The organism is Stenotrophomonas sp. SMYL20 (assembly GCF_036320045.1).
In the GTDB taxonomy this organism is placed as follows: domain Bacteria; phylum Pseudomonadota; class Gammaproteobacteria; order Xanthomonadales; family Xanthomonadaceae; genus Stenotrophomonas; species Stenotrophomonas maltophilia_A.
Genome location: NZ_JAWIRT010000003.1, coordinates 106044 through 163210 on the forward strand (window position 1 = coordinate 106044; position 57167 = coordinate 163210).

Genomic DNA, 57167 nt, shown 5'->3' on the forward strand with positions numbered 1-57167 from the left:
CCTTCATGGACCTGGAGCTGAACGCGCTGTGGTGCGGCTACTTCGCCGACAACCTGCAATCGCTGGCCGCGCAGAGCAAATGCGGTTTCCAGCATCACCATACCGAAGTGAACAAGTTCAACAGCTTCCTCGGCGACTACCGCACCGAGCACATCAGCCGCATTACCCGAGAACAATGGTGTGCCCTGCAGGCCACCTTGCCAGCATGAGCGAAGTTCAGGCCGACGTGCGCTGCATGAACAGAAGCTCCGGCGTCGAGGACGCATCAACCTGCTGGAAACCGAGGTCGCGATACAGGGCCACGGCAGCTGCGTTGTCACGATAGACGCGCAACGTGAGGCGCTGCACACCGTCTTCGCGCATGGCCTGTGCACTCAAGGCCTGCATGAGCAGCCGGCCAAGGCCGCGCCCGCGTGCCAGCGGGGAAACAATGATGCGACCCAGGTGCGCGGTGCCGGCGTCGGTCATCCAGTACTGGCCAAAGCCCAGGCACTGGCCCTGCTCGTCAAGCAGCGCCCAGCCAGGCCTCGGCCCGAGTTCGAGCACCTGCGCGAACCGTTCCTGCGGCAAGGGAAACGGCACGCCGGGGCCCGCCCAGCGCTGGGTGGCCTCGGCGGAATCAAGCCAATCGGCAATGGTGGCGTAGTGGGAAGGCTGGACGGCGCAAAGGCTTGGTTTCATGACCCGCATGGTGCGTCATTCGTGGCGATTAGACACGCTGCGTGGCGACACTTGAGTTTTGTCATAGGACAATAAACAATTCCAGGCGTCCAGCCCATTCCCCCTTCGGGAGATCCCATGTTCAAAGGCCTCAGCGCGTTTCCACTGACCCCGCTCTCTGAAGCCGGCATCGACTTTCGTGCGTTTGCCGGACTGATCGAGCGCCTGGCCGATTCCGATGTTGATTCGATGGGCGTGCTTGGCTCCACTGGCAGCTACGCCTATCTGGAGAAGCACGAGCGCAAGCGCGTGCTGCGCGAAGCACTCGCGCACGCCGGGGGTGTTCCGGTGATCGCCGGCATCGGTGCATTGCGTACCCGCGATGTGCTGGAGCTGGCCCTGGACGCCGAGGATGCAGGTGCTGCAGGCCTGCTGCTCGCCCCCGTGTCTTACCAGCCCCTGAAGGACCATGAGGTGCAAGCACTGTTCGAAACAATATGCGCAGCGGTCCGCACGCCAATCTGCGTCTACGACAATCCAGGCACCACCCACTTCCGCTTCACCGATGCACTGCATGGCCGGATCGCCGCACTGCCCAACATCGCTTCGATCAAGATTCCGCGCCTTGCTGATGATCCCGTCGAGGCTGACGCGCGCGTTGCTGCACTACGTGCGTGCGTTCCCGCACATGTGACGCTAGGCGTCAGTGGTGACGCATCTGCGGTGCGTGGACTGCTGGCGGGGTGCGATGGCTGGTATTCGGTAACCGCCGGGCTGTTCCCCGAGGTAGCGCTGCAGATCATGCGGGCCGTGGGGAGTGGCGATGAAGAGGGTGCTATTGCCCTGTCTGCGCGGCTGGCGCCGCTGTGGTCCCTGTATGACCGGTTCGGCGGGATTCGCGTCATGGCCTGCGCGGCAGCCCTGCTGGGACTGTGCGGCGAGAACTGCCTGCCGTTGCCGTTGCAGGGGCTGCGTGGCGGGGATCGCGAGGAGGTCGCGGCGGTGCTGGGTGGACTGGGGTTGTTGTAGAAGCCCGGCGAGCGGTTGCCGTGCAGTGTGGCGGGTGGTGAGCTCGGCCCTCGCCCACAGCCTCACCGGGTCCATTGCCTTGGTTCAGATCACCTCCAGAAACTGGCCGACCTCACGACTACACCGTTGAAGCTTCCTCATGGTTGCGTCACAGTTCCCCACTTCCGATGGAGGTGCAGAATGCATGGAATGACCCAACACATCAGGATGGCAACAGCTGGAAGCACACTTATGCTGTTGGCTGCCTGCACCTCTGTCGGCGACACGCGAAGTTCCGGACCTGTAGCCACTTTCTCGTCCAATCAGGATCCCTTAGCCGCCGCCACGTGTGTCCGCGACGCATGGGGAGAGGTGAGCATCGGAGGATCACGATGGCAGTATGTACTTGAGCCGCGTTCCGATGGCTACTCCGTGTCGACCTCCAGCGGCGGCGTCCCAGCAGAGTTTGTTGAGGTCGCCCCTCGAGCTGGAGGGGGAAGCGATATCAAGTTCTACAGCAAGTTCCTGAAGCGTCGACAGGCTCGCTACATCGAAGCCGTCACCCAATGCGGTGTCCGCTCACCGTAACTCCAAGTCTTGAGCCTCGCGAAGGTCACAGCCTTTGCCGGGATGCTGGCCCTGACGTCAGCCGGAAGGATACGGCCGGCGGTCGAAGATCCTGCGGACGCAGCAACGATCTGCCTGAATCGCTCGGACCGGACGCCGACGCGACGTTGCTCGCCCGCACCCGGAGGGTCCGTCGAAACCACTTCGGCCTTGGATTGGGTCAAGGCTCACTCATCGGCATATGCGCCGCTTTGCTTTTGGGTCGGCCATCCGGCCCCGCTCCGGGTAGACGGCAGTGATCTGGAAGGAGTAGTACATGGCAGCAATCTGTCCGCGGTGCCTTCTGGCTACGTAATGGAGGCCTGCCACCTCAGCCGCGCGGTGAACGCGCCGCGGAACAACAGCTTGAATCTGCTGGCGCAGATCACCCGGGATTGGCGACACCAAGACGCGAATTGCGCTCTGTAAGGCCCGCGAAAGCCCGGGGCCATACCTTTCCCCTTCGCAGTACAACACAAGCAGCAGAGCGCTATTCGCGCATCAGTCTTTGCATGGGGGCAATGTGGCGAGCTTGGGTTGGTTCGACGGAATGGTCCTCGGCTTTTTGCTGGGCGTCGCTGCAAGCGCAATTGCCGCGTTCCTTGCCCTTCATGAGAAAAGGCGGGACAAATGACCGCAGCTCAAGCCTCCCAGAGAGGATGCCCCCGACGGAGTAGAACTCCGGCACCATTAGGCCGCACCTGCCGCTGGGGCCGCGCGATGGAGGCTTGCCGCCTCAGCCGAGCAAATGGCGCGTCAAGACATTCAGCAGGCCCGCCAAATGCCACAAGCCATTGATATATGGTGACCCCGGCCCGATTCGAACGGGCGACCTTCCCCTTAGGAGGGGGACGCTCTATCCAGCTGAGCTACGGGGCCATTGGCAGCGGGAAAGGATACCTCGTCTGGCTGAATGGACCAAGCGCGGGGCGTTCTGCAGAGCCCTCGGAGTAGATATGCTGGCCCGCCGCGACCCGTTGTGAACAGGATGTCCGACGTCTGGCGAACACTCTCCGCCCTCGGCGACAGCCGCTGGCTGCTGCCGATGGCCCTGGTGCTACTGATCACCCTGCCCCGTGCAGACGCACGCCTGAAATGGCGATGGCTGCTGGCCATCGCCGTCACCGCCGGCGTTACGCTTGCCTCAAAGCTGGCCTTCATGGGCTGGGGGATTGGCATCAAGAGCGTGCACTTCACCGGTTTCTCCGGGCACGCCGCGATGTCCAGTGTCGTCTATCCGGTCGTTGGTGTACTGCTTGCCGGCCCCGGCAAGCGCGCACGGGCGATCGGCCTGGTAATCGGCGCGCTGTTGGCCACCGCCATTGCCTGGTCACGAATCCCGCTGCATGCCCATAGCCTTTCGGAAGTCATTGCCGGGCTGGCTCTTGGGCTGAGCTGCAGCACGTGGGCACTGCAGGCCGCATCACCCGTCGGTCGCGCCCCTGCGGCGGCTGTTGTCGCTGCCGTACTCGCGGGAATGGTCCTGCCGCTCGCCTTGCCGGACGTCCATACGCACCAACTCGTCATTGCACTAGCCAAGCTCATCTCCGGCAGGGCTGAGATCTTCCAACACTTCTGAGAATCGCCAGGGCGACCCCACATTTCCTTCACGTTCCTTGACAGGGCAAATGAATAGCAGCCAACATAGCGGTGGAAAAATTTCCCTCACGGAGTAGGAGACCCCGTAGATGAAGAAGATGATTGCCGCCCTGGCCCTGCTGGGCCTGTCCTCGCCGGTGTTCGCTCAGGAAGCTCCTGTCGCCGCCGAAACCAGCGCTGAAGTTGCTGGCGCTGAAGCTGCTGGCGCTGCCGCCACCGGCACCCTGACCACCGTCGCTACCGTGGGTCTGGGCATCGCCGCTGCCGGCGTGCTGTACAGCGTTGCTGCGGACAGCAGCAAGGACGACGCGGGCAACAACGGCGGTACCGGCACCACCAACCCGCCGACCGGCACCACCGGTACGACCGGGACCACCGGCACTACCGGCACCAACTGATCGGTCCGCCGAAGCAGTAACCCCGCCCTCGCCGGGCGACGTTCGGCGAGGGCTTTTTCATGCCCGATCGGGCCAGGAACAGATTTCGATGGACTGCAAGCGTTTCGTAGCCACAATGACGGTGGCACTCACCCTGACCGGTTGCATGTGGGCGCCAGGCCAGCATCTTCGCTCGAGCACCTTCGCTCGCGATGATCAGCCCATTGGCAACGACCAGATCGATCTGATTCCGATCACGCCCAAGCTGATTGCCATGGAGCGCGCCACCCGGGATGTCGCGACGATCCCCGCTGCCCTGACCCAATATCAACCGGGCCCGTATCGCATTGGCGCCGGCGACATCCTCTACATCACTGTCTGGGATCATCCGGAACTGACGGTGCCGGCAGGCCCGCAGCAGCAGCTCAACGCCGCGGGTCGCCTGGTGCAGTCCGACGGCACGCTCTTCTACCCTTACATCGGCAAGATCACCGCCACGGGCAAGACGCCCGGCGAACTGCGCGAAGAGATCACGACCAAGCTGGCGCGCTACATCGAAGCGCCGCAGGTGGACGTGTCGATGCTGACCTACGCCAGCCAGCGCGTCTGGGTCACCGGCGCCTCGCGCCAGGCCGCCACTGTTCCACTGACGGTAACCCCGCTGACCATGGGCGATGCCATCAGCCAGGCAGGCCTGGATCCGACACAGGCCGATCTGTCCGGCATTCGCCTGACCCGCGATGGAACAACGTACACCATCGACCTCGACCGACTGGGCCGCAGCGGCGGCGGTGACACCAACGTGTTCCTCAAGGCAGGGGACCACATCTACGTGCCCTACCTCGATCACAAGGAAGTCTTCGTGGTCGGCGAAGTCAACCAGCCCGGCGCAATGAACTTCAAGACCGGCGAAATTTCCCTGAGCCAGGCACTTGGACGCGCGCGCGGCCTGCTGCAGACCACCTCCAACGGCAACGCTGTCTACGTGATCCGCGGTTCGAATGATCTGCAGAGCACTCCGTCGCAGGTGTTCCACCTGGAAGCCAAGTCACCGACCGCATTTGCCGTGGCCAGCCAGTTCGACCTGCAGCCCGGCGATGTCGTGTTTGTCGGTGCCGCTGGCGTGACCCGCTGGAGCCGGTTCGTGAACCAGCTGTTGCCGTTCACCTCCATCATCAGCAACGCCGCCAGCGCGCGCAGCGACCTGGACAAGTAAGGTGGCCCGCACCATGAGCAGGATCGCTCAGGCTGCCACCCGACAAGCGAATCGCCAGCGCCCCGTGGCACTGGCCTTGCTTGTACTCATCACCGCAACCAGTTGCGGCGTTGTGGGCAAGACCAGCGTCAAGTCGGTGCAGATGGCGCTGCAGGGCAAGCCCAACGTGGAACCCACGGCCACCGAGGTGGCCGCTAATCGATTCCCGCAGATCAAGGTCACCGGTCCAGCGGGTGGCGCCGTTCTGGTGCTTGGCAACATCGACTCCGGACGCCAGGCGTGGTACAGCTCCGAGCGAAGCATCGTCTTTCTCAGGGATGGCATCGTCGTCGGCACCCACGGCAGCAACCCGGAACTGCAGGACATGACGCTCGAAGGGGATTCCCCCTTCCACGCACTGCACCGGATAGCAGACGGCACGACCGTGCAGCGTCGCTATGACGTCATGCCTGATTACAGGTATGGAATGAACGTCACCGGCACCCTGGCCACCTTGGGCAAAGAGAAGGTCCAGATCCTGGAGAGCGAGCGCGAGCTGTTGCACGTGCGGGAGCGGCTTCAGGGCGACGGCTGGAAGCGCGACAACCACTACTGGGTCGATCCTGCCAACGGGTTCATCTGGAAGAGCATCCAGGCCATCGCACCCGACACCAGCCTTGAAGTTGTCCAGCTCAAGCCCTACTCGCAGGACCTGCAGAACCGATGACACTGCGACCGATCATCCTTGGGCTGGCACTGGCGCTGGCCTCACATGCGCATGCCTCATCGCCGATCAACGTCGAAGCGGCCGGTCATGTTCGCAATCCCGGCATGCACACGCTTCCCGCCGAGGCCCGCCTCAGCGCAGCCGCACTTGCTGCAGCGCCGGAAGAAGAAGCCTATATGCTGGGCGCCGCCCTTCTTCGGCAACGTGCACTGACGCCACAGACCCGCCTCAAAGCGGGCCTGCTCTTCGATCTTGAAACACTCGCCTCCCAGCAGGATGCTCCGGAGCTTGCCGACGCGGCCGCACAGCTGGCGCGCGAGCTCGGTGACCTGCCAGTGACCGGACGCGAACCGCAGCTCCTTGATCCGCGCCGCCTGGAAGCGAGTGCCGCGGAAAATCGACCCGCGCTGGCCGGCGACCGCGTCGTCTATCCCGGCCGACCCGAAACCGTGCAGGTTGTTGGCGCGGTCGTACAGCCGTGCAAGCTACAGCATCAAGCCACACTTGACGCACGAAGCTACCGCAACGCGTGCGCCTTGCTGCCAGCAGCGAGCCGGGATGATCTCTACGTCATCCAGCCCGATGGCAACGTGCAGCAACTCGGCGTGGCCCTGTGGAACCGCAGTGCGCCCGTGCGCCCGGCGCCCGGCGCTGTGATCTACGTACCATTGAGCGCTGCGAAGATCCGCACTATTGCCCCCGATGTCAACGAGGATGCCGTGCGCTTCCTTGCCACCCAGGTGCTGGATGCACCCGGAGTTTCATACTGATGCGCCACCGCTCCATCCCACTGGCACGCGCCAGTGTTGCCCTTCTCAGCCTGAGCGTCAGCGCTGTATTGCACGCACAAACAGCCCCCGCCCCCACCGCCAGCGATTGGGGCGGCGTTGGTCTGCTGCAGACCCCCACCGCACGCATGGCCGACGACGGCGAGGTGAGCTTCACCGCAAGCCATACCTCGCCCTACAGTCGCTACAACGTGGTGATGCAGCCCCTGCCATGGGTTGAAGGCGCATTCCGCTATGTATCGGTAGCGAACCGACGCTATGGTCCGGAGTGGCTGAGCGGCAAGCAGAACTACAAGGACAAATCCATCGACCTGAAGGTCCGGCTGTGGCAGGAAAGCCGATGGGCCCCCGAGGTATCCGCAGGCTTCCGCGATATCGGTGGTACCGGCCTGTTCTCCAGCGAGTACCTGGTAGCGAGCAAGCGGTTCGGGCCAGTTGATGCGAGCCTCGGCCTCGCCACCGGCTACATCGGTAATCGAGGCGATTTCTCGAACCCGCTTCGGGTAATCAGCGACCGCTTTGAAGAGCGCCCACGCGCGCAGGGCACCGGCAACTTCAACAGCAAGGGCATGTTCCGCGGTCCCGTCGGCATCTTCGGTGGCATCGCCTACCAGACACCCTGGGAACCCCTGCAGCTGAAGCTTGAGTACGACGGCAACGACTACAAGCGCGAACCACAGAACAACAATCAAACGCAGAAGAGCCCAATCAATCTGGGCGCAAGCTATGCCGTGAATCCCAACGTGCAACTGCATCTTGGCTGGGAACGCGGCGACACAGCCATGTTCGGCATTACCCTGCGCGGCAACGTGGCACGAGCGAAATCCACGCCCAAGCTGCTGGATCCGCCTCCGGTTGCCCGAGCAACCGCGGCACCCTCGGCGCAGTCAATGGATGACATCGACTGGCCCGCCCTGAGCCGGACCCTGGAAGAGAACGCCGGCCTCCGTGTCACAGGCATCAGCCGACGTGGATCGGAAGTCATCGTCAGCGGTGAACAGCGGCGGTTCTACTACCCGGCGCAGGGCGTTGGTCGAGCGGCACGCATCCTGGATTCCGAACTGCCATCCGATACCAGCTGGTTCACGATCGAGAACACCCGCCTGGGCGTACCCATCGTGGAAAGCAGCATTGAGCGCAGCACCTTCAACAGCTACCTCGACAATCGCACCCCGCTGAGCGAGTTGGCAGGCCACATCGAGCAGGCAGCGCCTGCGCAGCAGCGTCGCGAGAGCCTCTATGTGGCCCCACTTCGACGCTATGACGGCGCGTTCAATATTGGATACCAGCAGCAGCTGGGTGGACCGGATGGCTTCTTCCTGTTCCAAGTCGCAGGCACCTACTCGGCCAACTTCCACTTCACGCGGAATACCTGGCTGAGTGGAACGGCCAGCTACAACGCGTACAACAACTACGACCGCTTCCGCTACGACGCGCCAAGCAACCTGCCCCGGGTCCGCACCAACATCCGTAAGTACCTGACTACGGAAGACCTGACCCTGACCAACCTGCAGTTCACCAGCAATCATCAGCTGGGCAAGGATCTGTATGGCTCGGCCTACGCCGGCCTGTTCGAGGCCATGTACGGCGGCGTGGGTGGCGAGATCCTCTACCGACCCTTCAACGAGCGCTGGGCTGTGGGTGCCGAGCTGAACTGGGTGAAGCAGCGCGATTTCGATCAGCGCTTCAGCTTCCGTGACTACAGCACCACTACCGGCCACGCCAGCTTCTACTACCAGTGGGGCGATGAGCACAAGATCACCAGCATGATCAGCGCTGGCCGCTACCTGGCGAAGGACTGGGGCGCTACGATCTCGGTCGCGCGCGCCTTCGACAACGGCGTGAACATGGGCGCGTACGCCACCAAGACCGACGTTTCGTCCAAGGACTTTGGCGAAGGCAGCTTCGACAAGGGCATCTTCATCTCGATTCCCTTCGACTTCCTGCTGCCCCGATCCACACGCGCGCGTGCGACGTTCGCATGGAATCCGCTGTACAGGGACGGCGGCGCACGCCTGAGCCGAAGCTATGCGCTGTACCAGCTGACCTCAGAGCGGGATCCGGACTTCTTCTTCGACAATCTCGACAGAATTGACGACTGACGACTGACGGCGGGCACCCTCTCCAATCGACAGAAACCAAGGAAGGGCCGACTGCCAGCGCAGCCGGCCCTTCTCGTTTGCTTACGCTGCTCCAGTCTCCTGCAGCCAAAAGAAAGGGCCGGTTGCACATGCAACCGGCCCTTTCTGTCTCTCGGAGGGGAAAGCCCTTTAGCTGACCCCGTCCGGGCAATTACTTCTCGCTTGAGGCGTACTCGTAGTAGCCGTAGCTGTAGTAGCCCGTGGCACGCTTCTCCACCGCATTGAAGATCGCGCCCTTCACCTTCACGCCATTCTGCTCGAAGCGCTTCATCGAAAGCTCGATCTCCTTCGGCTGGTTCACGCCGAATCGAGTCACCATCAAGGTAGAGCCTGCGTGGTTGGCGACAATGGCGGCGTCAGTGACCGCAAGAATCGGCGGCGTATCGACGATCACCAGGTCGTATTCCTTGGCCAGACCCTCCAGCAGCTGCAGGAACCGCGGATGCATCAGCAGCTCGGATGGGTTCGGCGGAATATCACCGCGGGTGATGTAATGCATGTTCTCCAGGCCTGGGACAGCATGAATCGCATCCTGCAGGGTCACCTTGCCGGCCAGAACATCAGACAAGCCCCCGGAATGCGACACGCCCAGCACCTTGTGCAGGGTACCCTTTCGCATATCAACGTCGACGACAAGAACCTTCTGCCCCGCCTGAGCGACGACAGCCGCCAGGTTTGCCGAAATGAAGGTCTTGCCGACACCGGGCCGCGGGCCCGAAATGGCCAGAATGTTGTTCTTGGCCTCGAGCATTGCAAAGTGCAGGCTTGTGCGCAGGCTACGCAATGCCTCCACTGCCAGGTCGGCAGGCTCGGCGGCGGCCAGAAGGTGGGACCGGCCATCTGCCACCACGCGCTTCTTGCCGCCCTTGCCCTTCTGAACCTTCAGTAGATTCCGCGAGTTGCTCAGCGGAATGGCCGCATACACCGGCAGCCCCAGTTCCTCGATCTGCGCCGGATCCTCCACGCCAGGATTGAGCATTCGGAGCAGGAAAACCGCGGCCGTGGACAGGAATGCGCCCAACAGGAACGCCACAAGAACAATCAGCGGCTTGCGAGGCTTCACCGGCTTGCTGATATCGACGATCGCGTCATCAACGATCCGGACATTACCAACCGTACCGGCCCGCGCAACATCCAACTGCTGCGCCTGGTTCAACAGCGCGGTGTACAGTTCGTTGCTGACCTGCAGATCACGGGTATGTCGAAGCAGCTCCTGCTGCGTATCAGGCAGTGCGCTCACTTCACGACGGAAGCCACTCTTGCGAGCCTCAAGCTCGCCGATCTGGTTCAGCATCGCACGGTAGGCCGGATGCTCGCGCGTGAAGCTGCGATCCATCTCCGCCTGTTTCAGACGCAGCTGCTGGATGCTGGCCTCAACGGCGACCTCCTGCTCGAGCAGGCCCTTGGTCTGCATCGTAATGTCGACGGAATTCGAACGGGACTGGTAAGCCGCCATTGCCGCCTGCGCGTCCTCAACCTGCTTGCGCACGGTTGGCAGCTGGTCTTTCACGAAGGCAAGCTGCGTTGCTGCCTCGGCCGAGCCTCGGTCGACATTCTGTCGCACATACGCTTCAGCAATGTTCTGCACCAGCGCCTGCGCACGATCCGCATCGGTGTCTTCATAGCTGACGCGGAGGATTCCAGAATCCTTGCCCTGTTCGGATGCACGGATGTTTTCCTGCAGCCCGGCGATGACATCGAGGCGACGCTGCTTGGTCAGCGTGAAGCGCATGCCCGGATTGGCATTCAGACTCGCGACTTCAATCTTGATTCCCCGCGCCTCGGCGGGCATACCGACCTTGCCGGCAAGAATGGCTTCGCCCTCGTCATCATGCAGCGAGTACTCCCCAGTCTTGTCGCCGGCGATAAGCGTCATCGGTTCGTCGAGCAACCGGGCCGGAACATCCAGGCGGTGAATCTTCAGTTCATCACCGCCCCAGCCATAGCTGGAAAGCCCCAGAACCGGAGCCGCCACTTCGCCCCCGGTCTCACCCGAGAAACGACGTGCAATCAGCCCCCCCACCAATGGGAAACGCCGGGGCTCGATGACCGTCTCGAGCTGCATCTTGTCGACTGCAGTACCGACAATCGTACGCGAGGTCAGCAGCGCAACTTCGGTGGTGGATGCAGTACTACCGCCTCCGCCCAGAGAGGTCAGATCTGCAAGACCCGGAATGGTGGGCATCTTCGACTCAACCTGCACCGTGGCCTCAGCCCGATACACTGGCGGCGTCAGGATAGCGTAGGCGGCGCCAACCAGCGCGAACAGGAAGGTTGTTCCCAGGATCCACCACTTGCGGTCAATGAGAACGCCCAGCAGATCCCGCAGATCAATCTCGTCGTCTTCGCGGACGGGCCGCGCACTGGTTTCCTTGGTCATAGCTTCCGTTTCTTGAAAAAACCGCACCAGTGCGGCAATTACTTGATGTGGCTGGCCCAGCGGGCCACGCCCTGCTCGATCAAACCGTAGACGTGTTCGAACGCAATTCGCTGCTGACGGTAGGGATCGGGGATCTCCGACCTTCCATCCCAATGCCCCAACAGGAACGTCTTGCCGCTCACCTGAGGAACCTCGCGGGCGATTCGCGCCACATGGGACTGCTCCATCACCAGCACCAGGTCAGCCGCCGCCAACACAGACGGTGTCGCCAGACGTCCTCGATGGGCGCTGGGATCATGCCCCTTCTCCCGAAGCAGCTCTCCTGCGGTTTCATCTATCGGCCGACCGACCAATGCCTGAAGCCCTGCGGAAGAGACCTCTACCCCTGTGCGGTCCCGAAGCTGGTGCCGCATGAGCACTTCTGCGGTTGGGCTTCGACAGATGTTTCCGATGCAGACCAACAGCACCTTGTTGAACATGGGCCAATCCTCTGGCGGGGCGACGTAAGGTGCATACGTCAGCCACCAACGCTTCGCATACGAAAGTTAGCCAAGCAGCATACCTGACATAAGGGTGTAACTGAACCCAGCCCTACCAAGCCGATGGGGCGCCGCACCTAGCCCTACCCCCGGAAATCCGGACGCAGGTCACGCCTTGGTGAAGGTTCTGTTATCATCGTGTGATCGATTGTAACAGCTAACTGGTTGGACTGACGGCCGGATCGGCGCCGCCAGCCTCCCCGGCAGCGAGGCGATTGCTGGATGCACGGACCCTCTACAAGGAAGAAATCGACATGTCTTACATGCCTGCACGGCACCACACCGGGCTCTGGAACGCTTCAGGAAACAGGTTTGCCCCCGCGCTCAGCCTGGCGCTACGGGTCGGAGACCCGATTGTTCTGGTGGTAGCCGCGCTGGCCGCCTACGCGGTGAGATTCGGCGACCTGCACATGCCGATGAACTATGCCCGTTTGGTCTCCATCACCATTCTCTTCGCACTTCTCGTCCTTGGATCCTCATCATTGTACGAGAGCTGGCGCGGGCGCGGGCTGCTCGCCGAGTTCGGCAAAGTACTGATGAAGTTCGTCGTGATTTTCGGCGGTCTTCTCGCCTACTCGACCGCGATCCAAGTCACGGATGAGCTTTCGCGCATCTGGCTTGCTACCTGGTTTGGCTTGAGCTTGGCTGGCGCATTTGCCCTCCGAATTGGCGTTCGAGGCATCGCGGGCTGGATCCGAGCTCGTGGCGCAGACCTCCGCAGCGCTGTCATCGTGGGTGCCACTACTGACTCGGAGCACATTGTCAGCTCCTTGCGATCGGCGACCTGGGCAGGCATCGATGTGCGCGGCTGGTTCGCGACCCCGTCTGATCGAGGCAGCGTGCAGCACGCAAGCAGACTGGGCGATCTGGAAGGGCTCGGCGCGTATGTGGAGGCCAATCATATCGACCAGGTGTGGATTGCCCTGCCGATGCGCGACGAAGACAACATCGCAATTGCCCTGACTCAGCTGCAGCATTCCACTGCCGATATCAAATTCGTACCTGACATGTTCGGGCTGCACCTGCTGAACCACTCCGTCGAGCAGGTCGCGGGCCTTCCCGTCATCAATCTTCAGCAGACCCCCCTTCAGGGCGGCGCCCGCCTGATCAAGGCCCTGGAAGACCGCATCCTTGCCGGCCTCATCCTGATCATGATCTCCCCGATCATGCTCGGGATTGCGGTAGCGGTGAAGCTGAGCTCCCCAGGCCCGATCTTCTATCGGCAGGAGCGGATGAGCTGGAACAACAAGACGTTCTGGATGCTGAAGTTCCGCTCGATGCCGGTCGACGCCGAGGGCGCGTCTGGCGCAGTGTGGGCGAAGGCCGGCGAGAATCGCGCCACCCGCGTGGGCAGCTTCCTCCGGAAGACCAGTCTCGATGAACTGCCACAGTTCATCAACGTCCTCCTGGGCGACATGTCGATCGTTGGACCGCGGCCGGAGCGGCCGGTCTTCGTGCACAAGTTCAAGCACGAGATTCCGTCCTACATGAAAAAACACATGGTGAAGGCGGGCATCACCGGCTGGGCACAGGTCAACGGCTGGCGGGGCTCCACCGATCTTCACAAGCGCATCGAATGTGATCTGTTCTATATCGAGAACTGGTCGCTTTCGTTTGATCTGAAGATCGTTCTCATGACTCTGTTCAAGGGATTCGTGCACAAGAACGCATACTGAGAAATCTGTCGCGCCGGAACTAGCGCCTGAGGTGGCACACCTGACAGCGTGTTACGACGCGAGCTCTTTCGATGTACCGGCCTGCCTGCCAACGCCCCTTTATTCCACGACATGCTCATTACCCTGCTCATCCTATTCACGGCCTCCTGCGTTCTGGCAGTGATCTACCCCTACCTCATCTACCCCACGGTGCTGGCTGCCTGGAAGGTTCGGCCCGTTCGCCAGGGCCCACCGGATTGCGGGGATGGTGCTGACTTCACCCTGCTGTTCTGCGCCTACAACGAAGCATCCGCCATGCCACAGAAGCTGGCCAATCTAAGGGAACTGCGCAAGCAGTACCCCGCGATGCAGTTCATGGCCTTCGACGATGGCTCTGCCGATGGGACCGCCGACCTGATCGAGCAAGGCGCGCCGTTCGTCACGCTGGTGCGCGGCGGCGGCAGGAACGGGAAGGCGCACGGCATGAAGCTGATGGCCGGCCAGGCAACATCCCGCTTCCTCATCTTTACTGACGCCAATGTGCTGCTGGATCTTCAGGCACCGCGCGCGCTCTTCGCATGCTATGCCGACCAAGAGGTTGGCGGCGTCTGCGGCGCCCTCCATTATCTTGGCGCAGATGGATCGGCAACTGCGGCTGTGGGCGGGCTCTATTGGCGGCTGGAAGAGAAGATCAAGGACCTCGAGTCCCGGAGCGGCAGCGTGATGGGCGCGGATGGCTCCATCTTCTCAATCCGCACGGCACTGTATCCGAGCTTTCCCGATACAGTACTCGACGATTTCACGGTCTCAATGGAAGTTGTCTTCAAGGGCTTGCGGTTGATCAAGTGCAACGATGTCGTTGCCTATGAGCAGCTTGTTTCGGTGCGCGCCGACGAATTTGCGCGCAAGGTGCGCATTTCCGCGCGCGCGTTTCACACCCACACCCTGCTGACCTCAAAGCGTCGCAATATGAAGTTCGACAACCGATTCCGCTACTTCTCGCACAAGACGCTGCGCTGGTTCGGCGGAGCCTTCCTGCTGGCCGGTACAGCGGCAGGCGTGGCTTCCCTCAGCCTGCTCTGGCCCGTGCTTGGGATGGTGAGCGTGCTCGCGCTCATCGCCGTGGCCATCGTAGGCACGAAGACGACCAGGGGCCCCCTCTCCTCACTTGTTGAGGTCGTGCTCGCCATGCTGGCCACGCTGCAGGGGGTGGCGCGCGCAGTACGAGGTCAGACATTCGCAGTGTGGAATCCGGCGAAGTCCCGTTGAAAGCGGGCAGCATGCCCAACGGGAAGATAGCGACGGTGCGAGAATTCCGCACTTGGGAGCTGCATAGACACAGGTTGCAGCACGGAAGCAACACGACTGAACACGATTTGTCGAGAAATTTCCAGGAGAAAGCATGAAAGCAGTCATCCTCGCGGGAGGATTGGGAACGCGTCTGGCCGAAGAGACGGCCGTGCGACCGAAGCCGATGGTTGAGATCGGCGGCCATCCGATCCTCTGGCACATCATGAAAATCTACTCGGCACATGGCATCAACGAGTTCATCGTATGCCTGGGATACAAGGGCTACTACGTTAAGGAGTTCTTCGCGAACTATGCCCTGCACAACTCCTCGATCACGGTCGACATTGCCAAACGCTCGTTGGAATTCAACGGCGATTCGCAACTTCCGCCTTGGAAGGTTCACCTCGTGGATACCGGCACCGAGTCGATGACCGGCGGCCGACTACGCCGCGTTCGCGAGTACCTCGACAAGGATGAGCCGTTCTGTATGACGTACGGTGATGGCGTTGCCGATATCGATATCACCTCGCTGCTGGCATTCCACAACGCCCATGGCAAAGCCGCCACGCTGACGTCGGTACGCCCGGCGGGCCGCTTTGGTGCCACGGTCATCCGGGACGGAAAGGTCACAGAGTTCACGGAAAAACCGGCCGGTGACGGTGCACAGATCAACGGCGGGTTCTTCGTGCTACACCCTCGCGTCATTGACCGGATCGCGGGTGACAGCACGATATGGGAACGCGAGCCGCTGGAAGGGTTGGCACGCGATAGCCAGCTGGCCGCCTTCGAACACAAGGGCTTCTGGCAGCCCATGGACACACTCCGGGACAAACAGTCTCTGGAAGCGCTTTGGGACGCCGGCAAGGCCCCATGGAAGATCTGGGACTAAGCATATGCCGAACCGTGTTTTTTGGAGCAAGCAACGCGTATTTCTCACCGGGCACACTGGCTTCAAGGGCAGTTGGACCGCGCTCTGGTTGGCCCGCATGGGCGCCAAAGTGCACGGCTACTCATTGGCGCCCGAAACCACTCCCAATCTTCATGACCTGATCGGCAACGCCACGGGCATGACCTCCACCATCGGCGACATCCGCAACCCTCTCGCGCTCCAGCAAGCGGTGGATGCCTGCGATCCGACCGTGGCGATCCATATGGCAGCTCAGCCCTTGGTACGTCGCTCCTATCGGGAGCCAGCAGAAACCTATGACGTCAATGTCATGGGTACGCTGCACGTGCTGAACGCGCTTCGCCGCGCACCTCATCTGCGCGCGATCCTCGTCGTCACCACGGACAAGGTCTATATGAATGACGACTCGGGCCGCCCGTTCATTGAAACCGATCCACTGGGCGGTCACGACCCTTACTCCAGCTCCAAGGCAGCGTGTGAGGAACTTGTCTCCTGCTACCGGCAGAGCTATTTCGAAGATGCCGGGATCCGCTTGGCCACGGCGCGTGCCGGCAACGTGGTAGGCGGCGGCGACTGGTCAGAGGATCGCCTGATTCCCGACATCTGGCGCGCCATGCTCGCCGGACAGCCGGTGACCTTGCGCAACCCCGGCAGCACTCGGCCATGGCAGCATGTCCTGGACCCTGTGTCCGGCTACCTTGATTATGTCGAGGCACTGGCATCGGACGCTGCCGCGGCGCTCCCCAATGCGCTGAACCTTGCGCCCGCGACAGATTCGCCCATGAATGTTCAGGCGGTCACTGAGACGCTCGGAAAGGCACTTGGCATGCACGAAACATGGCGCCTGGACGAAGGTGACAATCCGGTCGAAATGAAGATGTTGACTCTGGACGCCTCGTTGGCCACCCGCGTGCTCGGCTGGTATCCACGCCTGACCGGGCGCCAAGCCGTCGAATGGTCTGCTGACTGGTACATCCAACAACACCAAGGGCAGGATGCCACCGCCCTCACCCTTGCCCAGATCTCTGAGTACGAAAGACTGGCGACGCGCTGAGCGCGCCTCCGGAAAGGAAACGACACCATGAAGTTCACCCTCGCCCCGCTGGATGGCGTGTACCTGATCGATCTGGAGCCCCGCAGCGATGATCGTGGCTTCTTCTCGCGCCTCTTCTGTCAAGACGAGTTCGCCGAGCATGGATTGGAGACGAACTTTCTGCAGTTCAACACCTCGTTCACCCGGGCACGCCACACCCTGCGCGGTCTCCACTATCAGCTCGGCGATTCTGCCGAGGTGAAAGTCGTCAAATGCACGGCCGGCAGCCTGTACGACGTCGTGCTTGATCTACGCCCTGACTCACCCAGCTTCGGCAAATGGTTCGGCGCAGAACTAAGCGCGGAGAACCGCCGGATGATGTACGTGCCTCGCGGCTGCGCCCACGGCTTCATGTCCCTCACCGACGACGTTGAAATGCTCTATTTCGTCAGTGCGGCATACGACGGCCAGAACGAGCGCTGTGTCCGCTGGAATGATCCGCGTTTCGATGTGGAGTTCCCGCACACGCCGCTCTCGATCTCCGAGAAAGACGCCAGTGCTCCAGACTTCGACCCGGCATGGCACCTGAACACTGCCGTCACCAACACCCCATTCCCGCGGAGCTGAAATGCGAATCCTGCTCACCGGCGCCAGCGGCCTGATCGGACAGGCCGTGCACAAGAATCTCTCCCATGACAACGAGGTAGTCACCCTCGGCCGCAGCGCAAGCGCGGACGTACGCCTCGACCTAGCAGACGTAGACGGCCTGAACTCAGTGACCCTGCCACCGGCTGATGCCCTGGTCCACTGCGCCGGCATCGTCGACGAAGACTTCCGCGAAGATCCCCTCCGTGCTGCCAGAATGGCCCTGTTTGGGGCTGGCGCCCTCGCGCGCCAAGCCGTCGCTGCGGGCGCCACACGTCTTGCCTACATTTCCTCAGCGCATGTGTACGGTCCGATGCTGGGCCACATGGATGAGCGCTCACCGCCTAATCCGGTCTCGGACTATGCGATCTCGCACTACGCCACCGAACAGGTCTTCCGACGGTACGCACAGGGTCCAGTGACTTCTGCTGCGTTCCGGCCATGCGCCGTGTTCGGCACCCTGAGTGATCTTGATGCATTCCGTCGATGGACGCTGATCCCCTTCTCCTTCCCTCGCGAAGCGGTGATCGATCGTCGCATCGTCATCCGCTCGACCGGACAGCAGCGGCGCAACTTCGTGGGTACCGACGACATCGCGGACAGCGTACGACACTGGCTGGATGCCACAGCTTCGGGCTGGCAGGTGATCAACCCCGTTGGCGAAACCTCCTGCACGGTGTTCGAATTCGCCCAGCGCTGTGCTGCCATCTCCGACGAACTGACTACAGGTACCTGCATCGTTGAGCGCCAGCAGCCGTATGAGCCGCAGGCCGGGGCCGACTTTGAATACGCTTCCACCCTGCAATCGAACGCTACTCCTCAGTCCATTGATGACTTCGCCCGCGGATTGATGAGCCAGTTGCTACTCAAGGCCGTGCCATGAAGCCGCGCCTGACCATCGGCCTTATCATCTACAACGGTGTGGACATTGCACGCCGCTGTATCGACAGCCTCATCTCGCAGACCTACACGGACTTCGTCCTTCTTATCCATGACAATGGATCGACCGACGGTACCAGCGAGATTTGCGCCGAGTACGCCGCACGTGATCCTCGCGTGCGACATGTGCGACACCCCCAAACCATTCCGCAGAGCGATAACTTCCGCGGTGTACTGATGTCTGCGGACAGCGAGTACTACATGTGGGCAGCGGACGACGACATCTGGTCGCCGCAGTTCGCCGAGCGGTGTATCGCCCAGCTCGACGTCAACCCCGATGCGGTGGCGTGCTGCACCGAGGTGAACTTCCGTTACCCCGATGGCGACGTGCGCCGCGCACGCGGCACGTTTCCCATCGTCGGCACTCCCGACGAGCGGGTGCGCACCTACCTGCACAATCCGCGCGACAGCGCCCGGCTTTACGGCGTGTACCGAACCAAGGCTCTCCAGGCTAGCTATCCTGCCGGATTGAACATGTTTGGCTATGACTGGTTGGTGGTCTGCCTGAGCATGCTTCACGGCCACCACTTGCAGGTTGACGGCGTGCAGCTGCTCCGCAGCGGGCATGCCCCCGGGAAGTACTTCGAGCGCTATGACCGTCATTTCGTCCGCGAAACTGGGCTGGTTGGACGCCTGTCCTGGTTCCTCCCGCTATTGCCTCTCTCGAAGGCCTTGAAGGCGCACCTTCCCCACAGCGCATGGAGGGCTTCACGACTTCGTGTTGCGCGACTCAATCTAATCCAGTTTCTATTGTTGTTGAAATGGAAGTGGAAGGGGGCTAGCAGCCTGTTTGCACTTGCCAAGGTAGTGGACAAGGCGATCCAGGGTGGCCGGTAATGTCTAAAATTGAGCACCCACCAATCGCGCACCTTGCATCACTGGACTCTTGGCGCGGAGTATGTGCGCTCTTGGTAGCCGTGCATCATTTCGTGTTGTTTTCGGTTAATGAATTCAACTATCACACAATTGAATCGTTCTTCCTCTTTGTTGATTTTTTCTTCGTCTTAAGCGGCTTTGTAATTTCACTAAATTATTCGACGAGAATTAAATCGACTACAGACCTCGCAGATTTTATCGTACGCCGCTTTGCTCGGGTCTGGCCTCTGCATGCAATTGTGATGACGGGCTTCGTCTGCGCATACATTGTGATTCGCGCAATGGGGACAGAGTCACCATACACCATCGGCGCGAGTAGCACGACCTATTTGCCGATAAAGTTTCCTCTAGTGCTGGCACTCTTTAACTCTTTTGGTGCTTTTTCTGGCGGATGGAATCTTCCCAGCTGGAGTATCAGCGCAGAATTCGCTGCGTACCTTGTATTTGCTAGCTGCATGCTTTCCAAATATCGCTACCCCCTGATTTGCGCTTTTACCCTATTAGGTGCCTATTACGTATTCGTCGTGAGCGAAACGCATATCAACTTGACCGCAAACTTCGGTGTATTCAGGTGCCTCTATGGGTTTGGCGTCGGCGTTGGCGCGCACCATCTCTATGCGCATGCCAAGCAAAGGGGCTCACTCAGTGCCGCATCAAATACAAGCACTGAAATTATTGCACTAATTGCACTCATTGTATTTCTTCATGCATCAGTAACTCCGTCTGGAGAGGCTACGCCCACCTCAGCATTTGCGCCAATTCTCTTTTCAGCCATCGTAATTGCATACTCTGGGCAGCGCGGGGCAATCGGACGCCTCCTAAGATTGAAGCCATTCCTCAAGATCGGACAGTGGTCTTACTCCATCTATATCACCCACTGGCTGATACTAATCAGCATGGCCGCAGCTTCCAATGCGCTTCATCCAGCCTACAAACAGGTCGAACTCTGGGGTGGTATCTATTGGAAGTGGGACCTATCCTCCCCCACAGCCTTTCTCATCGCCCTCGCAATCTACCTCGCAGCTCTATTATCACTTTCCTCAATCACCTATGCCGCGATTGAGGATCCTTGCCGAAAGGCTGCATCCAATTACCTGAAACGCAGAGAAACAGCGAATGGGGACGCAACCACTGTCAGCCCGCAGTGATCAATACCAGCGCCCCCTGCATTGACCGCAACCTAAGTAGTTCACGTGAGCACTTCCAATTGAATCTCAGAAGAAACTCCCTCTTCTCAGCTGCAGAGGTCCTGATCGGAGGCATTGGGTTATTCCTGATCTACCGAAGCGTCGTCGCTGAGCTTGGCATCGCCATGCTTGGCGTCTGGTCGATTGTGCTTGCCACAACGGCATTCGGGCGGGTAGCCGATGTCGGCATCTCCGCTGGCCTATCCAGGTTCATTGCCGCTGCACGTGGGCGCCAGGAGCATAGCAAGGTCTCGCTCTACTTCTGGACAGCGCTTTCCACCATCGCCATTCTCATGGCCGTCATCGCCGTTCTCGGGTGGCTGCCATTGAATGCCGCGCTGGGTTTTGCCCTGAGCGGCGTAGAGCTGACCGCGGCCCAGCAACTGCTGCCTTGGGCGTTGTTCACATTCTGGCTGCTCAACATCAATGCTGGGCTGGCGGCAACACTGCTCGGCATTCAACGATCAGACCTGCGCGCCGTTTCCTCCATTGGAGGCATGATCATCCAGGTGGTCGCGTCCTATCTTCTGGTCAAGTCACACGGATTGCTCGGGCTTGCCTGGGCCCAGGCTGCGCAGTACCTCTTTGCCATTGCGGCTTCGTCGATATTTGCGCACAGATCACGCGCCATCCTGGGTCCTCCCCGCTTCTCAGCCTTGGTCTTGAAGGAGTTGTTCGGCTTTGGCGCAAAGCTGCAGATCGGTACGATCGCAAACCTTCTGTTTGAACCCCTCTCCAAGCTGGTCCTTGGAGCGGTAGCCGGCCCCTCGTCTGTCGGCATCTTCGAAATGGCATATCGAATGGTCTATCAGATCCGGACGGTCGCGATCATGGCACTCCAGAACCTCGTGCCAGCCTTTGCCGAGCTCTCACAGCGTGATTCCACAGCAAGCAACGCCCTCTTCAACAAAAGCAATCGCGTTGCCGCCCTCGCGGGGGGAGGGCTGATGATCGCGGCCATTAGCGTAGCGCCATTGGTCTCAGTTCTATGGCTGAAAACATACTCAAGCGAGTTCGTGTTACTGGTCGCGATGATCTCGGTCTGCTGGCTGATCAACATCCTCTGTGCGCCATCCTACTTTTGGGGAATAGCGCACGGCACCGTCAATGCAAACATCGGCGGACAGCTTCTCACCGGCATCCTATCTCCTGCGCTGGCTTATCTTCTTGGCAATCAGTACGGCCCAACTGCGACGGTAGCTGGCATCCTCGTCGGCAAGGCGATCGGTGACATGCTGCCTGCCATATTCAATCGGCCGGCTACCGCCTGGTCGAGTGCCGGCGTCGCACAGCCATGGAATCTGCTGGCCCTGGTCGCGACCATTCTTTCAGCCACCCTCGCACATCATCTCTGGGGAAGAATGGCAGGTGATTTTTTCTCATCGCACAATATCCTCAACTTGATTCCTTCATGATGAACCACGTCTACGCAACGCCCAAAGCGCATGGAAGCTTCAGCCGCTCGACAGTGGGATTGGCTCTGCTGGTCGCGTTCTTCGTCGGCGCACACCTCAGGCTCTCCATCTACAGCGGCGGCAGCGTACTGATTCCTCAGTACATCTGCCTAGCGGCCGGCGCTGCGCTTGTAGCGCTGTATCACAGGACGCTTCTTAAGACGCTGCCGCTGATGCTTCTACTTGCAGCGGCCCTGGTGCTCGCCCCCATTCTGAACAGTGTTTTCCTGTCCACCTCCGCGTTATTTGAGTCGTACAAGGGCGGCATTCAATTACTGATATCGATGACGCTCATGCTCGCTGTTGCCGTGCTAGTAACCACTGTTGAACCAGCACGACTTGCCAGCCTTTCCACCCGCCTCTGGCTGTTCTTTGTGCTGCTTGCACTTCTTGAATTCGTCGCCATGCGCGACGTATTCGAAGCCATTAGTCAAGCGATCTACTCCGCATCTGGCCGTGGCCTGTACACAGGCGTGGAGCGCGATCAACTCATGTATGGCCAGATCCGGCCCAAGGTCATGGCCACCGAGCCCTCGTTCCTGGCCACCACCTTGCTCTGCCTGTGTACCATGGCGATCCTCAGCATGCGCTCAGCAGGCAAGCCGCACACGGTGAGGAATGGCCTGCTCATGCTCACGGTAACTTACCTGGTCTGCCCCAGCATGATCATCGTGTTCTTCATGGCCGCCATCGCGACGTGGATGTACTGGCCGCGCACAAAAAAGGGGCGTGCATTGGTCCTATTCCTTCTCGGCGGTGCATTAGTTTCGACGCTGATCGCGCAGTCGTACATGACCCAGCTCGCCGCCCTCAGCAAATTGGTGCTCGGTGATCACGGGGCCACCGGCAGCTTCTTCGGGCGCATTGCCGTGGGACCAAGCGTTGGCATGGATGTTATTGAGCGCTATCCATTGCTGGGTGTAGGTGTCGGTAATGCGGAGGCCGCGCGCCCCATCATCGACAACAACTGGCTCAATAAGGGGGCTTTCGCGCTGTTCCCATGGTTTGCAGATCCAACTTTGCGGGCGAACGATCTGATGTCAAACGGATTCTGGTGGCAGTGGATCTACCTGGGAGCAGCTGGAGGCCTCCTATTCATAGCCTTGACCAAAGCACTGCTGCGCAGAATCGGTGTGGAACTACCGTTCCGGGCGATTGTGTGTGCGTGGATTGTCTGGTATGCCGGCGCGGCATTCGTTGATCCGATTTCCTGGTTCGCGCTAGCCATATTCTGTATTCCTCCACGCACAAATTCCGAATATAGAACCCAGCTCTCGGACAATGATCGCGCTCCTATCGTGCCCGGAGCCATGCATGCGCGATAATTCCCGCACTCCGCATGCCCGGTTGGGCCTCGGATGCAGCCGACTCGGGTCGGTGAATGGCGTAGGCGGTCCAGATGCCACCCGTCTGCTTGCAGTCGCTTTGGACGAAGGCTATCGGTTCTTTGATACATCCAACATCTATGGTCAGGGAGATAGCGAGCGACTGATAGGCAACGTTATCGGTAACCGCAGTGACTGCGTGGTGTGCACCAAGGGGGGCAAGTACTTGCCCTTCTCCAAACGTATTCTAGTACCGGCAAAAGGCCTGATCCGGCTTGTCGCGCGACGATCCAACACAGCACGAAACGGCGTCAGCAGTCTGCGTAGTCAGCCGCTGCCCACGCGCTGGGACGCTGACTTCATTTCCAAGGCAATCGACGAAAGTCTGCGTCGACTGCGACGTGACGCAATCGATATCTACCTGTTGCACAGCCCGCAGGTAAGCGCGCTGCGCGACGGAGAAGCCATCCAGTCGCTGCACAACGCCCAGCAAGCCGGCAAGATTCATGTTATTGGCGTATCGGTCGATGACGTCGGCACAGCTATGGCGGCGCTGGCGGATCCGCGAGTAGGCGCCTTGCAGCTTCCGCTCCATCCTAATGCCAACGATTACGATCAGGTGTTGGCACAGGCCTTCCAGCAGGACGTGAAGATCATCGCGCGTGAAGTTCTGGGTGGTCAAAGCGGGATAGCCGTCGCACAGGATCCCTCGGCATTCGCCGCGGCACGCATCCAGGTCCTGCAAGATGATCCTCGTATCGCCACTGTCTTGGTAGGCACTACCAAGATCTCCAATATGAAGGTCGCTGCGCGGGCTGCTGGCTTGACCGCGAGCACACCTACCCGACCGCAACGCGGAAGCTGAAACGTGAACATTGCAATCGTGGGCTGTGGATTTGTCTTCGACATCTACATGCGGACCATCAAGGCTCATCCGGAGCTGGCCATCGTAGGCGTCTTCGATCTCAAGGCCGATCGGATGGATCGCGTGTGTGCCTACTATGGCCTTGAGCGCTATACCTCGCTGGACGCCCTGATGGAGGACGTCCGAGTGGACATCGTGGTGAACCTGACCAATATCGGCGCGCATTTCGACGTGAGCCGCCGGGCATTGATGGCGGGAAAGCACGTTTACAGTGAAAAACCCATAACCCGGGATCTGCGTGAGACCCAGGAACTGTTCGCCATCGCCGCGACCAAAGGCGTTCGCATGTACGGCGCGCCCTGCAACATCTACAGCGACTCGGTAAGGACGCTGTTCAAGGCAGTCGGCGACGGCACCATCGGGAAACCGCTTCTGGTGTACGCCGAGCTGGATGACAACCCCATCCACCTGATGGAGTTTGAGAAGGTAAGGAGTCCTACGGGCGCACCGTGGCCGCTTGAGGAGGAGATCCTTGAAGGCTGTACCTTTGAGCATGTGGGCTACCACCTTGTTTGGATCTGTGGCTTGCTGGGCCCAGCAACGGCGGTTACCGCCTACTCCAATGAGCTGATCGAGACCAAGTCAGCAGCCATGCCTGGCCGCTCTGGGACGCCGGACTATTCTGTTGCTTGCCTGACGTTCGCCAATGGCGCGTCGGCGCGGATCACCTGTAGCGTGGTGGCACCCCGCGACCATCGCATGCGCGTGATCGGCACCGAAGGAGAGGTATCGACCGACAGCTACCGCCAGTACCGTTCCCCGGTCCACTTGGAGCGTTACTCCAAAGGCAGCCTGAGCGCGCGGAAGTTGCAGGTGCTGCGCAACAGCCGCCTGCTCGCCAGGCTGTTCGGCATCGGCGGACGCCGGATGCGACTGGTACGGAACTGGAAGTCCGTCGCGGTGGAAAAGGACCAATCGGTGCGTTCTTCCCTACGAACACGCGTCAAGGAATGGGTCCGGCGCAAGGAAGTTTACGCGCAGGATAAATTCGTCGGCATTGCAGAGATGGCGCGCGAGATAAGAAGCGGCCAACCGCAGTATCTTTCACCCGACTTCATAACCCATCTGAATGAACTGACGCTGCTGATCCAGGGCGCAGGTCCCGAGGGCTTGGCGACGCGCCCTACCACAACGTTCGCGCCGCTTGGCCCACTACCAGGGACGCAGGACTACGGGACCCGGTATCTGAAGCGCCTACACCCCACTCTGCTGGAGCGGATCGCATCCCGATGAAAAACGGGGCGCCGATGACATTCTATCGGCGCTCTCCAAGGACGGATGCAACTGGACGACTACTTTGGAAATCAATCTACGAATTTTGCAAGCCGCATCGCGGCTTGATGCGAAGATGCTTGGATATCATCTCAAGCGCGTGCTTCGCAACGTCCTTGCCCGGAAGTTTCCGAATGCCTACGCGCGACGCCTTGAGCGGCTCAGTACGCGTGTGCCAGCTATCGCCTCCCGCAGCACCGAAGCAACTGGAACAACCGTGGCGTTCGTTTCCCGATTCTATCGGGACGAATATCTGGACGATATGGATGAAGTGGCTCGTGGGCACTTCAACTTCTTTGGTCAATCCATGGATTTCGGCAACATCGGAGCGATCAATTGGCACCACACCATTCCCGTCGAGAAAGATCTTCATCTCTGGAGGATGAAGCTGGCGCACTTGGGATTCATCTGTCCCATGCTGGTTTCCGGCACAGTCACGCATCATCAGGCCGTCGAAGCGATCCTGGCTCGCTTCAATGCCAGCAGCAGCTTCGCGGTGAGCGGATGCTTCAGTTCTTACTGGTTCCCGTACAGCGCGTCGCACCGGATACTCAGCGTACTCAGTGGCTACCTTGTCGCACGCCAGGAGCGTACGCTCGCGCCTTCACTGGTCGCCGCCATTGAAGCGTTTCTCCGTCGCGATGTCGCCTTCGTGCTGGACACCATCGAGCATGAGCTCAAGAACAATCACGTCGAACGCAATCTGGCAGCGCTGTGTCTGTACTACAGCCACGCAGAAGAGGTTCCGACGTCGATCGCGGCGCGCCTGAACCGCGACGTGCATCGGATCATTCTGGATTGCGTCCTCGAAGATGGACTGCTTTCCGAGCGCTCGGCCATGTACCAGGGCTTGACCGTCATGGCCTTGCGCGTATTCCGGGACACCCGGTTCCTCGGTGCCACCACGCGCGAACTTGCCTGCGAGCGCCTCGCATTGGCCGAGCGTGCTTGGGCGGTGATGTCTCATCCGGATGGCGAAATTGCACTGTTCAACGACAGTTGGTTCGGCGAAGTTCCTCCGGTCGCTGCATTGATCGAGCCCCCGTCACTGCAGCCACTTGAAGTGTTGCCCCATGCCGGTTATGCCCGCCTGCAGGATGAAACCTGCTTTGTCCTGTTTGATGCCGGCGCGATTGGCCCGTATTGGAATCCCGGTCACGGGCACGCCGACTTCCTAGCGGTGGAGATCGACCTGCACGGCAAAAGATTCATTGTGGATCCGGGCACTTACCAGTACTCCACGGGCGAGCGCAGACGCTTCGAGCGCTCGGCGGGCAGCCACAATGGCCCTGGCTGGCACGAGGTCGAACCGGTCGAGTACAGCGGCTGCTTCAAGGTGGGCCGGATGAGCAAGGCGCAGCTGAGCGAGTGTGGCCCGCTCGCAGGTGGACATCGCGTATCCGGGGCATTGAATCTCAAGAATGGCAGCGCAGATCGCAGTGTCATGCTTATAGACGGTTGCCTGCATGTGAGCGACCGATGGCACGGGGATATTCCCCGACCGCGCACCAACCTGTTAGTCAGCGCCGATTGGCACGTGGTCTCGCGCAAAGAGAACCATCTGCAGTTCGCCCAAGCTGGGATCATCGTCGATCTGATAATCCGCAATGGCTACGTGGCGGATCTCCGCGCTTCATCTTGGGCCAGCCACTACCTTCAGGATCGGCAGGGATGGTTGATCACGCTGGAGCCCTCCGATACAGCCGAACTGGACTGGGAAGTAAGTAGTCCAATTCCGCCCCCCATTTGCACCAAGGAATAGCACGATGTCGTCCGTCCGTAAGCGCATTCTCATCCTCAGCCGTCTCTTCCCATACGCACCGGCGCGCGGAGGCGACATGAGCTATTCCAAGGGGCTGGCCACCTCGTTTGCCCACGTTGCGGACGTGACCGCAGTGGTTGCCACCAATGGCGTGCAACCCGATGGTCCGGTCGACAAAGACGGGGTTCGCTGGATCATCGCAGGCGCTCCGCGCAAGGGACGCATGGGGTCGGTCGCCACCCGTCTGCCTAACATTGCTTGGCGCGGACAGACCACTGCTTACACGAGGGCCGTAGCACTGGCCCTTCGGGAAGAGTGGGACGTAATCGTCATCGATCACATCGGCTCCTACCATGTACTACCCCAAGTACTGGCGTACCGCGCCCGTCGTCCGGCAACGCGCATCTCCTACATTTCACATGAGCACGAAGCCTCCGTTCGCGTGGAGAAATACGCAGCGTATGGTGGCAACCCGCTGCTGCGCCTTGCCCTGAAGCTGGATGGCATCAAGGTGGGTAAGGCCGAGCTTGACCTGGTGCGATCGGCGGACCTTCTGTCTCTGATCAATCCAGACGATGCTGCACTCTACAAGGCCCAGTTACCAAGTGTGCAGTACGTCACCCTGACCCCGGGCTACCAGGGCAATAGCACGATCCAACGCCGGATCGATGCATCGGTGCCTCGACGCGTCGTCTTATTGGGCGGGCGTGAATCCCGTCAGAAACAGGTGATCCTGGAGCGCTGGCTGGAACATGCAGCACCCGTTTTTCATCGCGCAGGCGTCGAGATGGCCGTGGTTGGACCGATCGACGATGCGCTCGGCGACACGTTGTCCGGCCGCTACCCGACCGTGCGGTTCATGGGCTTTGTCGATGATATTGACGCATTCCTTGCTACCTGCCGTGCAAGTGTGGTCGCCGACTTCCTCGGCGGCGGATTCAAGGTGCGCCTGCTGACCTACGTCTTCAATCGCCTGCCAATTTTTGCCATGAAAGGCGCCGTTTCTGGCTTGGGAGTGAACGCGCCCAGCGCATTCGTCGAATTCAACGACCTTGCGACGCTGGCGCAGGGGGTTTGCGAACGCATTGATGATTTTGACTACCTCAACAGCCTGCAGAACAATGCTTATGAGGGTACGCGGGAACGCTTCGATTGGACCGATCGTGGCGTGCGCTTTCTGAAGGCCCTGGACGCAGGCCAGTGACTGCACAGTTGACGACGGTGGCGCAGGGTTCCGGGCGCAATCAGGGCATTGAGCTGGCACGCGTTCTGGCCGCGTTCGCTATTATCTGGTACCACTCGAAGGCACCGGGAAGCGAGATCAGCTACAGCGGTCTCTCGGTGTTCCTCATGCTCACCATGCTGTTCGAGGCGGGCAGCAATTGGTCACGACCGGTCCGGATTGCAAAGCTGGCGCGCCGTCTGCTGATTCCGTGGGCATTCTGGTTCCTAGTGTTTGGTGCCATCAACCTTGCACGCCATAAACCCTTGATGCCGCTGGATTACAGCGGCGGCTGGGTCGCCGGAGTTCTCGCTGGCAGCAGCATCCATCTCTGGTACATCCCGTTCATCTTTGCCCTGATCGTGATACTGGCGCTGATAAAGCGATTTGTTGATCGCCAGATGCTGTTCTGGCTGGTAGTGATGGCGACTGTCGTGAATCTGGCAACGGTCTGGCAATGGGAACCCTGGTCGCGTCAGGTCGGCTACCCCTTGGCTCAGTGGACGCAGGCTTCCACGGCCGTGCTGATCGGGCTGTTGATCGGCCTACACCGAAGCACCCGATGGGGTGCGCATGCACTTGCTGTTGCACTGTTGATGGTAGCCGCGACATGGGTGCTCTCTTCTTTGCCTGGCGTGGCACTGCCACACTTGATTGCCGCCTTGGTACTGCTGGCCGCGCTGCGTTGGGGACACAGGATCCCCACATTGACCGTGATGCAGACGCTGGCCAATGCGACGTTCGGTATCTACCTGTGCCACCCGATTTTCCTCGGGGCGGCCAAACAGCTTCCAATCCATGTGACGCTCCGGGTCACCATAGCTTTCGTGGCGTCGGCCTTTTTCGTAGTCGGCTACCAGCGCCTAAGGGCGCGACTGAAGCAACCGACGTTACCCGTCGCCTGACCTTTGTGATGCTCCATTCACCCTACGACGTGTCGCACTTGGAGTTTGTTCCTTGAGTACTTCCAGCATCCTCATCTGCGGCGGCGCCGGCTACATCGGCAGCCACATGGCCCAGTACCTGGCCGAAGCCGGCCACGCCGTAACCGTGCTCGACAACCTGTCCACCGGCCACCGCGACGCGGTCTGCTGGGGCGAACTGCTGGAAGCCGACCTGCTGGATCCCGAAGCGCTCGAACGTGCTCTCCATGGTCGCCAGTTCGATGCCGTGATGCACTTCGCTGCCCGCTCGCTGGTCGGTGAGTCCGTTGCGGATCCTTATGCCTACTACGACAACAACGTCACTGGCACACTGAACCTGCTGGCCGCCATGCGGCGCCACGACATCGATCGCATCGTGTTCTCCTCCACCGCTGCGGTATTCGGCAATCCACTGTCGGACGTGATCGATGAGGACCACCCCAAGGCGCCCATCAACCCTTACGGCGCCAGCAAGCTGATGGCAGAGCGGATTCTCGCTGACGCAGCCACAGCCTACGGCCTGCGTTCAACCTGCCTGCGCTACTTCAATGCCGCAGGCGCCCTGCCCGACCAGGGCATTGGCGAGGCCCATGCCTGCGAAACCCACCTGATTCCCAATGTCCTGCGTGCCGCATTGGGCATCGGCAACGCCATGAAAGTGTTCGGCAATGACTACCCAACACCCGATGGCACCTGCGTGCGCGACTATGTACACGTGCAGGATCTGGCCCAAGCCCACGCGCTGGCACTTGAGTACATGGAGCACACGCCCGGTGCGCACGCCTTCAATCTGGGCAATGGGCAGGGTTTCTCCGTCCATGAGGTGATTGCAGCCGCGGCAGCGGTCAGCGGACGCGAAATTCCGTTTGAGATGGCGGAACGCCGCCCGGGCGATCCGGCCAGCCTGGTGGCGTCTTCTGCCCGCGCTCGCGAGATCCTGGGTTGGCAGCCGCGCTGGACCGAGTTGGCGCCAATCATCGCCAGTGCCTGGCAGTGGCATCGCTATCCTCCCGCGTGGTCGCCGCAGCCGGCCATTCCTGACACCGCGCGCAGCTTGGACGAAGCCCTGCCTGCCTGAACAGGCACTCCGCATTGGGATGGCCTATCGGTGCGGTTTCACCCCGCACCGCACCAAAGCCCAGCAACCTCCCTCTGCTACCATCGGCGGTTCTGTTCATCGCGTCCCCCACCTGCCCGCGATGGCGCCAAACAACGTAACGAAACACAGGAGTCTGCATGTCTTCCGAGCTGCTCAAGTCCCTTGGCCTGGACGCGATCAACGCTGGCACGTACCTGGGCAACGGGGAGTGGTCGAGCGCGACCAGCGGTGAGCTGATCACCCCGGTCAACCCGACCACCGGTGAGCCGATCGCGCAGGTCCGCGCGACCACCGAGGCCGAGTACGAGACCGTCGTCGCTCGCGCCCAGGAAGCTTTCAAGGTCTGGCGCACCACGCCGGCTCCGCGCCGCGGTGAAGCCGTGCGCCTGTGCGGTGAAGCGCTGCGCAAGCACAAGGACGCCCTGGGCTCGCTGGTTGCGCTGGAAATGGGCAAGAGCAAGCCCGAAGGCGACGGCGAAGTGCAGGAGATGATCGACATCGCCGATTTCGCCGTGGGCCAGAGCCGCATGCTGTACGGCTACACCATGCATTCCGAGCGCCCCGGCCACCGCATGTACGAGCAGTACCACCCACTGGGCCTGGTCGGCATCATCTCGGCCTTCAACTTCCCGGTCGCGGTGTGGAGCTGGAACTCGTTCCTGGCCGCCATCTGCGGCGACGTGTGCATCTGGAAGCCGTCCAACAAGACGCCGCTGACCGCCATCGCCTCGCTGAAGATCTGCAACGACGCCCTGCGCGAAGCCGGCTTCCCGGACATCTTCTTCCTGATCAACGATGCCGGCACTGCGCTGTCGGAGAAGATGGTCGATGACCGCCGCGTGCCGCTGATCAGCTTCACCGGCTCGACCCAGGTTGGCCGCACCGTCAATGAGAAGGTCGCCCGCCGCCTGGGCCGCTGCCTGCTGGAGCTGGGTGGCAACAACGCCATCATCCTGGACGAAACCGCCGACCTGAAGCTGGCCGTGCCGGGCATCGTGTTCGGCGCCGTCGGTACCGCCGGCCAGCGCTGCACCACCACCCGCCGCCTGATCGTGCACCGCTCGATCTATGCCGACGTGCTGGCCACGCTGGTCAAGGCCTACAAGCAGGTCGAAGGCAAGATCGGCGACCCGACCGATGCCGCCAACCTGATGGGCCCGCTGAACAGCGATGGCGCCGTGCAGCAGTTCCTCGATGCCATCGCCCAGGCCAAGGCGGCCGGCGGCACCATCGAAACCGGCGGCACCCGCATCGACCGCGCTGGCAACTTCGTGCTGCCGGCGATCGTCTCGGGCCTGAAAAACAGCGACGCCGTGGTCCAGCACGAAACCTTCGCGCCGATCCTGTACGTGATGCCGTACGACAGCATCGACGAAGCCATCGACATGCAGAACGGCGTGCCGCAGGGCCTGTCGTCCTCGATCTTCACCCAGAACCTGAAGACCGCCGAGAAGTTCCTGTCGGCGGCCGGCAGCGACTGCGGCATCGCCAACATCAACATCGGCACGTCCGGTGCGGAGATCGGCGGCGCATTCGGTGGCGAGAAGGACACCGGCGGTGGTCGCGAGTCCGGCTCGGATGCATGGAAGGTCTACATGCGCCGCCAGACCAACACCATCAACTACTCGGATTCGCTGCCGCTGGCCCAGGGCATCAAGTTCGACCTGTAACGCTATCTGTAGTGCCGGGCCATGCTCGGCAGGATGCGCCATGAACACCGCAGGAAATGCAGCCGAGCATGGCTCGGCTCTTCAGGCTGGCAAGCCGGTGATTGATTTCACCGGCCGCTGCGTGCTGATCGCCGGCGGCAGCAAGGGCATTGGCCGTGAAATGGCGCTGGCGTTTGCCGGCGCCGGTGCGCAGGTCTCGGTCTGCGCCCGCGGCCAAGCCGGCCTGGATGCCCTGCGCGCCGATGCACAGGCACAGGGTTTCGAACTGCACACGTTTTCCGCCGATCTGGCCGACCCAGGCCAGATCCAGGCCTGGCTGCAGGCCGCCGCCGATGCACTCGGTGGCATCGATGTGCTGGTCAACAACGCCACCGGCTACGGCATGGCCGACGACGAGGACGGCTGGGCCGCCAGCCTGCAGGTCGACTTGATGGCGGCCGTGCGTGCATCGCGCCTGGCCCTGCCCTGGCTGCGCAAATCCAGCGACGCCTGCATCCTCAATCTGTCTTCGATCGCCGCGCAGCAGCCGCGTCCCGGTGGTGCGCCCTACGCCGCCGCCAAGGCCGCGCTGTCGCACTACACCACCTCGCAGGCCCTCGCGCTGGCCAAGGACCGGATTCGGGTCAATGCCATCGCACCGGGCTCGATCGAGTTCGATGACGGCCTCTGGGACCGCCGCCGCACCGAAGACCCGGCGCTGTACCACGGCACGCTGGCGAAGATTCCGTTCGGCCGCTTCGGCCACCCGCGTGAGATTGCCGATGCCGCCCTGTTCCTGTGCTCGCCGCTGTCGCGCTGGATCACCGGCCATGTGCTCAACGTGGATGGTGGCCAGGTGTTGATGGGCTGACACCGGCACGCCGGTAGTTGCCAACCTTGGTTGGCATGCCTTTCGTCGACCAAGGTCGACGTCTACCACAGCTGGAATGCCTTTCGTCGACCAAGGTCGACGCCTACCGTGGCTGAAATGCCTTTCGTCTGCCAAGGTCGACGCCTGCCATCGCATCCGCCGGGCATGGGATTGCCCGGGCAGAGGCACTATCATGTGCACACTGCCAAGGAGGACCCCGATGAGCGTGGCACCCCGACAGACAAGCGCCCTGGCCGTGGTCAGCCTGGTCATGGGCATCGCCAGCTGGACCGTCCTGCCCTTCGTGGCCAGCATCGTGGCCATCATCACCGGCCACATGGCCCGCGCCGAGATCCGCCGCCGCCCGCATGAACTGGAAGGCGATGGCCTGGCCGTCACCGGTCTGGTACTGGGCTGGGTGATGGTCGGCGCGGTGATCGCCGCCATCCTGGTCTTCATCCTGTTCTTCGGCGGCCTGGCCTGGCTCGCCGCGATGTCGAACTGACTGCCATGACCGCCTCCGACAGCACTGAACGCTTCAGCAGCCGCGTCGCCGATTACGTCCGCTACCGGCCCGATTACCCACCCGCGCTGCTGGAATGGCTGCACGGCCCGATGGGCGTCAGCCGCGAGGCGCTGGTCGCCGACATCGGCGCCGGTACCGGTATTTCCAGCCGCCAGTTCCTGGCCAGCGGCCATCCGGTAGTCGCGGTTGAACCCAATGCCGCCATGCGGGGCGCGGCCGAGCAATGGCTGGCACCGCAGTACCCGCAGTTCCGCGCGGTCGACGGCCGCGCCGAGGCCACCACACTGGACGACGCCAGCATCGATCTGGTCAGTGTCGCGCAGGCCTTCCACTGGTTCGACACCGTGGCGGTGCGCGCCGAGTGGCAGCGCATCCTGCGCCCGGGTGGCCTGGTACTGATCTACTGGAATTCGCGCCTGCTCGATGCCAGTCCGTTCCTGGTCGGCTACGAACAGCTGCTGCTGGATTACGGCACCGACTACTCCGCCGTGGCCGAGCGCTACCAGGACGATGCCACCATGCAGGCCTGGTTCGGCCCCGGCCTGCGCGGCATGGTCGAGCTGCCGAACGTGCAGCACCTGGACTTCGACGCCCTGCGCGGGCGCCTGCTGTCCTCCTCCTATGCCCCGCAAGCCGGTCATCCGCGTCACGCGCCGATGATCGACGCTCTGCAGGACCTGTTCGCCGCCCACGCGGTCGACGGCCAGGTTGCTTTTGAATATCGAACCCGAGCCTTCCTCGGCACGCTGGACTGAACCGACGCATGTATTCGCTTGCCCGCCCCTTCCTGTTCTCGCTCGACGCCGAGCGCGCCCACGGCCTTGGCCTGTCCGCACTGGACCTGGCCTACCGCACCGGCACCACGCCGCTGCTGGCCGCACGCATCGCGCCGATGCCCAGCACGGTGTTCGGGTTGACCTTCCCCAATCCGGTCGGCCTGGCCGCCGGCCTGGACAAGAATGGCGAGCACATCGATGCGCTGTTCGCGCTGGGTTTCGGCTTCGTCGAAATCGGCACCATCACGCCGCGCCCGCAGGCCGGCAATCCGCAGCCGCGCCTGTTCCGCCTGCCGGAACACAACGCGATCATCAACCGCATGGGCTTCAACAATGCGGGCGTGGACGCGCTGGTGCGCAACGTCGAGCGCGCGCGCAACCGCCGCGGCCTGCTCGGCATCAACATCGGCAAGAACAAGGACACCCCGAACGAACAGGCCGTGGACGATTACATCGCCTGCCTGGACAAGGTGTACCCGCTGGCCGACTACATCACCGTCAACATCTCCTCGCCCAACACCGCCGGCCTGCGTGAACTGCAGGAAGAAACCGCGCTGCGCCAGCTGGTCAGCCAGTTGCGCGACCGCCAGGAAGATCTCGCGGCCCGCCACGGTCGCCGCGTGCCGATGCTGGTCAAGGTGGCGCCCGATCTGAGCGAGCGCGACATCGATGCCGCTGCCCGCGTGCTGGGCGAACTGCAGGTGGACGGCGTGATCGCCACCAACACCACCATCGACCACAGCAAGGTGGCCGGCGACCCGCTGGCCAACGAGGCCGGCGGCCTGTCCGGCGCGCCGGTGCTGGAGCAGTCCACCCTGGTACTGCGCCGCCTGCGTTCGCGCCTGCCCGAGTCGGTGCCGCTGATCGGTGTTGGCGGCATCCTGTCCGGTGCCGACGCCGTGGCCAAGATGGCTGCTGGTGCGGCGCTGGTGCAGTGCTACAGCGGCCTGATCTTCCGCGGCCCGGCCCTCGTCTCCGAATGCGTGGAGGCGATCCGTCGCCGCCGCGAAGCGCCGAGCCGCGGCGCGGTGGCCCCATTGTGAGCGCGCCCATGGATACCGTCGACGGCAACGCCCCGCTGCGCTGGACGCTCACCCGCAATGCGCCGCTGCAGGCCCTGAACACCTTCCATGTGCAGGCCAGCGCCGCTCAGCTGCTGGAACTGCACGATCCCACGCTGCTGCCGGAAGTGCTGGCATTGCCCGAAGTGGCCAGCGGCCCGCTGCTGGTGCTGGGTGCCGGCAGCAACGTGCTGATCGCCGAGGACCTGCCGGGCACCGTGCTGGTGTTCGGCAACCGTGACATCAGCTTCCTCGAGCATCGCGCCGACCATGCCGTGATCCGCGCCGGTGCCGGTGTGCCGTGGCACGGCCTGGTGATGTGGTCGCTGCAGGAAGGCCTGTCCGGCCTGGAAAACCTGGCCCTGATTCCCGGCACCGCCGGTGCCGCGCCGATCCAGAACATCGGCGCCTACGGCGCGCAGGTCGGCGAGTTCATCCAGGCCGTCGAAGCCTGGGACTGCCAGGAGCAGGCCTGGGTGCGGCTGGACAACGAACAGTGTGGCTTCGCCTACCGCGACAGCGTGTTCAAGCAGCAGATGGACCGCTACCTGATCACCGCCATCGAACTGAAGCTGCCACTGCTGCATGACCTGCGCATGGACTACGCCGGCATCCGCGAGGAACTGCAGGCGCAGGGTGTGGAATTGCCCAGTGCGGTGGACGTGGCCAATGCGGTGATCGCGATCCGCCGCCGCAAGCTGCCCGACCCGGATGTACTGGGCAACGCCGGCAGCTTCTTCAAGAACCCGGTGCTGCCGCTGGAACAGGTCGACGTACTGCTGCAGCACTTCCCCGAGCTGCCGGTGTTCCCGTCCGACCAGGACGGCAAGCGCAAGGTCTCGGCGGCATGGATGATCGAGTCCTGCGGCTGGAAGGGCTTCCGCGAAGGCGATGCTGGCGTGGCGCCGAGCCACGCACTGGTGCTGGTCAACCACGGCAACGCCACCGGCGCTGAACTGCTGGCGCTGGCGCGACGCATCTCTGCTTCCGTGCTGGAGAAGTTCGGCGTGCCAATCGAACCGGAGCCCCGCCTGCTCGGCGCACAGTGGTGAACACCCCCGCCCTCTCCCCCAGCGCCACCCCGATGCGGGCGGCGCTGCTGATGCTCGGCAGCACGATGGCATTCGGCCTGATGGCCGTGGCGATCCGCTATGCCACGCGCTACGTGCCCACCCAGGAAGTGGCGTTCTTCCGCAACGCCTTCGGCCTGCTGGCGTTGCTGCCGATGCTGCTGCGGCCAGGCCACGCGCCGCTGAAAACCCAGCAGCTGCCGCGCTACTTCGTGCGCAGTGCGATCGGCCTGGGTTCGATGCTGTGCGCCTTCTGGGCATTGGGCCATCTGCCGTTGGCGCAGGCGGTCTCGCTTTCGTACTCCACCCCTCTGTTCGTCACCATTGCCGCCGTGCTGTGGCTGGGTGAAACCGTGCGCGTGCGTCGCTGGGCGGCGGTGGTGGTCGGTTTCATCGGCGTGTTGGTGATCGTCCGCCCCGGTACCGCGGGCTTCACTGCGGGCAGCCTGGTGGCGGTGGGTGCGGCCGTGCTCAGTTCGCTGGTGGCGATCCAGATCAAGCAGCTGACCCGCATCGACAGCGCCGACACCGTGGTGCTCTATACCTACGTGTTCTGGGTGCCGCTGTCGCTGATCCCGGCAGTGTTCGTCTGGGTCTGGCCGACCGGCGTGGCGTGGCTGTGGCTGCTGGCCACCGGCGTGCTCGGCACCATCGGCCAGCTGCTGTGGACGCGTGCGCTGCGCCTGGGTGAAGTCTCGGCACTGACCCCGATCAGCTTCCTGCAGCTGCCGCTGGTCACGTTGTGCGGCTGGCTGCTGTTCAACGAAACGGTGGACCGCTGGACGATCATCGGTGCCGGCATCATCCTCGCCGCCAACGCCTACATCGCCCATCGCGAGGCCGTGCTGTCGCGCCGCGCCGCAAGCGCAGCGGCCTCGGCGGCAGCCAAGCCCGCCGAGTAGATCCGCACCCTGCGCAGACACCGGGGAACCCTGTAGAGTCGAGCCATGCTCGACTCATCGCGCGAAGCGCGACGGTTCACCCATGGCAGGTGACGTGCATTTACAACGCGCGATACACCCGCTCCGCCGCATCGAACACATTGCCCGGCGCGAACTGCTCGCCCAGGTAATGTAGCGACTGTCGGCGCAGTTGCGGCGAACGCTCCTCGCCATCGCTGCCCAGCAGCACCTGCTGGAACTCGATCAGGTCCTGCAGGATGCGCCAGTGCCGGTACCAGGCGATCCAGCGCGGATCGCCGCGGTCGCTGCCGTAGCCGTCCTCGAAGCCCAGCGGATTCTCGCGCCCCCAGCGCCCGCCAACCGCCGCACCGATGAACATCAGGTCGCGCTCGCGCGGTGCCAGCGACAGGCCATCCCAATCAATCAGGTGCAGGCCCCCGTCATTGCCCATCAGCAGGTTGCCGGCATGCAGATCGGTGTGGCACAGGTGCAGGTCTACCGGCACGTCCTGCAAGGCCGCGAGCAGTTCCCGTGCCTGTGCATGCAGCGCTGTGATGCGCGCGTGCTGCTGGTCCCATACCGAAACGAATGCGCGGCCCAGCCCGTCCTTCGCGGCCGCCAGGCCCTCGCCGGCCAGCCATTGCCCAACGGTCTCCAGCGCCGCCGTTTCAAGCCGCACGATCGGCAACGCCTGCTGCAGTTCCGGTGGCAGCTGCGCGCCGTGCAGGCGCCGCAGCACCTGACCCAGCCGTTTCCACTGCGTGCGGCTCAACGCTGCCTCGAACCCGGACTGGCCTTCCACGTAAGGGAACAGGGTGAACTGCAATCCCCAGCGCTGCACCGACGCACCACCGGTCAGTGCCGGCCACGGCGCGACGATCTCATCGATACCCAACGTGCCGCGCATCCAGTGCAGGCTGTCCCACACCGATGGGTCGACCTGGTAGGTGCGGCATTTCAACCACCACTGCCCGTGCCGCGCATCGACGCGATACACGCTGGCATTGGCGTCGGCGCCCACCGGGCGTGGCACCACGGCGGTCGGGGTGATGCCATAGGATTGTTGCAGGACTTCGCCGAGATGCTGCGCCGAAGCGAATGACATGGATGCAAGCGGAAAGTGTTACCTGCCGCCACTATCGCAGATGCGCTCGCCACGACACAGACATGTCCGTCACAACATCGCGTCGGCACGACCAGAGAACTAGCCTGCAATACGGCGCATCACCGCCTCCAGTGGACCGCGCGCGAACTGCCATGACCACAGCCACGCCGCAGCGGTCGCCAGCATCAGGAACAGCAGCGCCCACAACAGCACCGACGCGAGCGAGGCACTGCCATCAAGCAGGCCCAGGCTTTCCAGCGTGCCCATGCCCAGCAGGATGTGACCCACATACAGGGTCAGGGTCATGCGCCCGGCCGCGGTGAACGGCTCCAGCCAGTCGCCCGGTCGCACGCGCGTCAGCCACAGGCAGGCGGCGATGACACTGCAGGCCGCGCCCGCACCGGTAAGCACGTAGGCGGGTCCTGGCGGCATCGGCTGCGTACCCAGCCACGCCTGCCACGGCGTTCCCTGCGCAAGATGCTGCACGCCTTGGCCGGCGCCGATCAGCAGCAGCCCCAGCACCAGCAATGCATGCTGCACCCGAGGCTGCGACAACTGAAGGCGCGCCAGCAGCATGCCCAGCAGGAAGAAGCACAGCCACGGCATCAACGGGTGGAAGCCATTGAACAGCAGGTTGCGGGCCGCGCCCGGCCATTGCCACAGACCGGCGTACTCCAGCGTCTGCCAGTTCCACCCCTGGCTGTAATCCCAATGCAGCAACGCCCAGAACGAACAGGCCGCCAGGCCCACGATGCTGGCCAGCAACACCCGCGGCGAGGCACGCAGCCACAGCACTGCCAACGCGAAATACACCGCGTAGTAGTGCAGGATATCGGCCGGGAACAGGGTCAGGTTGAGCAGGCCCAGCACCATCAGGAACAGCGCGCGCCTCCAGGTCTGCACGCTGGCCGGCCACCACCCTTGCCGCTGCGTGGCCAACACCAGGCCCAAGCCAGCCAGCGTAACGAACGTCGCCGAAGCCTTGCCTTCCAGCAGATGGAAGAACCCTGCCAGCCACCCCTCACCCTCTGCCGGCACGGCCATCGCCAGACGGAAATTCACCAGCACCATGCCGGCCAGTGCCAGGTAGCGTGCCAGGTCCAGGCCGTGCAACCGCCGGTCCACGACGCTCATGCGCGTGCCCCGAGCAGCAGCGCGAGCAGGCCAAGATCCAGCGATGCCTCATTGGTGCCATCGGCTTCGCCCAGCCCCCGACGCAGTGCGTCGCTTTCGATGGCATCCAGCAGCACCTGCGCCTGCAGTGCCGGCGCCAGTACGGGACGCCGACGTTCGCGCTGTGCCATCTGCTGCAGGGCTTCGGCCAGCGTCGCCTGCAATTGCCTGCGATTGGCCGCGAAGGCCTCGGCGACGGCCGGATTGCGTGCACTCTCGGCCAGCACCTCCACTGCAAGTGTTGCCCACTCCGGCTGCCGGCACAGCGCATGGAAGTCCTGCAGGAAGGCCATCACCTGTGTGCGTTCGCCATCGGACGCGGCCAGTCGCTGCAGCAACGGTGCCAGTTCTTCGCTCTCGGCCACCGCCACCGCAAGGATGATCGCCTCCTTGCCCGGGAAGTGGTTGTAGAGATTGCCCAGGCTGACGCCGGCCGCCTGCGCGATGTCACGCATGCTGGTCTGGTGGAATCCCTTCACGAGGAAGCACTGCAGGGCGGCCTGCAGGATCTGCGCGATGCGTTGCTCGTTGCGGTCGGCTCGGTTCATGGCGCAAATAGTGAACGAACGTTCGTCCAATTAGAAGCTGGCAATCCAGCCAACGCCGGGCTCCGTTCAGCCAGCCTTGACCTCAACTGCGGTTGAGGCCCGATGCTGCGCGGCCTGTCCCACGCTCAACCCGGAGTTCCTGCATGCCACGGATGATCATCACCCTGCTCGACAGCCGCGTGCTGTGGTTCCTCGCGCGGCTGTTGCTGGCCGTGGTGTTCCTGTCCTCGGGCCTGGCCAAGCTGCTGGCGTGGGACAACAGCGTGGCCGAAATGCAGGCGTCCGGGCTGCAACCGCCTGTGCTGTTCAACATCGCCAGCGCCGTGGTGCTGCTGGGCGGCGCACTGTGCCTGCTGCTCGATCGCCTGCTCTGGCTGGGCAGCGGCGCGCTGGCGCTGTTCATGCTGCTGACCATCGTCATCGTGCATACCTTCTGGAACAAGCACGGCGCCGAACAGCAGCTGGCCCTGTTCTTCGCGCTGGAACACCTGAGCGTGGTCGGTGGCCTGATCTGCGCGGCCATCGCCAGCCATGCGCGGGCTCAGAAAAATTCGTCGAGCAACCGGTAGAACGCCAACCGTCGTTCGTCGGCAACCATGCCGTAGCGCTTGAACAGCGGCGCCACCCAACGCGTGTTGTCGAAATTGTAGACAAGGCTGCGCGCGGCCAGCGCCAGATCCTGGTAGCGGTCGGCCACACCCAGCCGGCCACAGTCGATGAAACCACTGAAGCGACCCTGGACCGCCATCAGGTTCGGTAGGCAGGCGTCTCCATGGCTGACCACCAGGTCTTCATGGTCGGGCTGGATGCTGCACAGTTCGGCGAAGACCTGCTGCGGACTCTGGCCCAGGCGTTCGTCATCGAAATCATCGGCATCCACCAGGCCCGCTTCAATGCGGGCCTGCGCGACCTGCACGCGCGACGCCAGTCGCTGGTCGAACGGACAGGCTGCCACCGGCAACGCATGCAGCCCGCGTAGCGCGTCGGCCAGCAGCTCCACCAGCTGCTGCGGCGCGAGCTCCGGCGACGAGGCCAGGTCGCGGCCAGGCAGCGCGCTCATCAGCAACCAGCGCCGGCCCGCCTCTTCGGCAGTGGCAATCACCGTTGGCACCGGTTGTCCCTGTGCCTGCAGCCAACGCAGGCGTGCGGTCTCATCGCCCAGCTCACTGAAGGCGTCGATCACTTCCGACTTCAGGAAAGCATCGGCCTGGCCCGGCCGATGCACGCGGGCAACATCCGCACGCGACACACCGATCGATTGCCGCTCGATGCGCGCATCGGCCAATGCGTCCTGCCACGCCCACGGCAGCGGCATGTCATCAGTGATGGATTCGGGTGCTTCCATGCCGAGGTGTTCCTGTTGCCGGTGACCCCACGGATTCTCGCTCATCCTGCATGGACCGCAGCCAGCAACAACGCGGAAAGGTACATGCCCAGGCCGAACACACTGTGCGCCACCAGGCTGCGCAGGCGCGCCTTGCCCGGCGCCGGGGTCTTTGAAGCGGCGATGCCCGTGCCCATGCCCGGCTGCAGGATGAGGAACGGTGCGGCGACGCTGAGGATGCCGAAGGCCAGCGCCGGCCACAGTGTCGGCGCCTGCACCCAACCGTTCCCCACCACGGCCAGCAGCAACGCGGCGAAGACCACACCGATCACGTAATGCGCGGTCCAACCCAGCGCGCGCTCGCCACTGACCGCTGCCGAGCGGCCGATGCCATCGTGGCGGAAGCGCCCGCGCGGCAGATGCCCCAGCCAGCGGCCCACCATCGCGAAATCCAGCGAGGGAATGCCGAGCAGCCGCCGCTGCACCAGCGCCCACAGGTCCATCACAGCGGTCGCTCCCACGCCGACTACCACCGAATCCATCACGAATGTCGCCAGGCCAGCCATATCGCGCACCTTCAATTATTTGCTTGAATGCTAGAGCGATGCTAGCGTGCGCCGCATGAACGCTGCAACAGAGCCACCGCTCTCACCGCTGGAAGCCTTGGCCGAGATCGCCCGCACGCTCGGCCATGCCCATCGCCTGGCCCTGCTGGAGCACATCGCCCAGGGCGAGCGCGCAGTGGAGCGCCTGGCCGAACTGACCGGGCTGTCGGTGGCCAATACCTCCCAGCATCTGCAGCAGCTGCGCCGTGCCGGCCTGGTTCAGACCCGACGCGATGGCAAGCGCATCCTCTACCGCAGTGGTGAGGGTCCGCTGGGCAACCTGCTGGCCGCGCTGCGCGACTATGCCGACCACCAGCGCAGCGAGATGCACGGCGTGATCCACGACAGCCTGCAGCGCCGCGATGCTCTGGAAGGCCTGACTGTCGAGCAGTTGCTGGAACAACGCAGCAGCGTGGTGCTGCTGGATGTGCGACCGCGTGAGGAATTCGATCTGGGCCACTTGCCCGGCGCGCTGAACATTCCCGTTACGGAACTGCGTGCACGGATGGACGAACTGCCGCGTGCCGTCCACATTGTCGCGTACTGCCGCGGTCCCTACTGCGTGCTGTCCAACGATGCGGTGGCGATGCTGCGCGAGGCCGGACTGACCGCGCAGCGGCTCGCCGCCGGTTACCCCGAATGGAAGGCCGCCGGCCTGCAGGTGGACCTGCCCCGGCACTGAGCGAGACACCGGTCATGGATGATGTGTTTGCCCCGTTGATCGATGCGACCTGGCGCAGCGTGTTCTCCGGGCAGCGCATGCTGCAGGATGATCCACTGCTGCAGTTGGCGTGCAGCGATGATTTCGATGAGGGCGAGGACGGCATGCTGCTGCAGCCGGTCGTGGGCCCCGCGCGCGCACTGCTGCGCCCGGCCCTGGCCGCTCGCCTGCAACTGCACGCGCAGCCGCACTGGACGCTCCCGCAGCTGCAACTGCGCCTGCAGCAGCTCGGCCAGCGCACGCATGGCGCGGATCGCGTCTTCTACTTCCCCGCCGCAGAACTTGCGGCCCTGGCCGAGCGCCCTGCACCGCCACATATCCGCCGTCTTGGCCCGGCCGACGCAGCCGCGTTCGACGGGTTCCAGGCCAGCGCGAGCGAGGAGGATCTGGATGCCGCATGGGTCGAGCTGGACCACTGGCAGGTGTTCGGCGCCTTCGATGGCGAGCGGCTGGTTGCCGCGGGAAGCATGTACCCGTGGAGCCTGGATCCGGCCCTGGCCGACATGGGCGTGCTGACCCTGCCCGAAGCCCGCGGTCGCGGGCATGCGCGCCAGCTGGTACGCGCCATGGCCGTGTCCGCGCGGGCGGCCGGGCTGCAGCCGCAGTACCGTTGCCAGCTCGACAACACCGCCTCGATCATTACCGCCGAACGCAGCGGCCTGCGTGCGTTCGCCGATTGGGACACCGTTCTGGCGGTCGACTGAGGCCGCCGCAGTACAACAAGGAAGCAACATGAAATTGATGGTCATTGGCGCCAGCAGGGGCCTCGGTCGGGCGTTCGTGGAAGGCCTGTGCAGTGCAGGCGACACCGTCATCGGCGTTTCACGCAACCGACCGCGCGATATTGAATGCCCCGAGGGCGTCACCCTGCAGTGGATCGAAGCCGATCTGTCCCAGCCGACCGTGGCTGCCGACCACATCGCAGCACAGGCACCTGCCGATCTGGATGTGCTGATCCACAACCTGGGCATCTGGGAACAGACCGCCTTCAGCGACGAGTACGCCTTCCTCGACGAAACCGATGCCGCGCTCACCCAACTCGTCGACGTCAACATCACCGCCACCCTGGTGCTGCTGCAGCGCCTGCTGCCGCGGGTGCTGGGCGCGCCACGCCCGCAGCTGGTGCTGACCGGCTCGACCTCGGCACTGCCACGCAGCGGCCGCCCGGAAGTGGCGTTCGGCGCATCCAAGTTCGCGCTCAACGGCATCGCCGATGCACTGCGCGAGGGCTTCCGCGATCGCCGCCTGGCGGTGACCAGCCTGCAGCTGGGCTACCTCAACACCGACGATGCACTGTCGGTGCCGGTGGCAGAGGCCGCAGCGCGCGGCGAGGGCGAGCTGGTGCCGGTGCACGACGTCGTTGCGGTGGTGCGCGCGTTGCTGCAGCTGTCACCGTCCGGCTTCGTGCGCGAACTGGTGCTGCCGGCCATCGCCGACCCGCGCTACTGACCGACTCTGCGCAGGCCAGGCTCGACCTCTTCGCGCAACAGGTACCCGAGCACGATGGCGGTCAGCACGGTCGCCATCGCCAGGACAAACAGCTGGCCACGGACGGACTCCATGTATGCCTGGGCCAGTGCCGTTCTCGAAACGCCGGGCAATGCCTCCACCGCTCCGCCAAGGTCGCCCATGGACAGCCGGTGCACAGCTGCACGGGCCACGACGCCGGCTTCCAGCGCTACGCTCCCGCCAATCCGGGCAGAAAGCATGATGCCGACAAGCGCGAGGGCAATGGAATCGCCTGCCAGTCGCATTGCGTTGAAGATGCCCGCGGCCATGCCTGCCTGCTCTTTGCCAACCACGCTGACCGCCAGGCCATCCATGATCCCCCAAGGCAGACCGATGCCGATCCCGATGACCAGCATCGGCATCCAGCGCACCGAAGGTAGCTGGAACACCTGGGCCAGCCATGCCAGCCCAAGCGCGCCGATCAACAGGCCCGCACAACACAGCGTCCGCGCCGGAATCCAGCGCAGCAGGTAACCGGCAACCAGGGGCACAACCAGTAAGGGTGCAGACAATGCTGCCATCGCCAGTCCGGCTTCGGTGGGCCGCAGCCCTTCAACACCGATGAACCCCGCCGGCAGCACCACCAGAAGGACGACGTACGAGAACGCAGGCGCAGCGGCGAGAATCTGCACGCCGACAAAGCGCCGGTTGCGGAACAGCCCGAGATCCAGCAGCGGTGTTCGATGGGAGCGCTCGACGGCAATGAACGCGGCCAGCAACACCATCGAGAGCGCCAGCAGTACCAGCGTCTGCGGATGCAACAGGCCGCGTTCCGGCAGCACGATCATGGCGTAGGTGAGTGCCCCCAGCGCCAGCATGAAGGTGACGGCGCCCAGCCAATCCAGGCGTGGCGAACCGGTGCTCTTCGATTCGACGGATGACAGGGCGACCAACGGTACGGTCAGGGCGGCCAGCAACGCAGGCAGGAAGAACACCCATTCCCAGCCCAGCGCATCGATCAATCCGCCTGCCAGCAGCGGACCGCCTGCGGCTCCTGCACCAAAGGTGGTGCCGATCAGGCTGAACACCCTTGCCCGCGCCTGGCCGTCGAACACCTGCGCCAGCGACGCCATCGCACCGGCAAACGCCGCCGACGCCGCCATCCCCTGAAGCAGTCGCAGTGCATTGATCCACGCCACACCGGGCATCAAGGGGATCAGGCCGGTGACCAGCGCAAACGACGCGCCGCCCAGAAGCCAGATCCGGCGCCTGCCATGCAGATCGGCCAGCCCACCGGCGACCAGCGTGGTGCAGCCGTAGGTCAACAGATAAGCGTTGATGATCCAGGACAACGCCGCAGGCGAACCGCCCAGCGCGTCCCGGATCGCGGGAATGCCCACGGCGGGGCTGGCAATGCTCAAGGGAATGGTGAGCGCCGTCAGGCAGCCCGCCAGCACCACTCCAAAGCGTGATGATCCGGCCGTCTCAGCAGAGGCAACAGACATGTCGATGAAGCTCCAGCGTGGCCAGGCGCCACCCCATTGATGCTATCGACGACGCTATCGCCTAAGAATCCATCGTCGTGTCCGTGCTTTAATGACAGGAACGTCATCAATGGCCATGTCATGGACAGCTTTGCCGGTCTCAGCCTCTTCGTTCTGGTCGCCGAGGCACGCAGCTTCGCGGCCGCAGCACGACAGCGTGGCATCACCCCTTCGGCGGCAAGCAAGACCATCGCCCGGCTGGAAGAGCGCCTGGGCGCCCGCCTGCTGAATCGCAATACCCGCAGCGTCAGCCTGACTGCCGAAGGCGAGCAGTTCCTTGAACGCTGCCGTCGCATCATGACCGAGGTCGCCGCAGCGGAGCGCGAGCTGACCGACGCCCAGGCCGCGCCCAGCGGTCGCCTGAAGGTCAGTCTTCCACTCGCCAGCGGACTGATGCTGCCGGTGCTATCGGCCTTTGCGCACCGCTTTCCCGCCATCGAACTCGACCTGCACTTCAGCGACCGTCTTGTCGATGTCATCGAGGAGGGCTTCGACGCCGTTGTCCGCACGGGCAACCCCGCCGACTCCAGGCTGCACGGCCGCAACCTCGGCAGTGCCCGCCTGCTCTGTGTGGGCGCCCCTGCGTACTTCGCCAAGCGCGGCACGCCACAGCACCCGGAGGATCTGAGCGGTCACGCATGCCTCCTCCATCGCTTTCCCGGCACCGGCCTGATCGAACGTTGGCCGCTGCCCACGCATGAGGGAGGCACTGAGCCGCGGCTGACTGCCGCAATGACTGCCAATCATCTTGAGACGATCCTGCACATGGCCATTGACGGCCATGGCATTGCGTGCCTGCCCGACTTCGCCACGCGTGATGCGCTGGACCGCGGTGAACTCGTCAGCGTCCTGGACCCATGGAGCACCGAGCGCAGCACCTTCTGGGCCCTCTGGCCAAGCCATCGCCATCAGCAGCCGCGTGTACGCGCGTTTGTCGATTTCATGGCCGACCACCTCCTGCCCGAACCCAACCAGTGCAATTGAACCTGCGCCCTGCTGCGACTACGCTGCTCGTCACTGGCCGTCGGTCACAGGCGGGAACCTGCTATGGATGCGCTTTCACGGGTCTCGGCCCAGGTCCTGGACAGCGCCCTGCCCAGCCTGCCGCTGTACCTGCTGCAGGCCACGGCGGTGATCGGCATGATCGGCGTGCTGCTGATCGCCACCCGCCGCGCCGGGCACGCCATTGAAGGCCGTCGCCTGTATGTCGGCGTGGCGCTGGGCCTGATCTACCTGTTCAATTCCTGGTTCGTGGCCCGTTACACCCAGGGAGTGGTCAAGCTGCACCTCGGCTTCGACATCCTGCTGGTCAGTGGCCTGCTGGGTGGTTGGCGCGGCGGCCTGACCTGCCTGGCCGCCAGCCTGCTGGCGCGCTACCAGTTTGCCGGCACCCAGTATTTCCTGCCGGCCGGCCTCGAGGCCACGCTGCAGATGCTGGCCGGCGTCTGGCTGCGCAGGCGCCTGCACCCGCGCATGCTCAATGAGCTCTCGCTGCGCGTGATCCTGCAGGCCTGGGGCGTGCGTATCGCCGTCACTGCGTTGGGCCTGGCACTGGGCGTCGCAATCATCGGCGCCAATCAGCTGCCCGTGGAGGAGTTGGCAATCCAGCGGCTGCTGGCACTGCCACTATCGCTGCTGATGCTCGGCGCGGTGTTCGCGCTGGTCTACAACGATGCGCAGATCGATGCACAGCGTCAGCGCGAACAGGCCTGGCTGCGCATCGATCCGATCAGTGGCCTGCCCAACATGCGTGCACTTGGCGAACGCCTGCAACATTACTGGCGCGACAACGACGGCATCGGCAAGGCCTGCCTGATCGTGGCCGAGATGGGCAACCTGCGCGATCTGCGCCTGCGCTATGGTCCGCTGCAGGACAACGGCCTGTGGCAGCGCGACAGCACCGACGAGGTGCATCGGCTGCTGCCCTCGCTGCCAGCCGGGCAGCTGGAGATCTACCAGTTCGGCGATGCCGCGCTGGCGATCCTGGTGCGCGACCTGACCTTGTTCGAACTGCGCACGCAGCCGCAGATCACCGAGCTGGCCAGCAACCTGGCCGATCGGGTCGGCCGCGATTGGCCCGGCTTCCGGCCGCTGTTCCGCTGTGCGGTGGTCGAATTGAAGCCCCCCGCCGATGCCGACGAAGGACATCTTCCGTTCCGCGCGATCACCGTGGCGCTGAGTGCGATCGAATCCGGCGTCGTGTTCTTCGACGACCCGATCCAGCGCGACAGCGAGATCGACGCCCTGATCGAAGTCGCCCTCGAACGCTGGCTGCAGCAGGGAGATGCCCCCCTGTGCTACCAGCCCAAGCATCGCCTGCAGGATCGCCAGCTGGTCGGCGCCGAAGCACTGCTGCGCATGCGCGACAGCGAGGGCCGGCTGATCGCGCCGATGCGGGTGATCTCGCTGCTGCGCCGGCAGGGGCGGTTGGCTGAACTGGAATGGGCCACGCTGCAGTCGGCCATCCATTTCCTGCAGCAGTGCCGACGCGATGGCTCGCAGCTGAAGATCGCCGTGAACGTTTCGGCCGAGTCACTGCGCCTGCCCGACTTCGGCCTGCGCCTGCAGGAATTGCTGGCACTGCACGATGTGCCCGGCGTGATGCTGCGCCTGGAGATCGTCGAATGGACCGAGATCGTCGAGCGCGACGTGGTCGATGCCAACATCACACAGCTGCTGGCGGCGGAGGTCACGCTGTCACTGGATGATTTCGGTGCCGGCTATTCAACCCTGATCCTGCTCTCGCAGCTGGCCATCGCCGAGGTCAAGATCGAGCAGGCGTTGATTGCCACGCTGTCCGACGCCAAGTCGCAGTCGATCGTTCGCTTCATCGTCGAAGTCGCGCATCGCTGCGGTGCGATCGTGGTGGCCGAGGGTACCGAAACCCTCGCGCAGGAACAGCAATTGCGCGCACTGGGTGTGGATGTCGGCCAGGGCTATCTGTACTCGGCGGCGCTGCCGGCCGACGAGTTCCGCCGCTTCGCTGCCAGCTAGATCGCGTAGAAACCCAGGAACATCGCCACCGCCGATTCGGCCACGCGTGCGCGCTCCTGTTCGTTCAACGGCGCCTGCCCCATCGTCACCTGCGGCCAGAATGCAAAGCTCTTCACCAGCCCGTGCAGCTGGTGGCCGGCGAACTCCGGATCGACCTGGCGCAGCCGGCCATCGGCGATTGCCGCGCGGATCCACGCACTCTCCCCGCTTTCCTTCTCGCCCATGCGGCAGACGATGGCCTGCGCACGTTCCGGCGAATGGATGATCTCGGCCATTGCCACCCGTGCCAGGTCGATGAAGTTGGCATCACTGAGCAGCTCCAGCTTCTGCCCCAGCAGCTGCATCAGCTGCGCCTGCAGCGGCTGGTCGGCGCGGTACGGCAGTGCGTCGCTGGCCACGCTGCGCTCCCACAGCTCCTCCAGGATCATCGAGAACAACGCTTCCTTGCTCGGGAAGTGGTTGTAGACGGTGCGCTTGGAGACCCCCGCCACCTCGGCGATGCGGTCCATGCTGGTCGCCTCGTAGCCCGACGCGCGGAACTCCTCCACCGCCGCACGCACGATGGCTTCGCGTTTGCGGTCGGTCAGGCGTTGCGGGGCACGGGACATGGCAGGAACCAGATAACTGAACGGACGCCACCATTTTACACCCGGCAGTGTACTTTTGAAAAATACGAAACTACACTGTGCAGTGTACCCAGCGGACGTCACCCATGAAGCGCCTGCTCCTTGTCCTTTTGCTTGGAATCCTCGCCGTGACCGCCTACACCTTCTGCAAGTCCTGGTCCCTCCCCGACTTCCCCGATTCGCCGCAGTACCGCGACGGCAAGTTCCGCAATGCCCTGCCGCGTCCGGCGATGGGCCTGCGCGATGGCGCGGAGATCTGGTGGACGTTCCTGTTCAACAAGCCCAAGGGCACCGTGCCCGCCCACCCCATTCCGGTGCTGCCGCTGGACCGTGCAACCCTGGACGCCGCGCCTGATCGCAGCCTGTTCCGGCTTGGGCATTCCACGATCCTGCTGAAGCTGCGTGGCCAGTACTGGCTGACCGACCCGGTGTTCTCCGAGCGCGCCTCGCCGGTGCAGTGGATGGGACCGGCGCGCTTCCACGCACCGCCGATCAGCATCGACGAACTGCCGCCGATCGCCGGCGTGATCCTCTCGCACAACCATTACGACCACCTGGACCATGCCGCGGTGATGCAGCTGGCCGGCAAGACCGCGCGCTTCATCGCACCGCTTGGCGTGGGCGACCAGTTGATTGCGTGGGGCGTGGACGCCAGCAAGGTCGAACAGCTGGACTGGTGGCAATCGACCGAGGCCAGTGGCCTGCGCCTGACCGCCACCCCGGGCCAGCATTTCTCCGGCCGCGGTCTGGGCGACAGCGATCGCAGCCTGTGGGCGTCATGGGTGATCCAGGACGGCGACTTCCGCATCTTCTTCAGCGGCGACACCGGCTACTTCGACGGCTTCAAGGCCATCGGTGAGAAGTACGGCCCGTTCGACCTGACCATGATCGAAACCGGTGCCTACGACCCGCGCTGGGCCTTCGTGCACATGCAGCCCGAGCAGACCCTGCAGGCGCACCTGGACCTGCGCGGCAAGTGGCTGCTGCCGATCCACAACGGCACCTTCGATCTGGCGCTGCACGCATGGCAACAGCCGTTCGAGCGCATCACTGCATTGGCTGGCGCAAAGAACGTGCCGGTGGCCACGCCGATGATGGGCGAAGCACTGGACATGCAGGCGCCGCAGGCGGGTACGCGCTGGTGGGAGACGGTGGAGCTGTAATGGGGGATGCCGCTTGACCTGCCGGAAGCCATGTAGAGCCGAGCCATGCTCGGCTGCGCCTACCCGAACGGCAGCCGAGCGTAGGCTCGGCTCTACGCAGAAACGGCCTGCGCCGCTGCAGTGCGTCATGTAACCGATTACATCCCTTGCTAGCGTAGCGCTCGCCCGATTCCGGTCGAACCTGCGAGGCTGTCCGTAATGACGTTGCGCGCCGAACGCCCCAAGGTCTCCCGCCCACCTGCCCCATGGCGACCCGCCGCCACTCTGATGCTCGCCGTCCTGGCATCCTCCGCACAGGCACAGACGCTGCCACCACGCAGCCAATGGCAGGCCAGCGCGTCCTCGCAGCAGGTACCGGCGATGGCGATCAGCCACCTGATCGACGGCGACCCCAAGACCGTCACCGGCGGCGCCTTCAGTCCGGGCCACTGGTTCCAGATCGATCTGGGTGCACCGACGATGCTGGCGGGCGCACGGATCACCTGGGATGTCTCCAATCCAGAGGGCTATTCACTGCAGACCTCGCTGGACGGCACGCAGTGGCAGACCGCGTACACCATGGCCGATTCGCTGGGCGACGTGGAAACGCTGTACTTCGCGCCACGCCAGGCGCGCTACCTGCGGTTGGCCAGCCCACAGCGCACCTCCGATTGGGGCGTGTCGATCTTCGAGATGGAGCCGCTGGACAGCACGCTCAGCGCACGCATCAGCGGTGTCGATGCAGCGCAGGCGGCGGCGCTCTGGCAAGGCGGTGGCACCGTCGCGGTTCCAGCCGGAAAAGGTGGATCCCATACGCTCGAGATCATGCTGCCTCGCGCCCAGTCCACGGCCGGTCTCGCGGTCGACTGGGCCGATGGCGGGCGCGGCGCCGCCCGCTTGCAGGCGCAGGACGCACAGGGCCGATGGCAGGACCTCGCACACGATGCACAGGCGGCCAGCCATCGGCAGAGTTGGCTGGCTGCTGACACGGCACAACCTCTACATGCATTCCGCCTGAGCGTGGACGGCGCTGCCCCGCAGATCGCGCGCCTGCGCCTGCTCGGCCCGAAAGCCGTGATGACGCCGATGAAGCGCTACCAGATTGCCGCCAGCGGTGCGCAACGTGCCTTGTTCCCCGCCTCGCTGCAGATGCAGCAGACCTACTGGACCGCCGTGGGTGTGCACGCGGGTCGGCAGAAATCGATCTTCGACGAATACGGCAACCTGGAAGCGTTCAAGGGTGCGCCGCTGGTGCAGCCGCTCTGGCGAAGCGCCGACGGGCGTGCTGCAGGTGCCGCCGGTCAGCCCGTACAGCACGCCCTGCGCGATGGCTGGAAGCCTATGCCTTCGGCCACCTGGTCGCCGCAGCCTGGGCTGGAACTGCGCAGTGAGGTGTTCGCCATCGAGCGCGATGGCCAACCGGTGACCTTTCTCCGCCATCGCCTGCGCAACTCCGGCACCACGGCGATCGACGGCACGCTGACCCTGGCGGTACGACCGATGCAGATGAACCCGCCGTGGCAGAACGGCGGGCTGTCGCCGATCCGCGAGGTGCGCATCGACGGACAGGCGGTGCGCATCAATGGCCGCACGCTGCTGCAGTCGCTCACGCCGGTGGCTGCGTCCGGCGTGGCGCCGTTCGGGAAGGACGGCACAACGGAGATCACCGCGGACGTCGCTGCCGGCGAACTGCCTTCCTCGCAGCAGGCACGTGACGAGCAAGGACTGGCCGCAGCCGCATTGAGCTACCGGATCCGCCTCGCCCCCGGTGCCAGCGATGCGGTGGTCGTGGCGTTCCCACTCGGCACTGCCGCTGCCGACTCCAATGGCGTGCTGCCGGAAGCCCCCGCGCTCGACCTTTCCTCGCTACCTCGCGACGGCAACGATGCCTTCGACACCCTGGCCAACCAGGCCTCGGCAGATTGGCAGGCACGGCTGGGCCAGGTCGGCCTGCGCCTGCCCGATCCCTCGCTGGTCGACATGCTGCGCGCGCAGGCTGCCTACATGCTGATCAACCAGACCGGCCCGGCCATGCAGCCCGGCCCGCGCAACTACAACCGCTCCTTCATCCGCGATGGCATGGCCACCTCGGCGGTGCTGCTGCGCATGGGTGAAGCCAAGGTCGCGCGCGACTACCTGGCGTGGTACAGCCAGCACGGCGTGCACGGCAGCGGACTGGTCTCGCCGATCCTCAACGACGATGGCAGCGTCAACACCGGCTTTGGTTCGGACATCGAGTACGACAGCCAGGGCCAGTATGTGGCACTGGTCGCCGATGTCGCCCGCCTCGATGGCGGTGCGGAGTCGGTGCGCGCGTACCTGCCGAAAGTGAAAGCGGCGCTGCGCTTCCTGCAGGAGCTGCGCGAGCGCACGCTGGTGCCCGGTTACAAGGCCGACCAGCCGGCGCCGGAGCGATTCGCGGGCATTCTTGCGCCGTCGATCAGCCATGAGGGCTATCCTTCGCCCACCCACAGCTATTGGGATGACTACTGGGGACTGAAGGGCTGGCACGACGGCGCGTGGCTGGCAGAGGCACTTGGCGACCATGAAACCGCCCGTTGGGCGCGCGAACAGTACAGGCTGCTGTACGACGCACTGCATGCCTCGATCCGGGCGACGATGGCGTGGAAGGGCATCGACTTCATTCCGTCCTCGGCGGATCTGGGCGATGGTGATCCCACCGGCGTTTCGATTGCATTGGACCCCACCGGTGCGCAGAGCGTGCTGCCGGCAGATGCGTTGCGGACCACCTTCGCCCGCTACCTGGACGACGTGCGCAAGCGCAGCCAGCCCGGTGCGCTGTATGCCTACACCCCGTACGAGATCCGCAATGTGCTGAGCTATGTGCACCTGGGCCAGCCGCAGGCGGCCGACGAGCTGCTACAGGGGCTGCTGCATGACCGGCGCCCGCTTGAATGGCAGGTGCTGGCCGAGGTCGTGCATTCGCGGCTGCGCTTCCCGCGCTATCTGGGCGACATGCCGCACACCTGGATCGGCGCCGAGTACGGCCGCACGTTGTTCGGCATGCTGATGCGCGAGGACGATGACGCGTTGTCATTGCTGCCGGGCACGCCGCCGTCTTGGGTGGCCGGGGATGGGTTGTCGGTGGAACGCCTGCCGACCGCGTATGGCACGCTGCAGATGCAGGCGCGGCAACGCGACGGGCTGCTGACAGTGGTGATTGGCGAGGGGCTGCGCAAGGACACCGCCGTGCGCATGTGGTGGCCGAACCGGACCGCGCCGAAGTCTGTGCGCGTGGATGGACGCAGCGTTTCCGACTTCGATGCCGAGGGCGTGCGCCTGGCGAAACCGTTCCGGACGTTGGAAGCGGTCTGGTAATGCAACCGAGCATGGCTCGGCTCTACAGAAATCAGACTCTGCGAGTAGATCCACGCCATGCGTGGATGCTCTTGTAGAGTCGAGCCATGCTCGACGCATCGCACACCACGCGAACTGCAGCCGAGCATGGCTCGGCTCTACAAAAGCAGCGGTAGCTGCCGGGCCATGCCCGGCGTCAGAGCGTCGGCAATCCCGGCGGGTTGGTCTGCGACTGCGGCACGGCCTCCTCGGCCACATTCCATCGCTTCAGCGCCTGCGCATAGGTGCCACTGCCGATCTGGGTGTTCAGCGCCTGCGTCACCGCATCAGCCAGGCCGCTGCCCTTGCGCGTGGTCACCGAGATCGCCGCGGCGTTCGGCCAGCCCCCCGGGAACAGGCCCACACGCCGCACCTTGCCATCGCGCGCCGAATAGGCGCCGGTGGCGTTGGGCTCGAACGAGACATCGGCGCGCCCGGTGATCACTGCCAGCCGCCCAACCACGGCGTCATCGAAGTACTGGTACTCCACCGGCTTCAAGCCAGCGGCGATGTTCTGCTGGTCCCACTGGCGCAGGATCTGGTCCTGGTTGGTGCTGGCACCGACCACCACCTTCAGCCCGGCAACGTCGGCCGGCTTTTCGATCTTCTGGATCGGCCCATCAGTGCGCGTGTAAATTCCCAGCAGATCGTAACGGTAGCTGGAGAAATCGAACTTCTTCTTGCGCTCTTCGGTCACCGTCACGTTCGACAGCACCGCATCGTACTTGCCTGATTCCAACCCCAACGGCCAGTCGGCCCACGCCACCGGCACGATCACCAGCTTCAGGCCCAGCCCATCGGCAATCAGCCGCGCGATGTCCGGCTCGATGCCGACCACGTCCTTGCTGTCGGTACCATAGTCGGCCAGCGGCAGCTGCCCCGGATGGGTGGCCACGGTGAACGTACCAGGCGTGACAAAGCGATAGTCGGCCGGAATCAACGCCTGCGCCTTCGGATCGAGCGTGCCCTTCAGGATGGCGGTGTTCGCACCCGCCAGGCTGGTTGCGGCCACGGTGCCGGCATCCGGTGCCTGACGCACGCGCGAATAGACGATGCCGGCGATGCCGATGACCAGCACGCCCACGATCAACAGGGTGCTGCGTGAGGGGCGACGCGGTGCTGCAGGGCTCATGGTCTTCCTTCCGGGGTTACAGGGTCTTGGCCAGGAAATCGGCGGTGCGTTGCTGGCGCGGGCGCTCGAACAGCGCCTCGGGCGTGCCCTGCTCGATCACCCGCCCCTGGTCCATCATCACCACGTGGTCGGCCACGCGGCGGGCGAAGCTCAGCTCATGGGTGACGATCACCAGCGTGGTGCCGGAGCTGGCCAGCTCTTCGATCACACTCAGCACCTCGGCCACCAGTTCCGGGTCCAGCGCCGACGTGGGTTCGTCGAACAGCAGCACCTTCGGTTGCAGCGCCAGTGCGCGGGCAATCGCGATGCGCTGCTGCTGGCCGCCGGACAGCTGGCGCGGGAAGGCATCGGCCTTGTCGGCCAGGCCGACCCGTTCCAGCAGCGTGCGCGCCTGCTGCTCGGCCTGCGCGCGCGACACACCACGCACTGCGATCGGTGCCTCGATGATGTTCTCCAGCGCAGTCAGGTGCGGGAACAGGTTGAAGCCCTGGAACACCATGCCCACTTCCGCACGACGGCGGCGGATCTCGCGTTCGGGCAGCTCGTACAGGGTGTCGCCATCGCGGCGGTAGCCGATCAGCTGCCCGCCGACGGTCACATAGCCGCTGTCGGCACGTTCCAGGTGGTTGATCAGCCGCAGCAACGTGGACTTGCCAGCGCCGGACGGGCCGATCAGCACCGTCACGCTGCCAGCGCGCAGGTCCAGGTTCACGTCTTCCAGCACCGGCTGGTCGCCGAACACTTTGCCCACACCGTGCAGCGATACCGATGCCCCCTCGCCCGCTTCAACCTGCGCGGCGATGCGCGGGCGATTGACCACGCGCGGTGCAGCCTCACCTGTGGCGCACGTCGGTGACGAGACACGCGATACCGAACGCTCGCGCTGCAGTTGGCCGCGCGCAAAGCGCTGCTCCACGCGCCGCTGCAGCAGCGACAGCACGGTCAGGATCACCAGGTACCAGACCGTGGCCACCATCAGCAACGGCACCACTTCCAGGTTGCGCCGGTAGATCACCTGCACGGTGTAGAACAGCTCCGGCAGCGCCAGCACGTAGACCACCGAGGTGCTCTTGGCCAGGCCGATCACATCGTTGAACGCGGCCGGCAGGATCGAACGCATCGCCTGCGGCAGGATGATGCGGCGCACCTGGCGACCACGCGGCAGGCCGAGCGCGGCCGCAGCCTCGTACTGGCCATGGTCGACCGACAGAATGCCGCCACGGATCACCTCGGCCGAGAACGCGGCCTGGTTCAAGGTGAGACCCAGCACTGCGGCGGTGAACACACCGATCAGCTGCGTGGTCGGGTACGAGAACAGGCTGATACCGGTGAAGGGAACCCCCAGTTCGATGGTGCTGTACAGGTAGCCCAGGTTGTTCAGCAGCAGCAACAGGACCAGCAGCGGGATCGAACGGAACAGCCACACATAGCCCCACGACACCGCCGACAGCAGTGGCGAGCCGGACACGCGGGCCAACGCCAGCAAGGTACCCAGCGCGAATCCCAGTCCGGTACCCAGTGCGGTCAGCAGCAGTGTGCGACCCAGGCCTTCCAGCACCGGGCGTGCGAAGAACCATTCGGCGAAGGTGCCCCAACCCCAGCGCGGATTGCCCAACACTGATTGCAGCCCGATCAGGATCAGCGCCAACGCGAGGAGGGTTCCGACCACCTGCAGCGGATGCCGGGCCGGCACGATCTTCAACGCCGGGGTTGGCGCCGGGCGTGTGGCAATGCCATCCAGCGCGGTCGAAGGCGTGCTCATGCGTGGGCTCCGTGCAGCACGGTCTGTGATGGCACAACGGCGGGTGCCGATACGCCCAGGTGCTTCTCGAACGGCAAGTGGGCGATGGATTCCGGATCGGCCTCCAGATCGAACAGCGCAGTGTAGCCGTGGCTGAGGTACAGGCCGACGGCTTCAGGCTGGCGGAAGCCGGTGGTCAGGAACACCCGTCGGTAACCCTGGCGCGCCGCCTGGTCCTCCAGTTCCTGCAGTACACGCCGCGCGATGCCCTGGCGGCGCAGGCCCGGCAGCGTCCAGATGCGCTTGAACTCGGCGGT

The 57167-nt window shown here is 63.6% G+C and carries 52 protein-coding genes and 1 tRNA gene (2 of these 53 cut by a window edge); 39 read left to right on the forward strand and 14 right to left on the reverse strand.

From position 1 onward, the window contains the following. Positions 1-209: the 3' end of a GNAT family N-acetyltransferase gene (locus V3B48_RS03300; protein WP_329893164.1), read on the forward strand. Its footprint begins 349 nt before the window's first position; 209 of the gene's 558 nt are visible here — the last part of the coding sequence; its start codon lies beyond the left edge, outside the window; its stop codon occupies positions 207-209. Positions 210-216: 7 nt separating this feature from the next. On the opposite strand, the gene V3B48_RS03305 is transcribed toward V3B48_RS03300, so the two are convergent. Continuing rightward, entirely contained in the window at positions 217-690 is a 474-nt protein-coding gene (locus V3B48_RS03305; RefSeq protein ID WP_236494430.1) for a GNAT family N-acetyltransferase, read from the reverse strand. Between the two features lie 108 nt (positions 691-798). Here V3B48_RS03305 and V3B48_RS03310 point away from each other — a divergent pair, with 108 nt between their 5' ends. Next, the gene (locus V3B48_RS03310; protein ID WP_329893165.1) at positions 799-1689 is read left to right on the forward strand and encodes a dihydrodipicolinate synthase family protein; all 891 of its coding nucleotides are present in this window, start codon (positions 799-801) and stop codon (positions 1687-1689) included. 1387 nt (positions 1690-3076) lie between these two features. Here V3B48_RS03310 and V3B48_RS03315 read toward each other — a convergent pair. After that, positions 3077-3153: transfer RNA gene (locus V3B48_RS03315), tRNA-Arg, on the reverse strand. A gap of 109 nt (positions 3154-3262) precedes the next feature. On the opposite strand from V3B48_RS03315, the gene V3B48_RS03320 reads away from it, so the two are divergent. The 6 genes from V3B48_RS03320 (at position 3263) to V3B48_RS03345 (ending at position 9062) form a co-directional block, all read left to right on the forward strand. Continuing rightward, positions 3263-3853: a phosphatase PAP2 family protein gene (locus V3B48_RS03320; RefSeq protein WP_329893166.1), complete on the forward strand. Its 591-nt coding sequence runs from the start codon at positions 3263-3265 to the stop codon at positions 3851-3853. Between the two features lie 109 nt (positions 3854-3962). Continuing rightward, the gene (locus V3B48_RS03325; protein ID WP_010484749.1) at positions 3963-4271 is read left to right on the forward strand and encodes a hypothetical protein; all 309 of its coding nucleotides are present in this window, start codon (positions 3963-3965) and stop codon (positions 4269-4271) included. A gap of 88 nt (positions 4272-4359) precedes the next feature. Beyond that, positions 4360-5466 (forward strand): polysaccharide biosynthesis/export family protein, encoded by a 1107-nt coding sequence (locus V3B48_RS03330; RefSeq protein ID WP_329893167.1) that lies wholly within the window; start codon positions 4360-4362, stop codon positions 5464-5466. Between the two features lie 13 nt (positions 5467-5479). Next, positions 5480-6172: a YjbF family lipoprotein gene (locus tag V3B48_RS03335; protein ID WP_329893168.1), complete on the forward strand. Its 693-nt coding sequence runs from the start codon at positions 5480-5482 to the stop codon at positions 6170-6172. Next, a complete protein-coding gene (locus V3B48_RS03340; RefSeq protein ID WP_329893169.1) occupies positions 6169-6942 on the forward strand; it encodes a capsule biosynthesis GfcC family protein in 774 nt (257 codons plus the stop codon). Before V3B48_RS03335 ends, V3B48_RS03340 begins: the two co-directional genes overlap by 4 nt. Continuing rightward, positions 6942-9062, forward strand: coding sequence for a YjbH domain-containing protein (locus tag V3B48_RS03345; RefSeq protein ID WP_329893170.1), 2121 nt, complete (start codon positions 6942-6944; stop codon positions 9060-9062). Before V3B48_RS03340 ends, V3B48_RS03345 begins: the two co-directional genes overlap by 1 nt. A gap of 190 nt (positions 9063-9252) precedes the next feature. Here V3B48_RS03345 and V3B48_RS03350 read toward each other — a convergent pair whose 3' ends face one another. Beyond that, positions 9253-11481: a polysaccharide biosynthesis tyrosine autokinase gene (locus tag V3B48_RS03350; RefSeq protein ID WP_329893171.1), complete on the reverse strand. Its 2229-nt coding sequence runs from the start codon at positions 11479-11481 to the stop codon at positions 9253-9255. A 38-nt stretch (positions 11482-11519) separates the two neighbouring features. Then, positions 11520-11960 (reverse strand): low molecular weight protein-tyrosine-phosphatase, encoded by a 441-nt coding sequence (locus V3B48_RS03355; protein ID WP_049421330.1) that lies wholly within the window; start codon positions 11958-11960, stop codon positions 11520-11522. A 314-nt stretch (positions 11961-12274) separates the two neighbouring features. Between V3B48_RS03355 and V3B48_RS03360 the strand changes: the two genes are divergently transcribed. The 23 genes from V3B48_RS03360 to V3B48_RS03470 all read left to right on the forward strand — a co-directional run bounded on the left by V3B48_RS03360 (position 12275) and on the right by V3B48_RS03470 (position 37389). Continuing rightward, the gene (locus tag V3B48_RS03360) at positions 12275-13696 is read left to right on the forward strand and encodes an undecaprenyl-phosphate glucose phosphotransferase (protein ID WP_329893172.1); all 1422 of its coding nucleotides are present in this window, start codon (positions 12275-12277) and stop codon (positions 13694-13696) included. A 111-nt stretch (positions 13697-13807) separates the two neighbouring features. After that, a complete protein-coding gene (locus V3B48_RS03365; protein WP_329893173.1) occupies positions 13808-14944 on the forward strand; it encodes a glycosyltransferase in 1137 nt (378 codons plus the stop codon). Positions 14945-15077: 133 nt separating this feature from the next. Continuing rightward, complete coding sequence (rfbF, locus tag V3B48_RS03370) at positions 15078-15854, forward strand: glucose-1-phosphate cytidylyltransferase (protein ID WP_329893174.1); 777 nt, start codon at positions 15078-15080, stop codon at positions 15852-15854. A gap of 4 nt (positions 15855-15858) precedes the next feature. Beyond that, complete coding sequence (rfbG, locus tag V3B48_RS03375) at positions 15859-16926, forward strand: CDP-glucose 4,6-dehydratase (protein ID WP_329893175.1); 1068 nt, start codon at positions 15859-15861, stop codon at positions 16924-16926. Positions 16927-16953: 27 nt separating this feature from the next. Continuing rightward, complete coding sequence (gene rfbC / locus V3B48_RS03380) at positions 16954-17532, forward strand: dTDP-4-dehydrorhamnose 3,5-epimerase (protein WP_125892883.1); 579 nt, start codon at positions 16954-16956, stop codon at positions 17530-17532. A 1-nt stretch (position 17533) separates the two neighbouring features. Next, positions 17534-18433, forward strand: a complete 900-nt coding sequence (locus tag V3B48_RS03385) for an NAD(P)-dependent oxidoreductase (RefSeq protein WP_329893176.1) — start codon at positions 17534-17536, stop codon at positions 18431-18433. Beyond that, positions 18430-19326, forward strand: coding sequence for a glycosyltransferase family A protein (locus V3B48_RS03390; RefSeq protein WP_329893177.1), 897 nt, complete (start codon positions 18430-18432; stop codon positions 19324-19326). The genes V3B48_RS03385 and V3B48_RS03390 overlap by 4 nt, the downstream gene beginning before the upstream one ends. Next, a complete protein-coding gene (locus V3B48_RS03395) occupies positions 19326-20513 on the forward strand; it encodes an acyltransferase (protein WP_329893178.1) in 1188 nt (395 codons plus the stop codon). The genes V3B48_RS03390 and V3B48_RS03395 overlap by 1 nt, the downstream gene beginning before the upstream one ends. Continuing rightward, on the forward strand, positions 20510-21967 hold the full coding sequence (locus V3B48_RS03400) for an oligosaccharide flippase family protein (protein ID WP_329893179.1): 1458 nt from the start codon (positions 20510-20512) through the stop codon (positions 21965-21967). The genes V3B48_RS03395 and V3B48_RS03400 overlap by 4 nt, the downstream gene beginning before the upstream one ends. Then, a complete protein-coding gene (locus tag V3B48_RS03405; protein WP_329893180.1) occupies positions 21967-23331 on the forward strand; it encodes a hypothetical protein in 1365 nt (454 codons plus the stop codon). The genes V3B48_RS03400 and V3B48_RS03405 overlap by 1 nt, the downstream gene beginning before the upstream one ends. Beyond that, positions 23321-24196 carry an aldo/keto reductase gene (locus V3B48_RS03410; protein WP_329893181.1) on the forward strand — a complete coding sequence of 292 codons (876 nt, stop codon included), beginning with the start codon at positions 23321-23323 and terminating at the stop codon, positions 24194-24196. The genes V3B48_RS03405 and V3B48_RS03410 overlap by 11 nt, the downstream gene beginning before the upstream one ends. A gap of 3 nt (positions 24197-24199) precedes the next feature. Then, positions 24200-25489: a Gfo/Idh/MocA family oxidoreductase gene (locus V3B48_RS03415; RefSeq protein ID WP_329893182.1), complete on the forward strand. Its 1290-nt coding sequence runs from the start codon at positions 24200-24202 to the stop codon at positions 25487-25489. A gap of 64 nt (positions 25490-25553) precedes the next feature. Continuing rightward, positions 25554-27290 carry a heparinase II/III-family protein gene (locus tag V3B48_RS03420; protein WP_329893183.1) on the forward strand — a complete coding sequence of 579 codons (1737 nt, stop codon included), beginning with the start codon at positions 25554-25556 and terminating at the stop codon, positions 27288-27290. Positions 27291-27366: 76 nt separating this feature from the next. After that, positions 27367-28494 (forward strand): glycosyltransferase, encoded by a 1128-nt coding sequence (locus V3B48_RS03425; protein ID WP_329893184.1) that lies wholly within the window; start codon positions 27367-27369, stop codon positions 28492-28494. After that, positions 28491-29417 carry an acyltransferase family protein gene (locus tag V3B48_RS03430; protein WP_329893185.1) on the forward strand — a complete coding sequence of 309 codons (927 nt, stop codon included), beginning with the start codon at positions 28491-28493 and terminating at the stop codon, positions 29415-29417. Before V3B48_RS03425 ends, V3B48_RS03430 begins: the two co-directional genes overlap by 4 nt. Before the next feature lie 52 nt (positions 29418-29469). Further along, positions 29470-30513 carry a UDP-glucose 4-epimerase GalE gene (gene galE / locus V3B48_RS03435; RefSeq protein WP_329893186.1) on the forward strand — a complete coding sequence of 348 codons (1044 nt, stop codon included), beginning with the start codon at positions 29470-29472 and terminating at the stop codon, positions 30511-30513. Between the two features lie 158 nt (positions 30514-30671). Beyond that, a complete protein-coding gene (locus tag V3B48_RS03440) occupies positions 30672-32204 on the forward strand; it encodes an aldehyde dehydrogenase family protein (protein ID WP_049398541.1) in 1533 nt (510 codons plus the stop codon). A gap of 40 nt (positions 32205-32244) precedes the next feature. Then, positions 32245-33054, forward strand: coding sequence for an SDR family NAD(P)-dependent oxidoreductase (locus tag V3B48_RS03445; protein ID WP_329893187.1), 810 nt, complete (start codon positions 32245-32247; stop codon positions 33052-33054). 220 nt (positions 33055-33274) lie between these two features. Continuing rightward, positions 33275-33559, forward strand: coding sequence for a DUF4190 domain-containing protein (locus V3B48_RS03450; protein WP_010484694.1), 285 nt, complete (start codon positions 33275-33277; stop codon positions 33557-33559). A gap of 5 nt (positions 33560-33564) precedes the next feature. Then, complete coding sequence (locus V3B48_RS03455; protein WP_329893188.1) at positions 33565-34335, forward strand: class I SAM-dependent methyltransferase; 771 nt, start codon at positions 33565-33567, stop codon at positions 34333-34335. Positions 34336-34343: 8 nt separating this feature from the next. Further along, complete coding sequence (locus V3B48_RS03460) at positions 34344-35399, forward strand: quinone-dependent dihydroorotate dehydrogenase (protein WP_032127499.1); 1056 nt, start codon at positions 34344-34346, stop codon at positions 35397-35399. Between the two features lie 8 nt (positions 35400-35407). After that, entirely contained in the window at positions 35408-36469 is a 1062-nt protein-coding gene (gene murB / locus V3B48_RS03465; protein ID WP_107431775.1) for a UDP-N-acetylmuramate dehydrogenase, read from the forward strand. 32 nt (positions 36470-36501) lie between these two features. Next, positions 36502-37389 carry a DMT family transporter gene (locus V3B48_RS03470; RefSeq protein ID WP_121503117.1) on the forward strand — a complete coding sequence of 296 codons (888 nt, stop codon included), beginning with the start codon at positions 36502-36504 and terminating at the stop codon, positions 37387-37389. Positions 37390-37489: 100 nt separating this feature from the next. On the opposite strand, the gene V3B48_RS03475 is transcribed toward V3B48_RS03470, so the two are convergent. The 3 genes from V3B48_RS03475 to V3B48_RS03485 all read right to left on the reverse strand — a co-directional run bounded on the left by V3B48_RS03475 (position 37490) and on the right by V3B48_RS03485 (position 40215). Further along, complete coding sequence (locus V3B48_RS03475) at positions 37490-38494, reverse strand: aminoglycoside phosphotransferase family protein (RefSeq protein WP_071228920.1); 1005 nt, start codon at positions 38492-38494, stop codon at positions 37490-37492. A gap of 99 nt (positions 38495-38593) precedes the next feature. Beyond that, positions 38594-39628, reverse strand: coding sequence for a heparan-alpha-glucosaminide N-acetyltransferase domain-containing protein (locus V3B48_RS03480; protein WP_329893189.1), 1035 nt, complete (start codon positions 39626-39628; stop codon positions 38594-38596). Then, on the reverse strand, positions 39625-40215 hold the full coding sequence (locus tag V3B48_RS03485; RefSeq protein WP_049398548.1) for a TetR/AcrR family transcriptional regulator: 591 nt from the start codon (positions 40213-40215) through the stop codon (positions 39625-39627). The genes V3B48_RS03480 and V3B48_RS03485 overlap by 4 nt, the downstream gene beginning before the upstream one ends. 143 nt (positions 40216-40358) lie before the next feature. Here V3B48_RS03485 and V3B48_RS03490 point away from each other — a divergent pair, with 143 nt between their 5' ends. Continuing rightward, positions 40359-40784: a DoxX family protein gene (locus V3B48_RS03490; RefSeq protein ID WP_329893190.1), complete on the forward strand. Its 426-nt coding sequence runs from the start codon at positions 40359-40361 to the stop codon at positions 40782-40784. Here V3B48_RS03490 and V3B48_RS03495 read toward each other — a convergent pair. Both V3B48_RS03495 and V3B48_RS03500 read right to left on the reverse strand, forming a co-directional pair. Beyond that, positions 40757-41560, reverse strand: a complete 804-nt coding sequence (locus V3B48_RS03495) for an APH(3')-II family aminoglycoside O-phosphotransferase (RefSeq protein WP_329893191.1) — start codon at positions 41558-41560, stop codon at positions 40757-40759. The two genes, V3B48_RS03490 and V3B48_RS03495, sit on opposite strands and share 28 nt — an antisense overlap. Before the next feature lie 41 nt (positions 41561-41601). Then, the gene (locus V3B48_RS03500) at positions 41602-42105 is read right to left on the reverse strand and encodes a DUF2938 domain-containing protein (protein WP_329893234.1); all 504 of its coding nucleotides are present in this window, start codon (positions 42103-42105) and stop codon (positions 41602-41604) included. Between the two features lie 55 nt (positions 42106-42160). On the opposite strand from V3B48_RS03500, the gene V3B48_RS03505 reads away from it, so the two are divergent. The 3 genes from V3B48_RS03505 to V3B48_RS03515 are packed head-to-tail and all read left to right on the forward strand — an operon-like array spanning position 42161 to position 44314. Then, complete coding sequence (locus V3B48_RS03505) at positions 42161-42826, forward strand: metalloregulator ArsR/SmtB family transcription factor (protein WP_032129739.1); 666 nt, start codon at positions 42161-42163, stop codon at positions 42824-42826. A gap of 14 nt (positions 42827-42840) precedes the next feature. Next, positions 42841-43569, forward strand: a complete 729-nt coding sequence (locus V3B48_RS03510) for a GNAT family N-acetyltransferase (protein WP_329893192.1) — start codon at positions 42841-42843, stop codon at positions 43567-43569. Between the two features lie 28 nt (positions 43570-43597). Further along, on the forward strand, positions 43598-44314 hold the full coding sequence (locus V3B48_RS03515) for an SDR family oxidoreductase (protein ID WP_329893193.1): 717 nt from the start codon (positions 43598-43600) through the stop codon (positions 44312-44314). Here V3B48_RS03515 and V3B48_RS03520 read toward each other — a convergent pair. Next, entirely contained in the window at positions 44308-45819 is a 1512-nt protein-coding gene (locus tag V3B48_RS03520) for an MFS transporter (protein ID WP_329893194.1), read from the reverse strand. The genes V3B48_RS03515 and V3B48_RS03520 overlap by 7 nt on opposite strands. Before the next feature lie 120 nt (positions 45820-45939). Here V3B48_RS03520 and V3B48_RS03525 point away from each other — a divergent pair, with 120 nt between their 5' ends. Next, positions 45940-46842, forward strand: a complete 903-nt coding sequence (locus tag V3B48_RS03525; RefSeq protein ID WP_329810510.1) for a LysR substrate-binding domain-containing protein — start codon at positions 45940-45942, stop codon at positions 46840-46842. 63 nt (positions 46843-46905) lie between these two features. Further along, complete coding sequence (locus tag V3B48_RS03530; RefSeq protein WP_329893195.1) at positions 46906-48852, forward strand: EAL domain-containing protein; 1947 nt, start codon at positions 46906-46908, stop codon at positions 48850-48852. Here the strand turns inward: V3B48_RS03530 and V3B48_RS03535 are convergent. Further along, positions 48849-49460, reverse strand: a complete 612-nt coding sequence (locus tag V3B48_RS03535) for a TetR/AcrR family transcriptional regulator (protein ID WP_329893196.1) — start codon at positions 49458-49460, stop codon at positions 48849-48851. The genes V3B48_RS03530 and V3B48_RS03535 overlap by 4 nt on opposite strands. A 104-nt stretch (positions 49461-49564) precedes the next feature. On the opposite strand from V3B48_RS03535, the gene V3B48_RS03540 reads away from it, so the two are divergent. Together V3B48_RS03540 and V3B48_RS03545 are read left to right on the forward strand one after the other, a co-directional pair. After that, a complete protein-coding gene (locus tag V3B48_RS03540; RefSeq protein WP_329893197.1) occupies positions 49565-50641 on the forward strand; it encodes an MBL fold metallo-hydrolase in 1077 nt (358 codons plus the stop codon). Positions 50642-50839: 198 nt separating this feature from the next. Beyond that, positions 50840-53959, forward strand: coding sequence for a discoidin domain-containing protein (locus V3B48_RS03545; protein WP_329893198.1), 3120 nt, complete (start codon positions 50840-50842; stop codon positions 53957-53959). Positions 53960-54134: 175 nt separating this feature from the next. On the opposite strand, the gene V3B48_RS03550 is transcribed toward V3B48_RS03545, so the two are convergent. The 3 genes in view from V3B48_RS03550 to V3B48_RS03560 are tightly spaced (at most 16 nt apart) and all read right to left on the reverse strand, a layout consistent with a single transcriptional unit that may run on beyond the window. Further along, the gene (locus tag V3B48_RS03550) at positions 54135-55109 is read right to left on the reverse strand and encodes an ABC transporter substrate-binding protein (RefSeq protein WP_049399084.1); all 975 of its coding nucleotides are present in this window, start codon (positions 55107-55109) and stop codon (positions 54135-54137) included. Between the two features lie 16 nt (positions 55110-55125). Beyond that, the gene (locus V3B48_RS03555) at positions 55126-56871 is read right to left on the reverse strand and encodes an amino acid ABC transporter permease/ATP-binding protein (protein ID WP_121503104.1); all 1746 of its coding nucleotides are present in this window, start codon (positions 56869-56871) and stop codon (positions 55126-55128) included. Beyond that, on the reverse strand, positions 56868-57167 hold the 3' portion of the coding sequence (locus V3B48_RS03560; protein ID WP_049399083.1) for a GNAT family N-acetyltransferase. The gene runs 252 nt beyond the window's last position; 300 of the gene's 552 nt are visible here — the last part of the coding sequence; the start codon falls outside the window, past its right edge; it ends in the stop codon at positions 56868-56870. The genes V3B48_RS03555 and V3B48_RS03560 overlap by 4 nt, the downstream gene beginning before the upstream one ends.

Bases quoted from the DNA above. Each gene is read 5' to 3' on its own strand.
- V3B48_RS03475 (WP_071228920.1), bottom strand. From the start codon at position 38,494: ATGTCATTCGCTTCGGCGCAGCATCTCGGCGAAGTCCTGCAACAATCC.
- V3B48_RS03445 (WP_329893187.1), top strand. From the start codon at position 32,245: ATGAACACCGCAGGAAATGCAGCCGAGCATGGCTCGGCTCTTCAGGCT.
- V3B48_RS03545 (WP_329893198.1), top strand. From the start codon at position 50,840: ATGACGTTGCGCGCCGAACGCCCCAAGGTCTCCCGCCCACCTGCCCCA.
- V3B48_RS03520 (WP_329893194.1), bottom strand. From the start codon at position 45,819: ATGTCTGTTGCCTCTGCTGAGACGGCCGGATCATCACGCTTTGGAGTG.
- V3B48_RS03540 (WP_329893197.1), top strand. From the start codon at position 49,565: ATGAAGCGCCTGCTCCTTGTCCTTTTGCTTGGAATCCTCGCCGTGACC.
- V3B48_RS03410 (WP_329893181.1), top strand. From the start codon at position 23,321: ATGCGCGATAATTCCCGCACTCCGCATGCCCGGTTGGGCCTCGGATGC.
- V3B48_RS03525 (WP_329810510.1), top strand. From the start codon at position 45,940: ATGGACAGCTTTGCCGGTCTCAGCCTCTTCGTTCTGGTCGCCGAGGCA.
- V3B48_RS03350 (WP_329893171.1), bottom strand. From the start codon at position 11,481: ATGACCAAGGAAACCAGTGCGCGGCCCGTCCGCGAAGACGACGAGATT.
- V3B48_RS03390 (WP_329893177.1), top strand. From the start codon at position 18,430: ATGAAGCCGCGCCTGACCATCGGCCTTATCATCTACAACGGTGTGGAC.
- V3B48_RS03365 (WP_329893173.1), top strand. From the start codon at position 13,808: ATGCTCATTACCCTGCTCATCCTATTCACGGCCTCCTGCGTTCTGGCA.
- V3B48_RS03495 (WP_329893191.1), bottom strand. From the start codon at position 41,560: ATGGAAGCACCCGAATCCATCACTGATGACATGCCGCTGCCGTGGGCG.
- V3B48_RS03555 (WP_121503104.1), bottom strand. From the start codon at position 56,871: ATGAGCACGCCTTCGACCGCGCTGGATGGCATTGCCACACGCCCGGCG.
- V3B48_RS03450 (WP_010484694.1), top strand. From the start codon at position 33,275: ATGAGCGTGGCACCCCGACAGACAAGCGCCCTGGCCGTGGTCAGCCTG.
- V3B48_RS03490 (WP_329893190.1), top strand. From the start codon at position 40,359: ATGCCACGGATGATCATCACCCTGCTCGACAGCCGCGTGCTGTGGTTC.
- V3B48_RS03325 (WP_010484749.1), top strand. From the start codon at position 3,963: ATGAAGAAGATGATTGCCGCCCTGGCCCTGCTGGGCCTGTCCTCGCCG.
- V3B48_RS03480 (WP_329893189.1), bottom strand. From the start codon at position 39,628: ATGAGCGTCGTGGACCGGCGGTTGCACGGCCTGGACCTGGCACGCTAC.
- V3B48_RS03550 (WP_049399084.1), bottom strand. From the start codon at position 55,109: ATGAGCCCTGCAGCACCGCGTCGCCCCTCACGCAGCACCCTGTTGATC.
- V3B48_RS03515 (WP_329893193.1), top strand. From the start codon at position 43,598: ATGAAATTGATGGTCATTGGCGCCAGCAGGGGCCTCGGTCGGGCGTTC.
- V3B48_RS03530 (WP_329893195.1), top strand. From the start codon at position 46,906: ATGGATGCGCTTTCACGGGTCTCGGCCCAGGTCCTGGACAGCGCCCTG.
- V3B48_RS03360 (WP_329893172.1), top strand. From the start codon at position 12,275: ATGTCTTACATGCCTGCACGGCACCACACCGGGCTCTGGAACGCTTCA.
- V3B48_RS03485 (WP_049398548.1), bottom strand. From the start codon at position 40,215: ATGAACCGAGCCGACCGCAACGAGCAACGCATCGCGCAGATCCTGCAG.
- V3B48_RS03320 (WP_329893166.1), top strand. From the start codon at position 3,263: ATGTCCGACGTCTGGCGAACACTCTCCGCCCTCGGCGACAGCCGCTGG.
- rfbG (WP_329893175.1), top strand. From the start codon at position 15,859: ATGCCGAACCGTGTTTTTTGGAGCAAGCAACGCGTATTTCTCACCGGG.
- rfbC (WP_125892883.1), top strand. From the start codon at position 16,954: ATGAAGTTCACCCTCGCCCCGCTGGATGGCGTGTACCTGATCGATCTG.
- V3B48_RS03355 (WP_049421330.1), bottom strand. From the start codon at position 11,960: ATGTTCAACAAGGTGCTGTTGGTCTGCATCGGAAACATCTGTCGAAGC.
- V3B48_RS03340 (WP_329893169.1), top strand. From the start codon at position 6,169: ATGACACTGCGACCGATCATCCTTGGGCTGGCACTGGCGCTGGCCTCA.
- V3B48_RS03395 (WP_329893178.1), top strand. From the start codon at position 19,326: ATGTCTAAAATTGAGCACCCACCAATCGCGCACCTTGCATCACTGGAC.
- V3B48_RS03440 (WP_049398541.1), top strand. From the start codon at position 30,672: ATGTCTTCCGAGCTGCTCAAGTCCCTTGGCCTGGACGCGATCAACGCT.
- V3B48_RS03535 (WP_329893196.1), bottom strand. From the start codon at position 49,460: ATGTCCCGTGCCCCGCAACGCCTGACCGACCGCAAACGCGAAGCCATC.
- rfbF (WP_329893174.1), top strand. From the start codon at position 15,078: ATGAAAGCAGTCATCCTCGCGGGAGGATTGGGAACGCGTCTGGCCGAA.
- V3B48_RS03500 (WP_329893234.1), bottom strand. From the start codon at position 42,105: ATGGCTGGCCTGGCGACATTCGTGATGGATTCGGTGGTAGTCGGCGTG.
- V3B48_RS03345 (WP_329893170.1), top strand. From the start codon at position 6,942: ATGCGCCACCGCTCCATCCCACTGGCACGCGCCAGTGTTGCCCTTCTC.
- murB (WP_107431775.1), top strand. From the start codon at position 35,408: ATGGATACCGTCGACGGCAACGCCCCGCTGCGCTGGACGCTCACCCGC.
- V3B48_RS03405 (WP_329893180.1), top strand. From the start codon at position 21,967: ATGAACCACGTCTACGCAACGCCCAAAGCGCATGGAAGCTTCAGCCGC.
- V3B48_RS03425 (WP_329893184.1), top strand. From the start codon at position 27,367: ATGAGCTATTCCAAGGGGCTGGCCACCTCGTTTGCCCACGTTGCGGAC.
- V3B48_RS03305 (WP_236494430.1), bottom strand. From the start codon at position 690: ATGCGGGTCATGAAACCAAGCCTTTGCGCCGTCCAGCCTTCCCACTAC.
- V3B48_RS03455 (WP_329893188.1), top strand. From the start codon at position 33,565: ATGACCGCCTCCGACAGCACTGAACGCTTCAGCAGCCGCGTCGCCGAT.
- V3B48_RS03330 (WP_329893167.1), top strand. From the start codon at position 4,360: ATGGACTGCAAGCGTTTCGTAGCCACAATGACGGTGGCACTCACCCTG.
- V3B48_RS03470 (WP_121503117.1), top strand. From the start codon at position 36,502: ATGCGGGCGGCGCTGCTGATGCTCGGCAGCACGATGGCATTCGGCCTG.
- V3B48_RS03310 (WP_329893165.1), top strand. From the start codon at position 799: ATGTTCAAAGGCCTCAGCGCGTTTCCACTGACCCCGCTCTCTGAAGCC.
- V3B48_RS03335 (WP_329893168.1), top strand. From the start codon at position 5,480: ATGAGCAGGATCGCTCAGGCTGCCACCCGACAAGCGAATCGCCAGCGC.
- V3B48_RS03505 (WP_032129739.1), top strand. From the start codon at position 42,161: ATGAACGCTGCAACAGAGCCACCGCTCTCACCGCTGGAAGCCTTGGCC.
- V3B48_RS03460 (WP_032127499.1), top strand. From the start codon at position 34,344: ATGTATTCGCTTGCCCGCCCCTTCCTGTTCTCGCTCGACGCCGAGCGC.
- V3B48_RS03385 (WP_329893176.1), top strand. From the start codon at position 17,534: ATGCGAATCCTGCTCACCGGCGCCAGCGGCCTGATCGGACAGGCCGTG.
- V3B48_RS03510 (WP_329893192.1), top strand. From the start codon at position 42,841: ATGGATGATGTGTTTGCCCCGTTGATCGATGCGACCTGGCGCAGCGTG.